Source organism: Variovorax sp. GW821-FHT09B05, assembly GCF_059418265.1.
Genome location: NZ_JBWKPN010000026.1, coordinates 1 through 57671, shown reverse-complemented (window position 1 = coordinate 57671; position 57671 = coordinate 1). Strand labels below are relative to the sequence as shown.

Annotated in this window: 44 protein-coding genes, 2 tRNA genes and 2 pseudogenes (1 of these 48 running past the window's edge); 26 read left to right on the top strand and 22 right to left on the bottom strand. The window is 68.6% G+C overall.

What is annotated here, in order from left to right:
• Together AC07RM_RS38910 and AC07RM_RS38905 are read left to right on the top strand one after the other, a co-directional pair.
• A protein-coding gene (locus AC07RM_RS38910) for a fumarylacetoacetate hydrolase family protein (protein WP_495337887.1) crosses the window boundary here: on the top strand, positions 1–294 show its final stretch. It extends 498 nt beyond the left edge of the window; only the last 294 of its 792 coding nucleotides appear in the window; the start codon falls outside the window, past its left edge; the stop codon is at positions 292–294.
• A 4-nt stretch (positions 295–298) separates the two neighbouring features.
• On the top strand, positions 299–844 hold the full coding sequence (locus AC07RM_RS38905) for a YbhB/YbcL family Raf kinase inhibitor-like protein (protein ID WP_495337886.1): 546 nt from the start codon (positions 299–301) through the stop codon (positions 842–844).
• Between the two features lie 18 nt (positions 845–862).
• Here the strand turns inward: AC07RM_RS38905 and gntR are convergent, their stop codons facing one another.
• Entirely contained in the window at positions 863–1900 is a 1038-nt protein-coding gene (gntR, locus tag AC07RM_RS38900; RefSeq protein ID WP_495337885.1) for an HTH-type transcriptional regulator GntR, read from the bottom strand.
• Between the two features lie 186 nt (positions 1901–2086).
• On the opposite strand from gntR, the gene AC07RM_RS38895 reads away from it, so the two are divergent.
• The 8 genes from AC07RM_RS38895 (at position 2087) to AC07RM_RS38860 (ending at position 10773) form a co-directional block, all read left to right on the top strand.
• Complete coding sequence (locus AC07RM_RS38895) at positions 2087–3439, top strand: GntP family permease (RefSeq protein WP_495337884.1); 1353 nt, start codon at positions 2087–2089, stop codon at positions 3437–3439.
• Positions 3440–3452: 13 nt separating this feature from the next.
• The gene (gntK, locus tag AC07RM_RS38890; RefSeq protein WP_495337883.1) at positions 3453–5012 is read left to right on the top strand and encodes a gluconokinase; all 1560 of its coding nucleotides are present in this window, start codon (positions 3453–3455) and stop codon (positions 5010–5012) included.
• A gap of 35 nt (positions 5013–5047) precedes the next feature.
• A complete protein-coding gene (locus AC07RM_RS38885; RefSeq protein ID WP_256222996.1) occupies positions 5048–6061 on the top strand; it encodes an AraC family transcriptional regulator in 1014 nt (337 codons plus the stop codon).
• Between the two features lie 59 nt (positions 6062–6120).
• Positions 6121–6324 (top strand): hypothetical protein, encoded by a 204-nt coding sequence (locus tag AC07RM_RS38880; protein WP_093353787.1) that lies wholly within the window; start codon positions 6121–6123, stop codon positions 6322–6324.
• A gap of 230 nt (positions 6325–6554) precedes the next feature.
• Complete coding sequence (locus AC07RM_RS38875; RefSeq protein ID WP_490880111.1) at positions 6555–7055, top strand: pyridoxamine 5'-phosphate oxidase family protein; 501 nt, start codon at positions 6555–6557, stop codon at positions 7053–7055.
• A 14-nt stretch (positions 7056–7069) separates the two neighbouring features.
• Positions 7070–9313 (top strand): hypothetical protein, encoded by a 2244-nt coding sequence (locus AC07RM_RS38870; RefSeq protein WP_495337882.1) that lies wholly within the window; start codon positions 7070–7072, stop codon positions 9311–9313.
• 19 nt (positions 9314–9332) lie between these two features.
• Entirely contained in the window at positions 9333–9959 is a 627-nt protein-coding gene (locus tag AC07RM_RS38865; RefSeq protein WP_431511348.1) for a helix-turn-helix domain-containing protein, read from the top strand.
• A 67-nt stretch (positions 9960–10026) separates the two neighbouring features.
• Complete coding sequence (locus AC07RM_RS38860; protein ID WP_495337881.1) at positions 10027–10773, top strand: sulfite exporter TauE/SafE family protein; 747 nt, start codon at positions 10027–10029, stop codon at positions 10771–10773.
• 10 nt (positions 10774–10783) lie between these two features.
• On the opposite strand, the gene AC07RM_RS38855 is transcribed toward AC07RM_RS38860, so the two are convergent.
• Positions 10784–11416: a response regulator gene (locus AC07RM_RS38855; RefSeq protein WP_057593235.1), complete on the bottom strand. Its 633-nt coding sequence runs from the start codon at positions 11414–11416 to the stop codon at positions 10784–10786.
• Between the two features lie 431 nt (positions 11417–11847).
• Between AC07RM_RS38855 and AC07RM_RS38850 the strand changes: the two genes are divergently transcribed.
• The 11 genes and pseudogenes from AC07RM_RS38850 (at position 11848) to AC07RM_RS38800 (ending at position 31846) form a co-directional block, all read left to right on the top strand.
• Positions 11848–12324, top strand: a complete 477-nt coding sequence (locus tag AC07RM_RS38850) for a response regulator (RefSeq protein WP_177239547.1) — start codon at positions 11848–11850, stop codon at positions 12322–12324.
• A 266-nt stretch (positions 12325–12590) separates the two neighbouring features.
• The gene (gene glgB, locus AC07RM_RS38845; protein ID WP_495337880.1) at positions 12591–14498 is read left to right on the top strand and encodes a 1,4-alpha-glucan branching protein GlgB; all 1908 of its coding nucleotides are present in this window, start codon (positions 12591–12593) and stop codon (positions 14496–14498) included.
• The gene (locus AC07RM_RS38840) at positions 14495–16690 is read left to right on the top strand and encodes an alpha-1,4-glucan--maltose-1-phosphate maltosyltransferase (protein WP_495337878.1); all 2196 of its coding nucleotides are present in this window, start codon (positions 14495–14497) and stop codon (positions 16688–16690) included. The genes glgB and AC07RM_RS38840 overlap by 4 nt, the downstream gene beginning before the upstream one ends.
• An 11-nt stretch (positions 16691–16701) precedes the next feature.
• Complete coding sequence (treS, locus tag AC07RM_RS38835) at positions 16702–20040, top strand: maltose alpha-D-glucosyltransferase (RefSeq protein WP_495337877.1); 3339 nt, start codon at positions 16702–16704, stop codon at positions 20038–20040.
• A gap of 30 nt (positions 20041–20070) precedes the next feature.
• Positions 20071–20736: pseudogene (locus AC07RM_RS38830) on the top strand (mechanosensitive ion channel family protein); the annotation flags it as partial.
• Positions 20737–21010: 274 nt separating this feature from the next.
• Positions 21011–23155, top strand: coding sequence for a glycogen debranching protein GlgX (glgX, locus tag AC07RM_RS38825; protein WP_495337876.1), 2145 nt, complete (start codon positions 21011–21013; stop codon positions 23153–23155).
• Positions 23152–25026, top strand: coding sequence for a malto-oligosyltrehalose trehalohydrolase (gene treZ / locus AC07RM_RS38820; RefSeq protein ID WP_495337875.1), 1875 nt, complete (start codon positions 23152–23154; stop codon positions 25024–25026). The genes glgX and treZ overlap by 4 nt, the downstream gene beginning before the upstream one ends.
• The gene (locus AC07RM_RS38815; protein ID WP_495337873.1) at positions 25016–30166 is read left to right on the top strand and encodes a malto-oligosyltrehalose synthase; all 5151 of its coding nucleotides are present in this window, start codon (positions 25016–25018) and stop codon (positions 30164–30166) included. Before treZ ends, AC07RM_RS38815 begins: the two co-directional genes overlap by 11 nt.
• 105 nt (positions 30167–30271) lie before the next feature.
• Positions 30272–30739, top strand: coding sequence for a response regulator (locus AC07RM_RS38810; protein WP_495337871.1), 468 nt, complete (start codon positions 30272–30274; stop codon positions 30737–30739).
• Positions 30740–30864: 125 nt separating this feature from the next.
• A pseudogene (locus tag AC07RM_RS38805) lies at positions 30865–31608 on the top strand (PA2169 family four-helix-bundle protein); the annotation flags it as partial.
• A 100-nt stretch (positions 31609–31708) separates the two neighbouring features.
• On the top strand, positions 31709–31846 hold the full coding sequence (locus AC07RM_RS38800) for a hypothetical protein (RefSeq protein ID WP_495337869.1): 138 nt from the start codon (positions 31709–31711) through the stop codon (positions 31844–31846).
• A 63-nt stretch (positions 31847–31909) separates the two neighbouring features.
• Here the strand turns inward: AC07RM_RS38800 and AC07RM_RS38795 are convergent, their stop codons facing one another.
• On the bottom strand, positions 31910–32350 hold the full coding sequence (locus AC07RM_RS38795; RefSeq protein ID WP_398495765.1) for a beta/gamma crystallin domain-containing protein: 441 nt from the start codon (positions 32348–32350) through the stop codon (positions 31910–31912).
• A 239-nt stretch (positions 32351–32589) separates the two neighbouring features.
• On the opposite strand from AC07RM_RS38795, the gene AC07RM_RS38790 reads away from it, so the two are divergent.
• The 3 genes from AC07RM_RS38790 (at position 32590) to AC07RM_RS38780 (ending at position 34697) form a co-directional block, all read left to right on the top strand.
• Positions 32590–33066 (top strand): MarR family winged helix-turn-helix transcriptional regulator, encoded by a 477-nt coding sequence (locus tag AC07RM_RS38790; RefSeq protein WP_495337868.1) that lies wholly within the window; start codon positions 32590–32592, stop codon positions 33064–33066.
• 132 nt (positions 33067–33198) lie between these two features.
• A complete protein-coding gene (locus AC07RM_RS38785; RefSeq protein WP_495337867.1) occupies positions 33199–34179 on the top strand; it encodes an alpha/beta fold hydrolase in 981 nt (326 codons plus the stop codon).
• An 89-nt stretch (positions 34180–34268) separates the two neighbouring features.
• The gene (locus AC07RM_RS38780; RefSeq protein ID WP_495337866.1) at positions 34269–34697 is read left to right on the top strand and encodes a DUF1810 domain-containing protein; all 429 of its coding nucleotides are present in this window, start codon (positions 34269–34271) and stop codon (positions 34695–34697) included.
• Position 34698: 1 nt separating this feature from the next.
• Here AC07RM_RS38780 and chrA read toward each other — a convergent pair whose 3' ends face one another.
• Positions 34699–35943, bottom strand: a complete 1245-nt coding sequence (chrA, locus tag AC07RM_RS38775; protein ID WP_495337865.1) for a chromate efflux transporter — start codon at positions 35941–35943, stop codon at positions 34699–34701.
• A gap of 259 nt (positions 35944–36202) precedes the next feature.
• Here chrA and AC07RM_RS38770 point away from each other — a divergent pair, with 259 nt between their 5' ends.
• Both AC07RM_RS38770 and AC07RM_RS38765 read left to right on the top strand, forming a co-directional pair.
• Positions 36203–36493 carry a hypothetical protein gene (locus tag AC07RM_RS38770; protein WP_093353745.1) on the top strand — a complete coding sequence of 97 codons (291 nt, stop codon included), beginning with the start codon at positions 36203–36205 and terminating at the stop codon, positions 36491–36493.
• A gap of 293 nt (positions 36494–36786) precedes the next feature.
• The gene (locus AC07RM_RS38765) at positions 36787–38127 is read left to right on the top strand and encodes an SNIPE associated domain-containing protein (protein WP_495337864.1); all 1341 of its coding nucleotides are present in this window, start codon (positions 36787–36789) and stop codon (positions 38125–38127) included.
• A gap of 54 nt (positions 38128–38181) precedes the next feature.
• Here AC07RM_RS38765 and AC07RM_RS38760 read toward each other — a convergent pair whose 3' ends face one another.
• The 18 genes from AC07RM_RS38760 to AC07RM_RS38675 form a co-directional block, all read right to left on the bottom strand.
• Positions 38182–38508, bottom strand: coding sequence for a hypothetical protein (locus AC07RM_RS38760; protein ID WP_208513359.1), 327 nt, complete (start codon positions 38506–38508; stop codon positions 38182–38184).
• A 122-nt stretch (positions 38509–38630) separates the two neighbouring features.
• Positions 38631–38864 carry a hypothetical protein gene (locus AC07RM_RS38755; protein ID WP_495337863.1) on the bottom strand — a complete coding sequence of 78 codons (234 nt, stop codon included), beginning with the start codon at positions 38862–38864 and terminating at the stop codon, positions 38631–38633.
• Positions 38865–39110: 246 nt separating this feature from the next.
• Positions 39111–39186 (bottom strand) — tRNA-Phe (locus tag AC07RM_RS38750).
• 83 nt (positions 39187–39269) lie between these two features.
• On the bottom strand, positions 39270–39971 hold the full coding sequence (locus tag AC07RM_RS38745) for a response regulator (RefSeq protein ID WP_057596622.1): 702 nt from the start codon (positions 39969–39971) through the stop codon (positions 39270–39272).
• A 72-nt stretch (positions 39972–40043) separates the two neighbouring features.
• The gene (locus tag AC07RM_RS38740; RefSeq protein WP_093353743.1) at positions 40044–42359 is read right to left on the bottom strand and encodes a sensor histidine kinase; all 2316 of its coding nucleotides are present in this window, start codon (positions 42357–42359) and stop codon (positions 40044–40046) included.
• On the bottom strand, positions 42356–42994 hold the full coding sequence (locus AC07RM_RS38735; protein ID WP_495337862.1) for a DUF4390 domain-containing protein: 639 nt from the start codon (positions 42992–42994) through the stop codon (positions 42356–42358). The genes AC07RM_RS38740 and AC07RM_RS38735 overlap by 4 nt, the downstream gene beginning before the upstream one ends.
• Positions 42975–44300 carry a 16S rRNA (cytosine(967)-C(5))-methyltransferase RsmB gene (gene rsmB / locus AC07RM_RS38730; protein ID WP_495337905.1) on the bottom strand — a complete coding sequence of 442 codons (1326 nt, stop codon included), beginning with the start codon at positions 44298–44300 and terminating at the stop codon, positions 42975–42977. Before rsmB ends, AC07RM_RS38735 begins: the two co-directional genes overlap by 20 nt.
• Before the next feature lie 116 nt (positions 44301–44416).
• Positions 44417–45037 (bottom strand): LemA family protein, encoded by a 621-nt coding sequence (locus AC07RM_RS38725; protein ID WP_296788910.1) that lies wholly within the window; start codon positions 45035–45037, stop codon positions 44417–44419.
• 135 nt (positions 45038–45172) lie between these two features.
• Positions 45173–49402: a DNA-directed RNA polymerase subunit beta' gene (gene rpoC / locus AC07RM_RS38720; RefSeq protein WP_093353736.1), complete on the bottom strand. Its 4230-nt coding sequence runs from the start codon at positions 49400–49402 to the stop codon at positions 45173–45175.
• Positions 49403–49421: 19 nt separating this feature from the next.
• The gene (gene rpoB, locus AC07RM_RS38715) at positions 49422–53546 is read right to left on the bottom strand and encodes a DNA-directed RNA polymerase subunit beta (RefSeq protein ID WP_093353734.1); all 4125 of its coding nucleotides are present in this window, start codon (positions 53544–53546) and stop codon (positions 49422–49424) included.
• Positions 53547–53847: 301 nt separating this feature from the next.
• Positions 53848–54222 carry a 50S ribosomal protein L7/L12 gene (gene rplL / locus AC07RM_RS38710; RefSeq protein ID WP_203204170.1) on the bottom strand — a complete coding sequence of 125 codons (375 nt, stop codon included), beginning with the start codon at positions 54220–54222 and terminating at the stop codon, positions 53848–53850.
• Between the two features lie 51 nt (positions 54223–54273).
• The gene (gene rplJ / locus AC07RM_RS38705; RefSeq protein WP_495337860.1) at positions 54274–54807 is read right to left on the bottom strand and encodes a 50S ribosomal protein L10; all 534 of its coding nucleotides are present in this window, start codon (positions 54805–54807) and stop codon (positions 54274–54276) included.
• A 298-nt stretch (positions 54808–55105) separates the two neighbouring features.
• Positions 55106–55804 (bottom strand): 50S ribosomal protein L1, encoded by a 699-nt coding sequence (rplA, locus tag AC07RM_RS38700; protein ID WP_093353727.1) that lies wholly within the window; start codon positions 55802–55804, stop codon positions 55106–55108.
• Positions 55805–56236 (bottom strand): 50S ribosomal protein L11, encoded by a 432-nt coding sequence (rplK, locus tag AC07RM_RS38695; protein ID WP_093206996.1) that lies wholly within the window; start codon positions 56234–56236, stop codon positions 55805–55807.
• A gap of 137 nt (positions 56237–56373) precedes the next feature.
• Positions 56374–56976, bottom strand: a complete 603-nt coding sequence (nusG, locus tag AC07RM_RS38690; protein WP_064262260.1) for a transcription termination/antitermination protein NusG — start codon at positions 56974–56976, stop codon at positions 56374–56376.
• Between the two features lie 6 nt (positions 56977–56982).
• Positions 56983–57366, bottom strand: a complete 384-nt coding sequence (gene secE, locus AC07RM_RS38685) for a preprotein translocase subunit SecE (RefSeq protein WP_093353725.1) — start codon at positions 57364–57366, stop codon at positions 56983–56985.
• A 135-nt stretch (positions 57367–57501) separates the two neighbouring features.
• Positions 57502–57577: transfer RNA gene (locus tag AC07RM_RS38680), tRNA-Trp, on the bottom strand.
• Positions 57578–57595: 18 nt separating this feature from the next.
• Positions 57596–57671 (bottom strand): EF-Tu C-terminal domain-related protein (locus tag AC07RM_RS38675; RefSeq protein ID WP_492679784.1); only part of this gene is annotated, 76 nt, incomplete at its 5' end.

Sequence of the window (57671 nt, the reverse complement as noted above, 5' to 3'; positions counted from 1 at the left end):
AGCTTCGACCATTCGGCGCCCGTGGGCCCGATCCATCCGGTGGCGCAGGTCGGCCACTTCGGCGACGGCGCGATCTGGCTCAAGGTCAACGGCGAGACGAAGCAGAGCGCCACGCTCAAGCACATGATCTGGTCGGTGGCCGAGCAGATCAGCCGGCTGTCGCAGGCCTTCGAGCTGCAGCCCGGCGACATCATCTACGCGGGCACGCCCGAGAACGTGGGCCCGGTGGTGCGCGGCGACCTGATCGAGATCCACATCGACGGGCTGCCGAACCTGTCGGTCAAGGTGGTCTGAGGCCATGAAGAACACGACACGCCTCCTCGGCACGGCCCTGCTGGCCGGACTCGCGCTCGGCGCCCAGGCCGCGGGCATGAAGGTCACGTCGAGCGCCTTCGCCGACGGCGCGACCATTCCGAAGATCCACGCGGGCGACGCACCGGGCTGCGGCGGCCAGGGCGTGTCGCCGCCCGTGGCCTGGAGCGACCTGCCCGCGGGCACGCGCTCTGTCGCGGTGCTGATGAGCGATCCCGATGGCGGCAAGGGCCTCGGCGTCTCGCACTGGGTGGCCTACAACATCCCGGCCGCCAAGGGTCAGTTGCGGCGGGGCGAGGGCCAGGCCGCGAACGCCGGCTTCACCGTCGGCAAGAACGTGGCCGGCGCCATCGCCTACCGCGGCATGTGCCCGCCGGCCGGCGACCTGCCGCACCACTACGTGCTGACGGTGATCGCCACCGAGGCCGAGCCGGGCTCGCTGCCCGAAGGCCTCACGCGCGACGAGCTGCTGGCGGCGCTCAAGGGCCGCACGCTGATGGGACAGAGCGTGGTGGGCCTCTACGGGCAGTGAGCGAAGCGGCGCGGCGGCTCAGCTGCTCTGCCGCACCACCAGTTCGAAGCCCAGGTCCACGGTGCGCCGCGCTTCCGCCACGGGCTCGTCGCGCATCAGCGCGAGCAGCATGCCGGCCGCGCGTTCGCCGATCTCGCGGCGCGGCGTGCGCACGGTGGTCAGCGGCGGCAGCATCTGGTCGCTGCCGCCGAGGTCGTTGAAGCCCGCGATCGCCACGCGCTGCGGCACCGGCACGCCGGTGCGCAGCGCGGCCAGCAGCCCGCCCTGGGCCAGGTCGTCGTTGCAATAGAAGATCGCGTCGAGGTCCGGATGGCGCGCGCGCAGTTCCTCGAACTGGCGCCCGCCGAGCGCGAGCGAGGTGGGCCCGGGCGTCAGCAGCTCGAGCGCCGGATCGTGGCAGCCGGCCGCGCTCAGCGCCTCGCGGTAGCCGGCCAGGCGCTGCAGCACGCGCGGATCGAGCTGGCCCGCAGCATAGGCGATGCGGCGGCGGCCGCGCGCGAGCAGGTGCTCGACGATGGCGCGGCCCGCGTCCTGCTGCGAGAAGCCCACGCTGTGGATGCCGGGCGCCTCCGAGGTCTCCATCAGGTGCACGCAGGGCGCGTCGCTGGCCTCGAGCAGGCGGGTGGCGCCCGCGCTGCGGTCGAAGCCGGTCAGCAGGAGGCCCGCGGGCCGCTGCGAGAGGTAGCTGCGCAGCAGCGCCTCCTCCTGCGCGGGGTCGTAGTGGGTCACGCCGATCAGCGACTGGAAGCCGTGCGGCGCCAGCGTGTCCTGCACCGCCTCGAGCAGCTCCACGAACAGCTGGTTGGTCAGCGACGGGATCAGCACCGCCACGTGCGAGCTGCGCGCCGAGGCCAGCGCGCGCGCCGCCACGTTGGGCACGTAGCCGAGCTCGTCGACCGCGGCCTGCACCCGCGCCTTCAGGTCGGGCGCCACGTTGCGCGCGCCGCGCAGCGCGCGCGAGACGGTGATCGGGCTCACGCCCGAGACGCGCGCCACGTCATCGAGGGTCACGCGGCTGGAAGAACGGGAGCGCGGGTGCTCGGGGGCATCGGCCATGGCGAAATCTAGGGTTACTACCGATCCGGGATTGGACAGCGCTGTCCTAGGATAGCGCTGTCCCGGCCCTTGCCGCCTCGGAAAAACCCGAGGATGCTTCAGAGGCTGGTTTTTTTGGGTTGTGCAGGATAGCGCTATCCCGACCCCGCCGGCCGCCTTTGCAGCGCCCGGCTTCAGGAGACAGACATGTTCGGAATGAGCAAAGAGGTGTTCCTGCTCATCGACGCCCTGGTGGCGATCCTCGGGCTCATCCTTCTGATCACGCGCTGGCGCGTGCACCCCTTCATCGCGCTGACCCTGGCCGCGGGCTTCCTCGGCCTGACCTCGGGCATGCCGGTGGACCTGGTGATGAAGTCCTTCCAGGACGGCTTCGGCGGCGTGCTGGGCTTCGTGGGCATCGTGCTCGGCCTGGGCACCATGCTCGGCAAGATGATGGCCGAGTCGGGCGGCGCCGACCGCATCGCGCGCACGCTGATCGACGCCTTCGGCAAGGAGCGCGTGCACTGGGCGATGATGTTCGCGGCCTTCCTGGTCGGCATCCCGCTGTTCTTCGAGATCGGCTTCGTGCTGCTGATCCCGCTGGTGTTCATCGTGGCGCGGCGCACCGGCGTGTCCCTGATCCGCATCGGCATTCCGCTGCTGGCGGGCCTGTCGGTGGTGCACGGCCTGGTGCCGCCGCATCCGGGGCCGCTGCTGGCCATCGGCGTGTTCGGCGCCGACATCGGCAAGACCATCTTCTACGGCCTGATCGTCGGCCTGCCCACCGCGATGATCGCGGGCCCGATCTTCGGCAAGTTCATCTCGAAGTACGTGCCCGGCGAGGCCTCGCCCGAGCTGCTCGAGCAGCTGGCGCGCGAGCCCGAGGCGCGCGAGCTGCCGGGCTTCGGCGTCACGCTGCTGACGGTGCTGCTGCCCGTGGGCCTGATGCTGCTGAAGACCTTCGCCGACGTGGCGCTCGACGAGAAGAACATCGTGCGCCAGTGGATGGACTTCATCGGCCATCCGATCACTGCGCTGCTGGCGGCACTGCTGCTGTCGCTCTACACCTTCGGCTTCGCGCGCGGCTTCACGAGCAAGCAGATCATGAAGTTCGTCGACGACAGCCTGGCGCCCACGGCGGCCATCGTGCTGATCATCGGCGCGGGCGGCGGCTTCAAGCAGATGCTGGTGGCCAGCGGCGTGGGCAACGCGATCGGCCACATGGCGCTGAACGCGCAGGTCTCGCCGATCCTGCTGGCCTGGCTGGTCGCGGGCCTGATCCGCATCGCCACCGGCTCGGCCACGGTCGCCACCATCACGGGCGCGGGCATCGTCGCGCCGCTGGCCACCATGGTGCCGGGCGTGAACCGCGAGCTGCTGGTGCTGGCCACGGGCGCGGGCTCGCTGATCCTGTCGCACGTCAACGACGCGGGCTTCTGGCTGGTCAAGCAGTACTTCAACATGACGGTGGCCGAGACCTTCAAGACCTGGACCGTGATGGAAACGCTGATCTCGGTCGTCGGCATCGTCTTCATCATGCTGCTGAGCATGGTGGTCTGAGGAGGAAGCACCCATGGGCCGCACCGTCATCGGCGTCGACATCGGAACCACCAGCACCAAGGCCGTGGCCTTCACGCCCGCGGGGCGCGTGCTGGCCCACCACGCGGTCGGCTACCCGCTGCTGCAGCCCGAGGCCGGCGCCGCCGAGCAGGATCCCGAGCAGATCTTCCAGGCCGTGCTCGCGGCCATCGCGGGCTGCGTGCAGGAGAGCAAGGCCGCGCCCGCCGACGTGCTCGCCGTGTCCTTCAGCGCGGCCATGCACAGCCTGATCCTGGTCGACGGCGCGGGCGCGCCGCTCACGCCCAGCATCACCTGGGCCGACCAGCGCGCCGCGCCCTGGGCCGAGCGCATCCGCGACGAATGGGACGGCCTGGCGATCTACCGCCGCACCGGCACGCCGATCCACCCGATGTCGCCGCTGGCCAAGCTGGTGTGGCTGCGCCACGAGCGCGCCGAGCTGTTCGCGCGCGCCGAGCGCTTCATCGGCATCAAGGAGTACGTGTTCTTCCGGCTGTTCGGCCAGTGGCAGGTCGACCACTCGATCGCCTCGGCCACGGGCCTGTTCAACATCGAGCGGCTGGCCTGGGACGAGGGCGCGCTCGAACTGGCCGGCGTGCGCGCCGAGCAGCTCTCGCGCCCGGTGCCCACCACCTGGCACATCGAGGGCCTGGCGGCCGACGTGGCGGCGAAGCTGGGCCTGGCCGAGCACACGCCCTTCGTGATCGGCGCCAACGACGGCGTGCTGTCGAACCTCGGCGTCAACGCGGTCTCGCCCGGCGAGGTGGCCGTGACCATCGGCACCAGCGGCGCGATGCGCACCGTGGTCGACCATCCGATGACCGACCCCGAGGGCCGCACCTTCTGCTATGCGCTGGCCGAGCGGCGCTGGGTGGTGGGCGGTCCGGTGAACAACGGCGGCATCATCCTGCGCTGGGTGCGCGACGAGTTCGCCGCGGCCGAGGCCGAGACCGCCAAGCGCCTGGGCATCGACACCTACGAGGTGCTCACGCGCATCGCCGAGCGCGTGTCGGCCGGCAGCGAGGGGCTGGTGTTCCATCCCTTCCTCACCGGCGAGCGCGCGCCCTACTGGAACGCCAACCTGCGCGGCTCCTTCTTCGGCCTGGGCATCCACCACCGCAAGGAGCACATGATCCGCGCGGTGCTCGAGGGCGTGATCTTCAACCTGCACAGCATCCTGCCGGCGGTCGAGGCGATCGCGGGCCGCAGCGCCCACATCAAGGCCACGGGCGGCTTCGCGCGCTCGGGCATGTGGCGCCAGATGATGGCCGACGTGTTCGACCGCGAGGTGGTGGTGCCCGAGAGCTTCGAGAGCTCCTGCCTCGGCGCCGCGGTGCTGGGCCTCTATGCGCTGGGCCATGTCGATTCGCTCGACGTGGTGGCGGGCATGGTGGGCGCCACGCACCGCCACACGCCCAATGCGAAGAACGCCGCGCTCTACCGGCAGCTGCTGCCGGTGTACCTCTCGCTGCCGCGCAAGCTCGGCGAGGAATACCGGCTGCTGGCCGCGTTCCAGCAGCAGACGGCCGCGCCGCCGCCGCCGCGCCGCGGTTGACGCGTCCCCCTCGAACGTCCGTTGGAGATTCGGTCTTGCTGAACACGATCCCCCCGGCCTCCGCCTCCCGCGCCCACACGCCCAGCGCGCCGCGCCCCAAGCTGCCGCTGCCCGCGGTGGCACCGCGCCCGCGCGGCGGCGCGCGCGCCCGCGCACTCGATGCGCGGCGCAACGCCGCCGCCGCCGCGCCCGAGCCGGCCGACACGCGCGTCACCCTCCACTGCGAGAGCTCGCCCACCTCGTCGGCCCGCGGCCAGGAAACGAACTGCCTGCACGAGCACGAGCTGCACCTGATCGGCGCCGCGCCCGCGCGCCTGCGCGTGGGCCAGGGCCTCGACGAGGAAACCCATCGCTTCGCGCCCGGCAGCCTGGTGCTGCTGGGACCGCGGCTGCCGCACAGCCTCGCGTTCGAGCACCATCCGCTGCACGGCGGCGGCAATGCGGGCGGCCTGGTGCTGCGCTTCGGCGACGAGCCGCTGCGCCGCGGCATGGAGCTGTTTCCCGAACTGCGCGACGCGGCGCCGCTGCTGGCGCGCGCACGGCAGGGCGTGCATTTCGTGGGCCTGGGCGAAGGCATCGTCTCGCGGCTGCGGCGCATCGAGATGCTGCAAGGCCTGGCGCGCTTCGCCGAGTTCACGGTGCTGCTCAACGAACTCTCGCAGTGGTCCGAGTACCGGCTGCTGGCCGACGCCGCCTTCACCGACGATTCGCTCGGCGAGCATGGTGCCGCGCTGCGCATCCACAAGGCGCTCGACCACATCCGCGACAACTACGCCGAGGGGCTGTCGCTGGCCGAGGTGGGCGCCATCGTCGGCATGCGCGAGAACGCCTTCTCGCGCAGCTTCCGCCGCGCCACCGGCCAGACCTTCACCGATTTCGTGATCGGCCTGCGCGTGGCGCGCGCCTGCCGCCTGCTGGCCTCCACGCGCCAGCATGTGAGCAGCATCTGCTACGAAGTGGGCTTCAACAACATCTCGAACTTCAACCGGCATTTCCGGCGCATCAAGGGCATGACGCCCGGCGAGTTCCGCGCCGCGGCACGCAGCTGAGGAAGATTCGTCGCCCACGGCCTACAGACAGGGCCCGCCGATCGGATCAAGGTCGGGCCATGACACATCCGATCGAACTCATCGTGGACGAGCCGGCACCCGGATCCTTTGTCTGGCGCCTGCTCGAGACCGACGACAGCGGGGGTCATCCCCGCGTGCTGCGCAGCGCCTTCGACCCTGCCGACAGCTACGAAGTGGCGCTCGCGACCGGCGAGCGCGCGCTGCACAGCGAAATACGCCAGCGCGCGGCCACCGCGGCCTGAGCTCGCTGCAGCTTCTCTCTTCCTGGATCGGCGGGCTCGCGCGGCCCGCGGCGCCTTGCTGCGCCGCGCCGGCTCGCGATCGCACCCCACCCGCTGTCGGCATCGGATGACATGGCCGTGCGCCGTGTGACCGCGCGACAGCCCCGGCTCGCACCGTACGGTGATCCCCAGACATCGGCACTTCGCCGGTCGATCCCCCCGCTTTTTTTATTCCCCCTGAAGGAGACCCCATGACCGCCACCACCACCGACCAAAGCAAGCTCTGGGACCTGATCAAGGACACGCGCTACGGCATGCTCACGCACCGCCACGGCGACGGCCAGTTGCACAGCCATCCGCTGACCACGCAGAACAAGGACGGCGACGAGGCCGGCACGCTCTACTTCTTCGTGCCGAAGAACGGCGACATCGCGCGCCATGTGGCGAGCGACCCGGTCGTGAACATCGCCTATGCCAACACCGACAGCGACAGCTACGTGTCGATCTCGGGCCGCGCCGAGCTGCGCGAGGACGCCGCCAAGAAGCGCGCGCTGTTCAGCAAGATGGTCGAGGCCTGGTTCCCGAAGGGCGTGGACGATCCCAACCTCGGCCTGCTGGCCGTGAACGTGGTCGAGGCCGAGTACTGGGACGTGGACGACAGCAAGATGGTCCAGCTCTACAAGATGGCCAAGGCCGCCCTCACCGGCGAACCGCCGAAGAACCTGGGCGAGCACAAGAAGGTCGCGGTCTGAGGGCAGCCGGAGCGATGACAGAGGCAACGACCGCACAAGCCGCCGGCACGCCCGGCGCCACGGCCCCCTCGCCGGCACCGCATCGCTGGCAGTTCATGCGCGCCGGCGGCGTCGACCAGGTGGTGTTCCGCAGCGGCGAGGACATCGCGCGCATCGCCGAGCTCGACCAGAAGCTCTGGGTCGCGCTGGCCTGTCCCACGCGCGGCATCGACTTCGATCCGCGCACGCTGGATTTGATCGACACCGACCGTGACGGGCGCGTGCGCCCGCCCGAGGTGATCGCGGCCTGCCAGTGGGCCTGCGAGCGGCTGCGCAGCGCCGACGTGCTGCTCTCGGGCGGCGGCACGCTGTCGCTCGACGACCTCGACGGCGCGAAGGCCCCCGGCGCCGAGCTCGCGAAGGAGGGCCGGCGCATCCTCGACCTGCTCGGCCGGGAAGACACGAACACCCTCACGCTGGCCGACATCTCCGACCGCGGCGAATGGCTGGCCGCGATGCGCTTCAACGGCGACGGCGTGGTGACGCCCGAGACCGCCGAGGACGAGGCGCTGCGCGCGACCATCGCCGAGGCGATGCGCAGCCACGGCAGCACGCCCGACCGCCACAAGCAGACCGCCGGCATCGACCGCGCGCGCGCCGAAGCCTTCATGGCCGACGCGGCCGCGATGCGCGACTGGTACGCCAAGGGCGCCGATGCCGCGCTGCTGGCGCTCGGCGACCGCACGCTGGCCGCGGCCGAGGCGATGCGCAAGGTGGCGGCCAAGATCGACGATTTCTTCGCGCGCTGCCGCGTGGCCGCCTACGACGTGCAGGCCGTGACGGCGCTCAACCCTTCCGCCGAGGCCTACGACGCACTCGCGGGCCACACGCTCGATGCCAACGCGCATCCGATCGCCGAGCTGCCGCTGGCGCCGATCACGCCGCACCGCTCGCTGCCGCTGCGCGGCACCAGCCTCAACCCGGCCTGGTCCGAGGCCATCGCAGCCTTCGCGCGCGACGCGGTGACGCCGCTGCTCGGCGCGCGCGACACGCTCGAGGACGACGAATGGCAGGCGCTGCGCCAGCAGCTCGGCGCCTGCGAGGGCTGGATCGCGTCGCGCCCGGCCAACGCGCTCGCGAGCCTGTCGCACGAACGCATCGAGGCGCTGCTCGCCACGCGCGAGGCCCTGCTCGCGCTGATCGCCGAGGACGAGGCGGCCGAGAGCCACAACAAGCTGCTGGTCGATCTCGAGAAGCTGCTGCGGCTGCAGCGCGACCTCAAGCTGCTGCTCGACAACTTCGTCTCGTTCAAGGCCTTCTATCGGCGCGAGGGCGCGATCTTCCAGGCCGGCACGCTCTACCTCGACGGGCGCAGCTGCGAGCTCACGGTGCAGGTGCAGGACACGGCCAAGCACGCGGTGCTCGCAGGCCTCGCGAAGACCTGCCTGGCCTACTGCGACTGCACGCGGCAGGGGCAGAAGATGAGCATCGTCGCCGCCTTCACCGCGGGCGACGTGGACTTCCTGTTCGTCGGGCGCAACGGCGTGTTCTACGACCGCCAGGGCCGCGACTGGGACGCCACCATCACCAAGCTGATCGAGAACCCGACCAGCGTGGCGCAGGCCTTCTTCGCGCCCTACAAGAAGTTCGTTCGCATGATCGAGGAACAGGTGGCCAAGCGCGCGGCCGCGAGCGAGGCCGGTTCGCAGACGGCGCTGCAGTCGCTGGCCGGCAAGGTCGCGACCGCCGACCAGGCCGCGGGCGCCGATCCCGCCAAGGCGCCGGCCAAGCCGCCGCTGCCCGCCACCAGCCGCGTCGACGTCGGCACGGTGGCCGCGATCGGCGTGGCGCTCGGCAGCATCAGCGCGGTGCTGGTCGGCATCTTCGGCAAGTTCATCGACCTGGGGCAGTGGATCCCGGTGGCGCTGGTCGGCATCGTGATCGCGATCTCGGGCCCGAGCATGCTGATCGCCTGGCTCAAGCTGCGCCAGCGCAGCCTGGGGCCGATCCTCGATGCCAGCGGCTGGGCCATCAACGGCCGCATGAAGGTCAACGTGCGGCTCGGCGGCATGCTGTCGCAGACCGCGCACGTGCCGGCGGGCGCACGGCGGATCGCGCCCGACCCCTACCGCGAGCGGCACGGGCTCACGAGCGCGGTGGCCGCCGTCTGCATCGTCGGTGCGGTGGCCGTGCTGGCCTGGCGCATGGACTGGCTCGACGAGCGGCTGCCGCCGCAGCTGCAGCACGACCCGGCAGCGGCGAGCGCACCGGGCGCCTGAGCGCGCCAATAATCGGGCCATGACCCCGCCCGATGCTGCCCCGCCCTGCTGGCACTACGCGCCGGCGCCGCACGACGGCGTCGAGCTCGCCCACTGGCAGGGCACGCAGGTGCCGCTGCTGCAGCCGCATTTCCATCGCCAGACGCAACTGAGCTTCGTGCTGCGCGGCAGCCGCGTCGTCGAGGCCGGCGGCCAGCGCTTCGAACTGCGGGCCGGCGACTGCCTCGCGATCCCGGCGGGCGTGGCGCATCGCGGCCTCGCGCACGCGCACGCGGGCACGGTCTGCCTCAACGTCTATGCGCCGGCCGAGCGCACGGGCGCGGCCTGCGTGCTCGACGGCCAGGCGCTCGATGCGCTCGAGTGGCACGAACCGGTGTCGAGGATCGCGCGGCGGCTCGGCCTGGGCCGCGAGGCCTTCACGCGCCGCTTCGCCGCGCAGACCGGGCTGCCGCCGCATGCCTGGAGACTGGTCGACCGGCTCAACGTCGCGCGCGAACGGCTGCGCGGCGATGCCGAGCTGGCGGATCTCGCGCTCGAGCTGGGCTTCACCGACCAGAGCCACCTGGGCCGCCACTTCCGCCGGGTGTTCGGCGTGTCGCCGGGCCGCTACCGGCGCGGCATGCGGCCTCCCTCACAAACGTCCTAGATCGAAGCCGCGCACGTTCCTAGCATCCCGTCTTTTGCACGGGAGGTGGGCGATGGAGCCGAGTGTCATGGCGCTGCTGTTCGCGGCCGGCGTGGTGGGCGGCGTGGTCAATGCGATCGCGGGCGGCGCCACGCTGATCACCTTTCCGGCCATGCTCGCGGCCGGCCTGCCGCCGGTGGTGGCCAATGCATCGAACGCGGTCGCGATCTCGCCGGGCCATCTGCTCGCCGCGGTGGCCGACCGCGAGAAGCTGCCCGCGGCCGACCGCCGGCTCGCGCTCTCGCTGGCCGCCGCCACGCTGGGCGGCATCGCGGGCGCGCTGCTGCTGCTCGCGCTGCCCGAGGCCGCGTTCCTGCAGCCGGTGCCGCTGCTGATCGCGCTCGCGACCGCGCTGTTCGCGTTCGCGCCGCGGATCCAGGCCTGGGCCGCGCGGCGGCGCGAGGGCGCGGCGCCGAACGCGCTCACGGGCACGGCCGTGCTCACGGCCGTCTCGGTCTATGGCGGCTTCTTCGGCGCGGGACTCGGCGTGATGCTCAGCGCGCTGCTGGCGATCGAGGACCCCGACGACATCCGGCGCGTGAAGGTGATGAAGAACCTGCTGGCCACGGCCGTCAGCCTGGCGGCGATCGTGATCTTCATCGCGCGCGGCACGGTGCACTGGCAGGCCACGCTCGCGATGCTCGCGGGCGCGCTGCCCGGCGGCTGGGCCGGCGGTCAGCTGGTGCGGGTGCTGCCCGCGCAGGCGGTGCGGCGCGTGGTGATCGCGGCCGGCCTCTTCATGAGCGCGTACTACGCGGCGCGGATCTGGTTCTGAAGCCGCGGCTTCAATCGATCAGCTGCGCCTTCATCGCGTAGTAAGTCAGGTCGCTGTTGGTGTTGAGGTGCAGCTTCTCGAGCAGCCGCGTGCGGTAGGTGCTCACGGTCTTGACCGACAGCGACAGCGCGTCGCCGATGCTGCCCACCGATTCGCCCTTGGCGAGCTTGAGGAACACCTGGAACTCGCGCTCCGACAGGTGCTTGTGCGGCGGCGCGTCGTCCTTGCGGTCGAGCTGGTTGGCGAGGATCTCGGCCACCGAGGGCGTGATGTAGCGCCGGCCCAGCGCCACGGTGCGGATCGCGTTGGCGATCTCCTCGGGCTCGCAGTCCTTGTTGAGGTAGCCCGAGGCGCCCTGGCGGATCAGGTTCACCGCATAGTGCTCCTCGGGGTAGGCGCTCAGCACGAGGATGCCGAGGTCCGGGGCTTTCGCACGGATCATGCCGAGCGCGTCGATGCCGCTCTGGCCGGGCATCGAGAGGTCCATCAGCAGCACGTCGAGCTCGGTGGTGCGCACGAGGTCGATCGCCTCGCGGCCCGACGAGGCCTCGCCGGCGACGCGGAATTCGACGAAACCCGAGAACAGCGCCTTGAGGCCCTCGCGAACCACGGCATGGTCATCCACTATTCCGATCTTGATCATGATGCGTTTCTCCTGGTCCATTCACATGAGGCGCCCGGAATTCGGGCAGGGCGCAACGATGCCATAGCGAAGGCCCGTGCGGCAGGCCTCGCACCCAACACGGGCCCTTGTCCTGCACGGGAATGGAACGGCGTCTTGCGCGATCGCCGGACTGCGCCGACACGGCGCTGCCTCCGGGTGCGAAAAGGGTAGGAAGCGAGGAATTCCTTGGCGTTCGCCGCGGCCTCCCGCATGGGCCCGGCCTTCGAGTGCGCGGCGCATTCCCCGCGCCCGCACGCGGTGCCGTCCGACAGACGCATCCTCTTACGCTGGTTAGCTTGGGATGCAATCCCTTCATCCACCACACACATTCATTCGGCATCGCCCTGCCGCCTGTCGCGTCGACGTCTTGCGCCGAAGCCCCGGGTGCACGGCATTTCCGTCATCCCGACATGAACGCCACCGCCAGCACGCCCTCCGCACCTTCGGCACCCTCCGCGAACGCACCGAGCTTCGTCGACCGCCCTTCCTCCTTGTCCTCCGATTCACCACCGTCCGCCGACCCGAACCGATTGCGCATCCTCGTGGTCGAGGACGACGCGGACGCGATGGCCACCTCGCTCGAGGCCCTGCGCGCGATCGGGCACTGGGCCACCGGCGTGCGCAGCGCCGAGTCGGCGATCACGCGCTACATGCGCGGCGCCTTCGACCTGCTGATGCTCGACGTCGGCCTGCCGGGCCTCTCGGGCAAGGACTTGGCGGCCAAGCTGATGGCGATCGAGCGCATACCGGTGATCTTCGCCTCGGGCGAACCCGAGCCCGCGCAGCCGCCGGCCGGCAGCGTGTGGCTGCGCAAGCCCTATGCGCTCGAGGATCTGAACCGCGCACTCACGCGCGCCTGCTCGGGCCCCGTGCGCGACGCGGCCTGATCGATTGAACGGGGCCGCGCGGCCCCTTCTTTTTTTCCCTCTTCCCGCTCGCCAGCCCGCGCGAACGCGCCGCCCTTCGCAACGCCCGCGCCTTGCATCGGTGTTCCATTTTTCCGGACGGCTTCTTCTCCGACAGATCGAAGCGGTGAACGCTTCGACGCAAGCACGCGCGCTTCGGGGGAAATGGATTTCTCCCCGCCTTACCGGTCTTCGGCGATGGACCCGCGAAGAGGTCCGCGCCCGGGACACCGTTCCAAGGAACCACCGTGCTTGCTGTCCACCCCCCCGCTGTCTTCGATGACACCGACGCCTATCTTTTTCGCGAAGGAACCCACGCGCGCCTGTTCGACAAGCTCGGCTGCCATCCGCACGAGGACGGCGGCGCCGACTTCGCCGTGTGGGCGCCCAATGCCGAGTCGGTCTCGGTGGTGGGCGACTGGAACGGCTGGAACGGCGATGCCGATCCGCTGAGCCCCGTGCCCGGCGACAGCGGCGTGTGGCGCGGCCATGTCGACGAAGTGCGGCCGGGCCAGACCTACAAGTACCGCATCCGCTCGCGCCAGCGCGGCCACGTCGAGGACAAGGCCGATCCCTTCGCCTTCTCGTCGGAGCTCGCGCCGGCCACCGCCTCGCGCGTGCACCGGCTCGGCGAGGGCCACGACTGGGCCGACGGCGACTGGATGGCCACGCGCCATGCGCGCAACGCGCTCGATGCGCCGATGGCGATGTACGAGGTGCACCTGGGCTCGTGGCGGCGCGAGGACGGCCAGTTCATGGGCTACCGCGCGCTGGCCCATGCGCTGGCCGACTACGTGAACGACATGGGCTTCACGCACGTGGAGCTGATGCCCGTGACCGAGCATCCGTTCTACGGTTCCTGGGGCTACCAGACCACGGGCTACTTCGCGCCGACCGCGCGCTACGGCACGCCCGAGGACTTCATGTACTTCGTCGACCACCTGCACCAGCGCGGCATCGGCGTGCTGCTGGACTGGGTGCCCTCGCACTTCCCGACCGACGCGCACGGCCTCGCCTTCTTCGACGGCACGCACCTGTTCGAGCATGCCGATCCGCGCCAGGGCTTCCATCCCGAATGGAACTCGGCGATCTTCAACTACGGCCGGCCCGAGGTGCGCAGCTTCCTGGTGTCCTCGGCGCTGTTCTGGCTCGACAAGTACCACATCGACGGCCTGCGCGTGGACGCGGTGGCCTCGATGCTCTACCTCGACTACGCGCGCGGCCCGGGCGGCTGGGTGCCCAACCGCCACGGCGGGCGCGAGAACCTCGAGGCCATCGAGTTCCTGCAGACACTCAACCGCGCGGTCTACCGCGACCATCCCGACACCTTCACCGTGGCCGAGGAATCGACCGCCTGGCCGCGCGTGTCGCGCCCGATCGAGATGGACGGGCTGGGCTTCGGCCTCAAGTGGAACATGGGCTGGATGCACGACACGCTGGACTACATGCGCCACGACCCGGTGCATCGCCGCCACCACCACCACGCGCTGACCTTCTCGCTGGTCTATGCCTTCCACGAGAACTTCGTGCTGCCGCTCTCGCACGACGAGGTGGTGCACGGCAAGGGTTCGCTGATCAACAAGATGCCGGGCGACGACTGGCAGCAGTTCGCCAACCTGCGCGCGCTGCTGGCCTTCATGTGGGCGCACCCGGGCAAGAAGCTGCTGTTCATGGGCGCCGAGTTCGGCCAGCGCCGCGAATGGACGCACGACGGCGAACTCGAGTGGTGGGTCTGCGGCCTGCCGGCGCATGCCGGGCTGCAGCGCATGGTGCGGCAGCTCAACCGCGTCTACCGCGAGCAGCCGGCGCTGCACAGCCAGGACTTCACGCCCGCGGGCTTCGAATGGATCGAGGCCGACGATGCCGAGCGCAGCGTGTTCGTGTTCCTGCGCAAGCCCGCGCACGACGGCCCGCCGGTGCTGGTGGCCGTGAACATGACGCCGGTGCCGCGCACCGACCTGCTGGTCGGCGTGCCGTGCGGCGGCATCTGGCGCGAGGTGCTCAACACCGACGCCACCGAGTTCGGCGGCGCGGGCTGGGGCAACTTCGGCGAGGTCGAGGCATCGCCAGTGCGTTCGCACGGCCGGCGCCACTCGCTGAGCCTCACGCTGCCGCCGCTTTCCACCGTGATCCTGCAATCCGAGGGCCAACGATGAAGCGTGAAACCACCCCGATCGGCGCCAAGGCGCCCAAGGGCAAGACCCAGACCGCGAGCGAAAGCACTTCCCTCCCCCGCACCGAGACCAAGGCCCCCGCGCGCAAGCGTTCGCTGCCGCCGCCAGAGCCGCCGCTGAGCTTCGCGCCAGCAACCGTCGCGCCCGATGCGCCCGCCCCCGCCGATGGCTCCGACGGCCGCATCCGCGCGGTGATCGGCGCGGTGCTGCCCTCGGTCGACGAGGGCCGCTTCCCGGTCAAGGCCATCGTGGGCCAGCGCACGACGATCACGGCGCACTGCTTCACCGACGGCCACGACGTGCTGCGCGTGATGCTGCGCTGGCGCCCCGAAGCGCGCGACGAAGTGCGCGAACTGCCGATGCGAGCGCTCGGCAACGACGTCTGGGAGGCCGCGTTCGCGCCGCCCGCGATCGGACGCTACCTCTACAGCGTCAGCACCTGGGTCGATTCCTTCGAGTCGTGGCGCCACGAGATGGCGCGCCGCGTGGGCGAGGACATCCGCATCGCGGCGCTGGCCGCGGCCAAGGACATCGTGGCGGCCGCGGGCCGCGCCGACGGCGCCGACCGCGAAGCGCTCGCGCGCTGGGGCGAGGAACTGGCACGCGCGGCGGCCGATGGCGCGACCGAGCTGCGCGCGGTGCAGGCACTCGCGCTCGACGCCACGCTGGCCGAGGTGGCGCGCCGCCATCCCGACCGCAGCCTCGCCGTGACCTCGGCCGAGCTGCCGCTGTGGGCGCAGCGCACGCGCGCGGGCTTCAGCACCTGGTACGAGCTCTTTCCGCGTTCGGCCTCGAGCGAACCGGGCCGTCATGGCACCTTCCGCGACGTCGAGACACGGCTGCCCGCGATCGCCGCGATGGGCTTCGACGTGCTGTACATGCCGCCGATCCATCCGATCGGCCGCGAGCAGCGCAAGGGCCCGAACAACACGCTGGTGGCCGGCCCCGACGACGTCGGCAGCCCCTGGGCCATCGGCGCGAAGGAAGGCGGCCACAAGGCCATCCTGCCCGCGCTCGGCACGCCCGAGGACTTCCGCCACCTGGTGCAGGCCGCGAACGCGCAGGGCATCGAGATCGCGCTCGACATCGCCTTCCAGTGCGCGCCCGACCATCCCTACGTGAAGGACCACCCCGAGTGGTTCCGCCGCCGGCCCGACGGCAGCGTGCAGTACGCGGAGAACCCGCCGAAGAAGTACCAGGACATCTATCCCTTCCACTTCGAGAGCGATGACTGGCGCGCGCTGTGGGCCGAGCTCAAGAGCGTGCTCGACCACTGGATCGGCGAGGGCGTGCGCATCTTCCGCGTCGACAACCCGCACACCAAGTCCTTCGCGTTCTGGCAGTGGGCGATCGGCGCGGTCAACCGCGAGCATCCCGAGGTGATCTTCCTGGCCGAGGCCTTCACGCGGCCGAAGGTGATGCACCGGCTCGCGAAGCTGGGCTTCACCCAGTCCTACACCTACTTCACCTGGCGCACCGGCAAGGCCGAGCTGGTCGAATACTTCACCGAGCTGTCGAGCGGCCCGGGCGCCGACTACTTCCGTCCCAACGCCTGGCCCAACACGCCCGACATCCTGCACGAGCAGCTGCAGGCTGGCGACGCACCGACCTACATGGCGCGGCTGGTGCTCGCGGCCACCCTCGCGGGCAGCTACGGCATCTACGGGCCGGCCTACGAGCTGCGCGAGCACCGCCCGCGCGAGCACGGCAGCGAGGAGTACCTGGACTCCGAGAAGTACCAGCTGCGGCACTGGAACCACGACGATCCCGAGAGCCTCGCGCCCTTCATCGCGCGCGTGAACCGCATCCGCCACGACAACCCCGCGCTGCAGACGCACCGCGGCGTGCGCTTCCTGCCGGTCGAGAACGACATGCTGCTGGCCTATGCGCGCGAGTCCGTGCCCGACAACGACGAAGCCGAGGCCAACGTGGTGATCGTCGCCGTCAACCTCGATCCGCACCAGGTGCAGTGGGGCTGGATCCACCTCGACCCGGCCAGCATCGGCGTCGGCCCCGACGAGGAGTTCCAGGTGCACGACCTGCTGACGAACCAGCGCTACACCTGGCGCGGCCACCACCACTACGTGAAGCTCGATCCGCACAGCGTGCCCGCCCACATCCTCGTGGTGCGCCGGCGCGTACGCAGCGAGCGCGATTTCGATTACTTCCTCTGAGGGAGAGAGCGATGAATGCACCCGTCTCGCGCATCGCGCTGGAAACCGTCGAGATCGACAACAGCGACGATCCGCTGTGGTACCGCGATGCGGTGATCTACCAGCTCAACGTCAAGGCCTTCTTCGACACCAACAACGACGGCGTCGGCGACTTCAAGGGCGTGACCGCGAAGCTCGACTACGTGAAGGAGCTGGGCGTCAACACGATCTGGCTGATGCCCTTCTATCCCTCGCCGCTGCGCGACGACGGCTACGACATCTCGGCCTACGAGGACGTGAACCCGCAGTTCGGCACGCTCGACGATTTCCGCGAGATGCTCGACGAGGCCCACAAGCGCGGGCTGCGCGTGATCACCGAGCTGGTCATCAACCACACCTCGAGCGAGCACCCGTGGTTCCAGGCCGCGCGCAAGGCGCCGCCGGGCTCGCCCGAGCGCGACTTCTACGTCTGGAGCGACACCGACCAGCTCTACCAGGGCACGCGGATCATCTTCACCGACACCGAGACCTCGAACTGGTCGTGGGACCCGGTGGCCAAGGCCTACTACTGGCACCGCTTCTTCAGCCACCAGCCCGACCTGAACTTCGACAACCCGGCGGTGCTGGAGGCGGTGCTCAAGGTCATGCGTTTCTGGCTCGACATGGGCGTGGACGGCTTCCGGCTCGACGCGATCCCCTACCTGGTGGAGCGCGACGGCACCAGCAACGAGAACCTGCCCGAGACGCACGCGGTGATCAAGAAGCTGCGCGCGGCGATCGACGCCGAGTACAGGAACCGCTTCCTGCTGGCCGAGGCCAACATGTGGCCCGAGGACGTGCGCGAGTACTTCGGCGACGGCGACGAGTGCCACATGGCCTACCACTTCCCGCTGATGCCGCGCATGTACATGGCGATCGCGCAGGAGGACCGGCACCCGGTGGTCGAGATCCTGCAGCAGACGCCCGACATCCCCGAGGGCTGCCAGTGGGCGATCTTCCTGCGCAACCACGACGAGCTCACGCTCGAGATGGTGACCAGCAAGGAGCGCGACTACATGTACAACATGTACGCGGCCGACCAGCGCGCGCGCATCAACCTCGGCATCCGCCGGCGGCTGGCGCCGCTGATGGAGAACGACCTCGACCGCGTGAAGCTCATGAACGGCATGCTGCTGTCGATGCCGGGCTCGCCGATCATCTACTACGGCGACGAGATCGGCATGGGCGACAACGTGTTCGTGGGCGACCGCAACGGCGTGCGCACGCCGATGCAGTGGAGTCCCGACCGCAACGCCGGCTTCTCGCGCGCCGACCCGCAGCGCCTGTACCTGCAGCCGATCATGGACGCCATGTTCGGCTACGAGGCGCTCAACGTGGAGGCGCAGGCGCGCGACGCGAGCTCGCTGCTGAACTGGACCCGCCGCATGCTCGCGGTGCGCAAGACCAGCCATGCCTTCGGGCGCGGCCGGCGGCGCTTCCTCAAGCCCGGCAACCGCAAGATCCTGGCCTATGTCAGCGAGTACGACGACGACATCATCCTGACGGTGTTCAACCTGTCGCGCGCGGCGCAGCCGGTCGAGCTCGACCTCGCGGCCTTCAAGGGCCGCGTGCCGGTGGAGATGCTCGGGCGCGCACCCTTTCCGCCGATCGGCGAGCTGCCCTACCTGCTCACGCTGGCCTCGTACGGCTTCTACTGGTTCAAGCTCACGCTCGACGCCGAGATGCCGGTGTGGCACCAGGAGGGCGTGGCGCTGCAGGAGCAGCCGACGCTGGTGCTGTTCGACGGCTGGGACAGCTTCTTCCGCGAGCGCGTGATGCCGTGGCGCATCGGCATGGCCGAGCGCATGCGCACGCAGTTCGAGACCGACACGCTGCCGCGCCACATCGAGATCCAGCGCTGGTATGCCTCCAAGGGCGAGACCATCGAGCGCGCGCGGCTGGCCGACCACGCGGTGTGGGAGGACGGCGCCGACCGCTACCTGCTGCCGCTGTTCGACCTCGAGGGCCCGCGCGAGAGCGCCACCTACTTCATGCCGCTGACCCTGGCCTGGGAGGAACGCGAGGAAGAACGCATGAACCGGCTGGCGCAGGCCGGCCTCGCGAAGGTGCGCCAGCAGGCCCAGGTGGGACTGATGGGCGACGCCTTCTACGACGAGCCCTTCTGCCGCGCGCTGGTGCGCACCATCGCGCAGGGACTGGAGCTGCCGACGGCCGCGGGCCGGCTGCACTTCCGTCCCACGGCGGCGTTCGCGAAGCTCGGGCTGGACATCGATGCACTGCCGGTGGGCCGGCCGAGCGCACAGAGCAGCAACACGGTGGTGACGCTCAACGACACGCTGTTCCTCAAGGGCTACCGCCGGGTGCGCTGGGGCATCAACCCCGAACTCGAGATGGGCCGCTTCCTGACCGACGTGGTGCAGTACGCCAACTGCGTGCCGGTGCTCGGCGCGCTCGAGTACGTGGGCAACGACGGCCGGGTGATGGCGCTCGCGATGGTGCAGTCGTACATGGCGAACCAGGGCGACGGCTGGACCTTCACGCGCGACTACGTCGAGCGCTACCTCGAGGAGCTGCGCACCGCGCCGGCCGACGCGCTGGCGCCGGCCGATGCGCACGGCGGCTTCGTGGCGCTGGCCGCGACGCTGGGCCAGCGCACCGCCGAGCTGCACCTCGCGCTGGCGCGCCGCACCGGCGACCCGGCCTTCGATCCCGAGCCCACGAGCGCGGCCGATGCCACGGCGCTGCAGACGCATGCGCAGGCCGAGGTCGACACCACGCTGGCGCTGCTGCAGCAGCGGCTGGGCCAGCTGAGCGACCCGGTGCGCGAGCAGGCGCAGCAGCTGCTGGGCCTGCGCGAGGCGCTGCACGCGGCGGTGGCCGCCAGCGTGCCCGCGCAGGGCGGCGGCCTCAAGACCCGCTACCACGGCGACTACCACCTGGGCCAGGTGCTGGTGAGCGGCAACGACTTCGTGATCATCGACTTCGAAGGCGAGCCCGCGCGCGACTTCGAGGAGCGCCGCGCCAAGGCCTCGCCGCTGCGCGACGTGGCGGGCATGCTGCGCTCGTTCAACTACGCGCGCTGGACCGCGCTGCGGCGCGTGGCGCAGAACGCCGAGGAGGCGGCGCGCCTCGATGCCGCGGTGCGCGACTGGGAGCGCGTGACGCGCGACGCCTTCCTCTCGGCCTACACCGGCACGCTGGCCGGCGCGGCCGAGGCGGTGCCGGCCGATGCCGGGCTGCTGCGCCTGTTCGAGATCGAGAAGGCGCTCTACGAGCTGCGCTACGAGCTCAACAACCGCAACGACTGGGTCGAGGTGCCGCTGCACGGCCTGCTCGCCCTCGTTGCGCCGAACCATTCCACCGCGCGCTGACGCGACGGTCCACAGAAGGAGGAACTCATCATGGACAACTTCGGCTTCCACCTGGAACCCCTGCGCGCGATCCTCTACCAGATCGGCGCCTACCTGCCGCGGCTGCTGGTCGCGCTGGTGGTCGTGTTCGCGGGCTGGCTGATCGCCAAGGTGGTGCGCTTCGCGGTCATCAAGGCGCTGCGCGCGTTCAACTTCAACGTGCTGACCGAGCGCTCGGGGCTGGACAACTTCTGGCGCCAGGGCGGGCTCACGAGCGACACCTCGGCCATCATCGGCGTGCTGTTCTACTGGCTCGTGATCCTGGCCGCGCTGCTGATCGCCTTCAACGGGCTGGGGCTGAGCTACATCGCCGACCTGCTGGGGCGCGCGGTCTGGTTCGTGCCCAACATCTTCATCGCGCTGCTGGTGCTGGCCTTCGGCGCCTACTTCGCGCGCTTCGTCGGCGGCGCCGTGCAGACCTACTGCCGCAATGCCGGCATGCAGGACGGCCAGCTGCTGGGCAAGGCCGCGCAGTACGCGGTGATGGTGTTCGTGGTGCTGATCGCGCTCGACCAGGTGAAGGTGGGCGGCGACATCGTGCGCGAGACCTTCCTCGTGATGCTCGCCGGCATCGTTCTTGCTCTTGCACTGGCCTTCGGCCTCGCGGGCAAGGACTGGGCGGCCGAGCGCATCGAGCACTGGTGGCCGCGCGAACGCCCGCGCGGTCCTGGCGTGCCGGCGCGCACGCCGGTGACGCCGACCACGCCGACCACGCCGGTCTCGCCCGTCACACCGACAACGCCTGCCGCCACGGGCACCGAAAGCGCCCCGGCACCCGCCGTGCGCCAGCCCGTGGCACCACGCAGCGACCACGCGCCGGGCCCGTACGACAGCGGCGAGCGCTGGCCGCCACCGCGCTGAACGCGGCCATCGGCACTTCGACCTTTTTCGTGTTTCCCGACCCCGACCGATTCCTCGCATTGACCCATTCATGAAGAAGGCCACCTACAGCCCCATCTCCGCCGTCTGGCCCGGCGAGCCCTATCCGCGCGGCGCGACCTGGGACGGCCAGGGCGTGAACTTCGCGCTGTTCACGCAGCATGCGCACAAGGTCGAGCTGTGCCTGTTCGACGAGAGCGGCCGGCGCGAGCTGCAGCGCATCGAGCTGCGCGACCGCACCGACGACGTGTGGCACTGCTACCTGCCCGAGGCGCGCCCCGGCCTGGCCTACGGCTACCGCGTGCACGGCCCCTACAAGCCCGAGGAGGGCCATCGATTCAATCCGCACAAGCTGCTGGTCGACCCCTATGCCAAGGACCTCGTGGGCTCGCTGCGCTGGGGCGACGCGCTCTACGGCTACACCGTGGGCGGCCGGCGCGAGGACCTGTCCTTCGACCGCCGCGACAGCGCGCCGCTGATGCCCAAGAGCCGCGTGCTCGAGACCGCCTTCACCTGGGGCGAGGACCGCCGGCCGTCGATCCCCTGGCAGGACATGGTGATCTACGAGCTGAACGTGCGCGGCTTCACGATGCAGCATCCCGAGGTGCCGCCGCAGCTGCGCGGCACCTACGCGGGCCTGGGCTGCGCACCGGTGATCGACCACCTGCGGCGCCTGGGCGTGACCACGGTCGAGCTGCTGCCGGTGCACGGCTTCCTCAACGACCGCCACTTGGCCGAGCGCGGCCTGCAGAACTACTGGGGCTACAACACGCTGACCTACTTCGCGCCCGAGATGCGCTACAGCGCCTCGGGCAAGGTGAAGGAATTCAAGACACTGGTGAAGACGCTGCACTCGGCCGGCATCGAGGTGATCCTCGACGTGGTCTACAACCACAGCTGCGAAGGCAACCAGCTCGGGCCCACGCTGTCGATGCGCGGCGTGGACAACGCCTCCTACTACATCCTCAACGCCGACCAGCGCCGCTACTACGACGACTTCACGGGCTGCGGCAACACCGTCAACCTCGAGCATCCGCGCGCGCTGCAGCTGGTGATGGACTCGCTGCGCTACTGGGTCGAGGAGATGCACGTCGACGGCTTCCGCTTCGACCTGGCCTCGGCGCTGGCGCGCGAGTCGGGCCGGGTCGAGAACCTCGGCGGCTTCTTCGACGCGATCCGGCAGGACCCGACCCTGAGCCGCGTGAAGCTGATCGCCGAGCCCTGGGATCTGGGCCATGGCGGCTACCAGGTCGGCAACTTCCCGCTCGGCTGGGCCGAGTGGAACGACCGCTACCGCGACGGCATGCGCGGCTTCTGGAAGGGCGACGCGGGCGTCACCGGCGAGATGGCGCAGCGCCTCACGGGCTCGCAGGACCTCTACGGCTGGTCGGGCAAGCGGCCGTTCGCGAGCATCAACTTCGTGACCGCGCACGACGGCTTCAACCTCGAGGACCTGGTCTCCTACAACGACAAGCACAACGAGGCCAACGGCGAGGACAACCGCGACGGCAGCAACCACAACGTGTCGTGGAACTGCGGCGCCGAGGGCCCGACCGACGATGCCGAGGTGAACGCGCTGCGCGCGCGGCAGAAGCGCAACCTGCTGGCCACCCTGCTGCTGTCGCAGGGCGTGCCGATGCTGCTGGCGGGCGACGAGCGCGGCCACAGCCAGAACGGCAACAACAACGCCTACTGCCAGGACAACGCGCTGAGCTGGATCGACTGGAGCGACACGCCCGAGCGCAGCGCGCTCACGCGCTTCGTGCAGCGCGCCATCGCGCTGCGGCGTCGGCACCCGGCATTCCGCCGCCGCAGCTTCTTCGAGGGCCGCGTGCCCGAGGGGCAGTCGGCCAAGGACATCTGCTGGCTGCGCCCCGACGGCGACGAGATGAGCTCCGAGGACTGGAACACCGACCACGTGCGCTGCCTCGCGGCGCTGGTCTCGGGCAGTGCCCTGCCCGACCGCGGGCCGCGCGGCGAGACGCTGCGCGACGACGACTTCCTGCTGCTGCTCAACGCGCACCACGACGCGATCCCGTTCCAGCTGCCGCCGAGCGCGGCACCCTGGCGCGTGCTGCTCGACACCACGAAGGACGATGGCGCCGGCGAGGCAGGCAAGCTGGAGGGCGCCACCTATGCGCTGCCGAGCCGCTCGCTGGTGCTGCTGGGCCGAGAGAACACGGGAGCTTCCGAATGAACGATGCCATCTTCACGCAGCCGCGCCTACACGCGATGCCCTTCGGCGCCTTGCCGAATCCCGCCGGCGGCGTCGACTTCCGCTTCTGGGCGCCCGATGCGCCGCAGGTGCAGCTCGAGCTCGGCGCCGAGTCGCATGCCATGGCGCGCGATGCCGAGGGCTGGCACCGGCTGCGGCTCGCGCAGGCGCGCGCCGGCGACCGCTACCGCTTCCGCATGCCCGACGGTCTGCAGGTGCCCGACCCGGCCTCGCGCTTCAACCCCGACGACGTGCACGGCCCGAGCGAGGTGATCGATCCGGCCGCCTACGCCTGGCGCGACGGCGGCTGGCGCGGCCGGCCCTGGTCCGAGGCCGTGATCTACGAACTGCACGTGGGCAGCTTCACGCCCGAGGGCACGTTCGACGCCACGCGCGCGCGGCTGCCCGAGCTCGCGGCGCTCGGCATCACGGCCATCGAGCTGATGCCGCTGGCGGACTTCCCGGGCCGGCGCGGCTGGGGCTACGACGGCGTGCTGCCCTTCGCGCCCGATGCCATCTACGGCCGGCCCGAGGCGCTCAAGGCGCTGATCGACGAGGCCCACGCGCTCGGCATGATGGTGCTGGTCGACGTGGTCTACAACCACTTCGGGCCCGAAGGCAACTACCTGCACGCCTGCTGCCCGCAGTTCTTCAACGACGCGCACCGCACGCCCTGGGGCGCCGCGATCAACTACGACGGGCCCGGCAGCGCGACCGTGCGCGACTTCTTCATCCACAACGCGCTCTACTGGGTCGAGGAGTTCCATGCCGACGGCCTGCGCATGGACGCGGTGCATGCGATCCGCGACGACTCGCCGGTGGGCATCGTGCAGGCCATCTGCGATGCGCTGCGCGAAGGCCCGGGCCGCACGCGCGAAGTGCACGTGGTGCTCGAGGAAGACCGCAACCTCGCGCACCTGCTCGAGCGCGACGCGCAGGGCCGTCCGCGCATCGCCACCGCGCAATGGAACGACGACCTGCACCATGCGGCGCACGTGCTGCTGACCGGCGAGCGCGACGGCTACTACGCCGACTATGCGCAGCGGCCGCTCGAGCTGTTCGCGCGCGCGCTGGCCGAGGGCTTCGTCTACCAGGGCCAGGCCTCGGTGTTCCGCGAGGGCGAGACGCGCGGCGAGCCGAGCGCCAACCTGCCCTCGGGCGCCTTCGTGTCCTACCTGCAGACGCACGACCAGGTCGGCAACCGCGCCTTCGGCGAACGCATCGACGCGCTGGCCGACCCCGTGCTGGTGCGCGCCGCGCGCGCCTGCCTGCTGCTGTCGCCGCACACGCCAATGCTGTTCATGGGCGAGGAGTACGCGGCCGCCACGCCCTTCCCCTACTTCTGCGACTTCGGGCCCGAGCTCGCGGCCGCGGTGTCGCAGGGCCGGCGCGACGAGTTCGGCCGCTTCGCCGCCTTCGCCGACGAGGCCGCGCGCGCGGCGATCCCCGACTGCAACGCGCCCGAGAGCTTCGCGCTCGCCAAGCTCGACTGGAGCGAGCGCGAGCGCTCGCCGCATCGCGAGAACCTCGAGGGCGTGCGGCAGCTGCTGCAGCTGCGCCGCGAGCGGCTGGTGCCGCACTTCGGCGGCCGCCAGCACGGCGGCGACTACGACGTCGAGGACGACCTGCTGCGCGTGCGCTGGACGCTGTCGGACGGCGCGGTGCTGCACCTGCTGGCCTGCTTCGGCGAGCATCAACATGCGGTCGACGCGCCGCCGGGCGAGACGCTGCATTCGGTCGGCGCGCTCGGCGAGGCGGTGGATGCCGCGAGCGCACCCGACGAACATCCGCAACGGCTGCGCCTCGCGCGCGGCGCGGTGCATCTGAGCCTGCAGGTGTCCGATGTCGAGTGAATCCCGCGAGCCCCCCACGATCGAGGCGCTGTGCGCGCGCTTCGGCATCGACACCCGCTACCACGACGTCTTCGGCCATGAGCACCAGGCGCCGCGCGCCACCCTGCGCGCGCTGTTGTCGGCCTTCGGCGTGGCCTGGCGCGGCGAGGACGACGACACGCCGGCCGCGGTGCCGCCCGAGGCCGGTGCCGTGCTGCCCGCGGTGCACGTGGTGCGCGCCGAGCAGGCGCCGTGGTCGCTGGCGCTCGATCCTGCCGTCCTGCCACCTTCGGCCGATGGCCGTCACCTTTGGCACCTGCGCGACGAATACGGCGAGCCCAGCACGGGCGATGCGCGGATCGAGGCCGATGGCACGCTGAGCTTCGACGTCGAGCTGCAGCCCGGCTACCACCGCCTGTCGATCGAGGGCGCCGAGGGCGAGACCCTGCTGATCGCGACACCGGGGCGCTGCTACCGCCCGCCCTCGCTCGCGCCCGAGGGCGGCGGCCGCGCCTGGGGCCTCGCGGTGCAGCTGCCGGCGCTGCGCTCGCGGCGCAACTGGGGCATCGGCGACTTCGGCGATCTCTCGGAGCTGGCCGCGCGCATGGCGCCGCTGGGCGTGGATGCGATCGGCCTCAATCCGCTGCATGCGCTGTTCGCCCACAACCCGCTGCATGCGAGCCCCTACAGCCCCTCGACGCGGCAACAGATCGACGCGCTCTACATCGCGGTGGAAGCGGTACCCGACTTCGCCGAATGCGAGGAGGCGCGGCGCATGGTCGCCGAGCCCGCGTTCCAGACCCGGCTCAAGGCACTGCGCGCCGCGCCGCTGGTCGACCGCGCGGGCGTGGCGCAGGCCAAGCACGAGGTGCTGCGCTGCCTGTTCGCCCACTTCGAAAGCGCGCACCTGGGCCCCGACACCGAGCCCGGCAGCGACCGCGCGCGCATCTTCCGCTCCTTCGTGGCCGACCGCGGCGAGGCGCTGCACCGCCATGCGCTGTTCGAGGCGCTGCAGGCGCATTTCCATGCCGCCGACGCCTCGGTGCATGGCTGGACCGGCTGGCCCGAGGCCTACCGCGACCCGGCCTCGGAGGCGGTGGCGCAGTTCGAGCGCACGCATGCGAGCGAGCTGCACTTCCACCAGTACCTGCAGTGGCTGGCCTCGATGCAGCTGGCGGAAGCCGGGGCGCGCTGCCGCGCGCTCGGCATGCGCGTGGGCCTGTACCTCGACCTCGCGATCTCGGTCGACCGCGCGGGCTCGGACGCCTGGGGCGGCCAGTCGGTGTTCGCGCTCGGCGCGAGCGTGGGCGCGCCGCCCGACGAGTTCAATCCCCAGGGTCAGGGCTGGGGCCTGCCGCCGCTGCGTGCCGACCGCTTGCGCACGAGCGGCTACCGGCTGTTCGCCGACACGCTGCGCGCCAACATGCGCCATGGCGGCGCGCTGCGCATCGACCACGTGATGGGGCTGATGCGGCTGTTCTGGATTCCAGAAGGCAGCTCGCCGCGCGACGGCGCCTACGTGCAGTACCCGCTCGAGGAGATGCTCGCGATCCTCACGCTCGAGAGCCATCGCCACCGCTGCATGGTGATCGGCGAGGACCTGGGCACGGTGGCGCCGCGCGTGCGCGAGGCGCTGGCCCGGGCCGACGTGCTGTCGTACCGCGTGCTCGTCTTCGAGACGCGCGGCAGCGAGTTCCTGCCGCCCGCCGACTACCCGGGCGCGGCGCTCGCGACCTTCGGCACGCACGACCTCGCGACCCTGGCCGGCTGGTGGTCGGGCCACGACCTGCGGCTGCGCGCGCAGCTCGGGCTGTTCCCCTCGCAGGAGCTGTTCGAAAAGCAGCAGGCCGACCGCGCGGCACAGCGCGTGGGCCTCCTGCGCGCGCTGCACCGGCAGGGCCTGCTGTCGGCCGAGCAGATGGCCGCGGCCGCCACGGCCACGCACCCCGATGCCACGCTGACGGCCGCCGTGCATGCCTACATCGGCGCCACGCCCTGCACGCTGGCGATGGTGCAGCCCGAGGACCTGCTGGGCACGCTCGACCAGGCGAACCTGCCGGGCACCACCGACGAGCTGCAGCCCAACTGGCGGCGCAAGCTGGAGGCCGAGCTCGAGACCCTGGCCACGCGCGAGACGGTGCGCGCGGTGGCGGCGCGGCTGGCCGTCGAACGGCCGCGTGCGAGCCCCACGCAGGACACCGGCCAGCGCGTGCCAGCGGCGCGCATTCCGCGCGCCACCTACCGGCTGCAGCTGCACCGCGACTTCGGCTTCGATGCCGCAGCGGCGATCGTGCCCTACCTCGCGCGGCTGGGCATCAGCCATGTCTACTGCTCGCCGATCCAGCGCGCGCGCGCCGGCAGCATGCACGGCTACGACGTGGTCGCGCACGACCAGATCAATCCCGAGCTCGGCGGGGCCGAGGGCTTCGAGCGCTTCACGCGCACCTTGCATGCGCAGGGCCTGGGGCTGCTGCTCGACATGGTGCCCAACCACATGGGCGTGTTCGGCGCCGACAACGGCTGGTGGATGGACGTGCTCGAGCACGGGCCGGCCTCGGTCTATGCGCAGCACTTCGACATCGACTGGGAGCCGCTGAACCCGGAACTGCGCGGCAAGGTGCTGCTGCCGGTGCTCGGCGTGCCCTATGGCGAGGCGCTCGCCGAGGGAGCGCTGGTGCTGCACTTCGAGCGCGGTGAGGGCACGGCGCGCGGCGAGGCCGGCTTCGCGCTGCGCTACTACGAGCATCGTTTCCCGATCGCGCCGCGCAGCCATGCCACGGTGCTGGCGCGCGCCGCCGAACAGCTCGCGGAAGGACCGCGCGCGCGGCTGCTGGCGCTGGCCGAGGCCTGGGCGCAATGGCCGGTGCACGATGCCAGCGCCGACGATGCGCCCGCGGCCGATTCGGCCGTGCGCGAGGCGCGCTCGCGCGAGCATGCGCTGCTGAAGGCGCGGCTGGGCGAACTCGCCGACGCGCATGCCGAGGTGGCGCAGGCGCTGGCGCAAGCCACGGCAGCCTTCAACGACGGCGGCGCGCGCGATGCGCTGCATGCGCTGATCGAGGCCCAGCACTGGCGCCTGACCTACTGGCGCGTGGCGGCCGACGAGATCAACTACCGGCGCTTCTTCGACATCAACGACCTCGCGGCGCTGCGCATGGAGCGCGACGAGGTGTTCGAGGCCACGCAGTCGCTGGCGCTGGACCTCGCGGCGCAGGGCATCGTCGACGGGCTGCGCATCGACCACCCCGACGGCCTGCACGATCCGGCGCGCTACTTCCGCCAGTTGCAGGAAGGCTATGCGCGCCGCGCCGGCCTGCCGCTGGCCGGCAACGATGCGCGGGGCCGCCCGGCGCGGCCGCTGTACGTGGTGGCCGAGAAGATCGTGGCGCGCGGCGAGGAGGTGCCCGAGGACTGGCACGTGCACGGCACCACCGGCTACCGCTTCGCGAACGTGGCCAACGGCGTGCTGATCGACACCGCCGCCGCCGGGCGCTTCGCGGTGCTGTGGCATCGCTTCACCGGATCGCCCGCGCATTTCGAGGCCCATGTGCGCGACGGCAAGGCGGCCGTGATGCGCCATGCGCTGGCCTCGGAGCTCTCGGTGCTGTCGAACGCGCTGCTGCGCATCGCGCGCGCCGACCGCGACACGCGCGACCACACGCTCAACACGCTGCGCCGCGCGCTCGCGGCGGTGGTGGCCTGCCTGCCGGTCTACCGCAGCTACATCGTCGACGTGCCCTCGGCGCAGGACCGCCGCTTCATCGACGAAGCGGTGGCCGCGGCCGAGCGGCACTTCGGCGACGGCGACATCTCGGTCTACGAGTTCCTGCGCCAGACCCTGAGCGGCGAGGCCGTGCCCACGGCCGGCCCCGCGCTGCGCGACCGGGTGCGGCGCTTCGCGGTGCGCTTCCAGCAGTTCAGCGCGCCGGTGGCGGCCAAGGGCGTGGAGGACACGGCCTTCTACCGCTACTTTCCGCTCGTCGCGCTCAACGAGGTGGGCGGCGATCCCGACGTGTTCGGCGTCGACGTGGAGGACTTCCACGCGGCGAGCGCCGACCGCGCCGCGCGCTGGCCGCACACCATGCTCGCGACCTCGACGCACGACAACAAGCGCTCGGAGGACGTGCGCACGCGCATCGACGTGCTGTCGGAGATCCCGCGCGAATGGCGCGCCGCGCTGATGCGCTGGCGCCGGCTGCAGCAGCCGCTGCGAGAGCGCATGGCCGCCGAGGGCGCGCCGGTCGATGCGCCCTCGGGCGCCGACCTCTACCTGCTGTGCCAGACGCTGGTCGGCACGCTGCCAGCCGAAGGGCTCTCGGGCGAGGCGCTGGCCGACTACAGCGAGCGCATCGTGCAGTACATGCACAAGGCCGCGCGCGAAGCCAAGCTGCGCACCGCGTGGACCCGGCCCGACGCGGGCTACGAGGATGCGCTGCGGCGCTTCGTGGAACTGACGCTCGATGCGGCGCAGCCGGCCGCGTGGTGGACGGACCTGCGGGCCTTCGCGTCGCGCATCGCGCTGTTCGGGGCCTGGAACAGCCTCTCGCTGACGCTGCTGAAGTTCGCCTCGCCCGGCGTGCCCGACGTCTACCAGGGCACCGAGCTGATGCCGCTGACGCTCGTGGACCCCGACAACCGGCGGGCCGTGGACTATGCGTGCCGCGAAGACCTGCTCGAGGACTTCGAGCAGCGCGCGGCGGGCGCGCGCTCCGCCGAGAGCGTGGGCGCGTTCGCGCGCGCGCCGCACGACGGCCGCGCCAAGCTCTGGTTCGCCTGGCGACTGCTGGCGCTGCGCCGCGCGCAGGATGCGTTCTTCCGCGACGCCGACTACCGCGGGTTGCGCGTCGAAGGACCGCTCGCGCGGCACGTGGTCGCGTTCGAGCGGCGCCACGAGGGACGCACGCTGGTGGTGGTGGCCGCGCGCTTCTTCGCGGGGCTGTGCGGCGGCATGGCGGACGAGGCCGCGCCGGAGTTGCCGGTGGGCGAGGCCTGGCGCGGCACGCGGGTGTGGCTGTCCGATGAAGGCGCGGCCGATGCGGGCGCGGACTTCACCGAGCTGCTGACCGATGCGCCGGTCGAATCGGGCAGCGAGGTCGATCTCGCGCTGCTGTTCGCACGCCTGCCATGGGCCGCGCTGTGGCGCGGCGCGCCGGGCGACTGAGCCGCGCACGGCGGCGCGGTCCTACGCGCTGTCGCGACGAAGGGCGCCTCGTGGGGCGGCGGCGTGGCCCCACAGTGCCAGCACACCGCTCCACGCCCCTTTGCCATGCCCACCGCATCCGCCACGACCCGCCGCGCGCGCCCGCCGCGCGGCCCGCTCTCCATCTTCATGGTGGAGGACGAGCCGCTGGTGCAGGACAGCCTGCGCGTGGTGCTCGGCGGCTTCCTCGGTGCCGAGGTGGTGGGCTCGGCCCACAGCGAGACCGAGGCGATCTCGTGGCTGCAGGCGCACGACGATGCCTGGCGGCTCGCGGTGGTGGACCTGTTCCTGCAGCAGGGCACCGGCCTGGGCGTGTTGTCGTGGCTCGCGCCGATGAAGAACGGCCGCACGGTGATCGCGCTGACCAACGCGGCCACGCGTGCGAACCGCGCACAGTGCCTGCAGCTCGGCGCCGACGCGGTGTTCGACAAGTCCGAAGAGATCAACGAGTTCCTGAGCTTCTGCGAGAGCAGGTCGATGGGTTCGCCGGCGGCGCAGCCCCCGGCCACGTCGCGCGCGACCGGACGCGTCTGAGCGGCGCGCGCCACCGCCTACAGCGATGCAGGCGGCGCACCGACGATGCGCGGCCGGTGCGGTCCCAGGATGAAGTTTCTTTCCCCACTTCATCCACCGACCTTACTCACCGAAAGGAGTCAGACATGGCCAAGGAAAAGCATCTGCTCGACACGAACAACAACCTGCACCGCGACCCGATCACCGGCGAGCCCGGCTCGCACCCGGTGGGCACCGGCGTCGGCGCCACCGGTGGCGCGCTCGCGGGCGCGGCGGTCGGCGCGGTCGGCGGCCCCGCGGGCGCGGCGGCCGGCCTGATCGCGGGTGCCGTGCTCGGCGGCATGGGCGGCAAGGCCGTCGCCGAACGCGTGAACCCGAGCGTGGAACGCGAGCACTGGGCCTCGGCCTACGAACGCGAGCCTTACTACGAGGCCGGCCGCAGCTTCGACGACTACGCACCGGCCTACGAACTGGGCTGGAGCGGACGTGCCGCGGGCCATGACGAGTTCGCGTCCGTCGAGCCCTCGCTCGCGCGCGAATGGGAAGCGCGCCGCGGTGCTTCGACGCTCGACTGGACGCGCGCCCGGCCCGCGTCGCAGGCCGCGTGGGAGCGGGCCGACCGTCTCTACTACAGCGACGAGGACAGCGCGATTCCCGCGGTGGATGGAATTCCGCTGGCCAACGACGACGTGGTCGACGTGATCAATGACCTGCTCGAAACCAGCCGCGACGGCGAATACGGCTTCCGTGTCTGCGCCGAGGAGGTCGATGACGCGCAACTCAAGCGCGTGTTCGCGGCGCGCGCCGTCGAATGCGCCGATGCGGCGGCGCAGTTGGTGCGCGTCGTGGAGTCCTATGGCGGCCAGCCGGCCGCGGGCGGCACGGCCAGCGGCGCCATGCATCGCGGCTGGGTGCATGTGAAGGGCGCGGTCGGCGCCAACAAGCAAGCTGTCGATCCTCGAGGAATGCGAGCGCGGCGAGGACACGGCCGTGGCGCGCTACCGCAAGGCGCTCAAGCAGATGCTGCCGGCCGGCGTGCGCGAGATCGTCGCGACGCAGGCACGCGGGGCGCAGCGCAACCATGACCAGATCCGCGACCTGCGGAATGCGGAACGCGCGCAACGCTGAGCCGCGATCGACATGAAAAAGAGCCCGGTCAGCCGGGCTCTTTTTTTGGGGGCCGCGTGGCAACTACTTGCAGTTGAGCTTCATCGCCTCGATGCGCCCGCCGAAGCCGAGCCGGCTGACGAGTCCGCCTTCGCGGCTGTTGGCCGGGAAGCTCACGGTGCGGTCGCGGAACATCGCATGCTGGTAGACCTCGAGCGTGGCGCGCGGGCCCACGGTCACGCTGTCGATGTCGCGCTGCAGTTGCCGCGCCGTGCCCTTGTCGAGGCTCTGCAGGGTGGCGGGGCCGACCAGGGTCACGACGTCGCCCTGGAAGTCGCGCTTCGAATAGAACTGGGCCCAGCAGCCGGAGCCGTGGGCCGGGTCCTCGACGCGCAGCGGCACGAGCAGCACGGTGGGCTCGGCCTGGTTGTCGACGGCCGAGACCTTGGGCGTGCCGGTGGAACAGGCGCCGAGCGCGAGCGCGGCGGCGAGGCCCAGGGGCCAGAGGGTGCGAGAAGTCTTCATGATGGATGCAAAGGCTGGGATCGGGGAATGGCGCCGGCGGGCGGATCGAGGATCCGCCTGGCTCGAAGGAGGCCAAAGGCCTGCGCCGCGAAGCTTCAAGATAGCGGCCGAATGGCGCGATGCCGTAGGAGAAAGGCGCGCGGCGCCGTCGCAGGCGGGCGTGCCTGTTCGTGGACCGCATCGCACCTCGCCGAATAAACCGCTTGCAATTGAATCGTATGCGATCTAATATTCGGCCCATGCCAGCCAAGAAAGCTTCCTCCGTCCAGCCTGTCGCCCCCAGTGCCGACCGGCTCACGCTGGACGAGCAGCTGTGCTTCTCCGTCTACTCGACCATGTTGAGCCTCAACAAGGTCTACCGCGGCCTGCTGCGCGATCTCGATCTCACCTACCTGCAGTACCTCGTGATGCTGGTGCTGTGGGAGCGCGACGGCCTCAACGTGTCCGAGATCTGCACCCGCCTCTCGCTCGAGACCACCACGCTCACGCCCCTGCTCAAGCGGCTCGAGGCCCGCGGGCTCATCGTGCGGGCACGCTCGGCGCTCGACGAGCGCCAGGTCATCGTGTCGCTCACGGCCGAAGGGCGCGCGCTGCGTACCAAGGCCAAGGCCATCCCGGCCTGCGTCGCGCAGGCGATGGAGCTGTCGGGCGACGAGATCGACGGCCTGCGCGAACAACTGCAGACGCTGCGCGCCAGCCTCGACAGGAACGCATGACCACTTCACTCCCTCGCGAGGCAGTCGTTGCCGGCTGCCTTTTTTTAAGGCATTTATATCGCATACGATATTCATTCATACGCTAGTTCTCCCGTCCACCCGTTCCCTCCCCTCCAGCCAAAGGAAATCACCATGTCCTCGAACCAGACCACCTCTTCTTCCACCACGCGCCGCAGCCTGCTGACCGGCAGCGCCGCCACGCTCGCGACCGGTGCCCTCGTCGGCGCGGGCCTCGCGCGCAACGCCGAGGCCGCGCCCGCGCGCGCGGCCAAGGGCCAGCGCAGCTCGGGCAACACCATCGTCACCAAGGACGGCACGCAGCTCTACTTCAAGGACTGGGGCAGCGGGCAGCCCGTGGTCTTCAGCCATGGCTGGCCGCTGAATTCCGACAGCTGGGAATCGCAGATGCTGTTCCTCGCCTCGCAGGGCTTCCGCGCCGTGGCGCACGACCGCCGCGGCCATGGCCGCTCGAGCCAGCCGTGGAACGGCAATGACATGGACACCTATGCCGACGACCTCGCCACCGTCATCGAGACGCTGGACCTGAAGAACGTGGTGCTGGTCGGCTTCTCGACCGGTGGCGGCGAAGTCGCGCGCTACATCGGCCGCCATGGCACGAAGCGCGTGGCCAAGGCCGCGCTGATCTCGGCCGTGCCGCCGCTGATGCTCAAGACGGCCGCCAACCCCGGTGGCCTGCCGATCGAGGTGTTCGACGGCCTGCGCGCGGCGCAGCTCGCGAACCGCTCGCAGTTCTACAAGGACGTGCCCTCGGGTCCCTTCTTCGGCTTCAACCGGCCCGGTGCCAAGCCCTCGCAGGGCCTGATCGATTCGTGGTGGGCGCAGGGCATGCAAGGGGGCCACAAGAACACCTACGACTCGATCAAGGCCTTCTCGGAAACCGACTTCACCGAGGACCTGAAGAAGTTCGACGTGCCCACGCTGATCGTGCACGGCGACGACGACCAGATCGTGCCGATCGGCGCCGCCGGCCTGGCCTCGGCCAAGCTCGTGAAGAACAACAAGCTGATCGTCTATCCCGGCGCGCCGCACGGCCTGACCGACACGCACAAGGATCGCTTCAACGCGGACCTGCTCGCGTTCATCAAGTCCTGAACGGGGCATCCGGCGCGCGGGCTTGACGCGCGCGCCGGGCTTGCGTCTGATGCGGGCATGCACGCGCCGCATCCACCAAGGACCTCGAGATGACATCGACCCCGTGGGACCTCGAACGCTTCGTGAGCGCGCAGGACCCGGTGTACGCCGAGGTCTGTGCCGAGCTCGCCGCGGGGCGCAAGCGCAGCCACTGGATCTGGTTCGTGTTCCCGCAGCTCGCGGCACTGGGGCGCAGTTCGACCGCGCGCTTCTTCGGGCTCGAGAGTGTCGATGAAGCGGCGGCCTATTGGGCGCATCCGGTGCTTTCGCAGCGACTGCGGCAGTGCACGCAGCTCGTGCTCGACGTGCGGGGCAAGAGCGCGCATCAGATCTTCGGCTCGCCCGACGACCTGAAGCTGTGCTCGTGCATGACGCTGTTCGAGATCGCGGCACGCGGCGAGCCGGTCTTCGGCGAAGTGCTGGGGCGGTACTACGGCGGGGTGCGCGACGAAGCGACGCTCGCGCTGGTAGGCGCCTGATTCAAAGCGCCATCAGCCCGCCGGCGACGGCCGCCAGCACGACCACCAGCACCGGCGACATGCGCGCATAGACCAGCAGCCCGAAGGCCGCGAGCGCCAACCCGAAATCGGCGCGCGTGTGGATGGCGCTGATCCACACCGGGTCGTAGAGCGCGGCCACCAGCACGCCGACCACGGCCGCGTTGACGCCGGCCATCGCGCGCTGCACGCCATCGCGCTGGCGCAGCGTCTCCCAGAACGGCAGCGCACCCGCCACCAGCAGGAACGCGGGCAGGAAGATCGCGAGCAGCAAGGCCAGTCCACCGAGCCAGCCGCCGAAGGGGCCGGGCATGACGGCGCCGAGGAATGCGGCGAAGGTGAACAAGGGGCCCGGCACCGCCTGCGCGGCGCCGTAGCCCGCGAGAAAGACATCGTTCGACACCAGCCCGCTCGGCACCACCCCGGCCTGCAGCAGAGGGAGCACGACGTGCCCGCCGCCGAACACCAGAGCTCCGGCCCGGTAGAAGTCGGCAACGACGGCAAGCCCTCGCGAGTGCCATGCGGCGGCCACGAAGGGCAGCGCCACGAGCAGCACGACGAACACCCCGAGCAGCACGGCGCCGGTCGTCTTGCCCACGCCGTAATCGCGATGCCGCGCCGCGGGCAGAGGGCCCAGTTGCAGCGCCCATCGCCCCACCGCGCCACCCGCGACGATGGCCGCGATCTGCCCCCATGCCGAAGGCACCGCGAGCACCAGCAGCGCCGCGACGATCGCGACGCCCGCGCGCAAGCGATCGGGACACAAGGTCCTGCCCATGCCCCAGACCGCCTGCGCGACCACGGCCACCGCGACCACCTTCAGCCCATGCACGGCGCCCGACTGCGAGAGCGCGGACCACTGCGTGACGCCGACCGCGAACAGCACGAGCGCCACGGCCGATGGCAGCGTGAACCCGATCCACGCCGCGATCGCCCCGCCCCAGCCCGCGCGCCCCAGCCCGAGCGCGATGCCCACCTGGCTGCTCGCGGGCCCGGGCAGGAACTGGCACAGCGCCACCAGGTCCGAGTAGCTCCTGTCGTCGAGCCAGCCGCGGCGCTCGACGAAGGCCGAGCGGAAGTAGCCCAGATGGGCCACCGGGCCGCCGAAGGAAGTCAGGCCGAGCTGGAGGAAGGCGAGAAAGACTTCGAGCACCGAGCCGCGTGCGCGGGCAGTGTCGTGGCCTTCATCGACGGAAGGGCCTGGGTCGGATTGCTGCTGCGGGTTCATGGGGCGGCGCGGCAGTATCGGTCACGCCCATGAAAGTTCGACCGGCCCCGCATCGACAAGATGTCTCCCAGATCGATCGCCAGAATCCATCCGCCCACCTCTCCTCCTCCCTCGGGTGGGCTTCCTCCCTGGTCCCATGCGAGTACGGACCATTCGGCCCGCCTCGTGCGGGCTTTTTTTCGGCCCGCGTTCCACCGGCCTTTTTGACGCAAATGCGCGCGCGACAACGCCAACCGAATTCCGTAGGCAAAATCCAGGCATGCGAAACGTAGAGGGACTGTCAGACCGCGAGCTCGAGGAGCAGGCACGCGTCTGGCGCAAACGCGCGCTCGAGGGCGAGCTGCACGCCAGGGGCACGGCCCATCTGCTCGAGACCGAGGCCCGGCGCCGCGTCGGCCTGGCGCGCTTCGACCCCGATGCCCTCGACCTGCGCTCGCTCGCGGATCGGCAGTTTCTTCCGCACCAGGGGCTGGGCGGCAGGCTGCTGAAGGCCGGCATGCTCGCGGCGGGGATCACGCTGATTCTGCTGCTGCTCGTGGCCTATCGCTGAGCGACGGAGTGAAGCAAAGGGCGCTACAACCTTGATAGCGGCAGCGTCTTGTAGACATTGATGGTAGAGGTCTTGCAAATAGATCGCCGCCGAGACGCGTAAACCCTCGCTTTCCGATTTCCCCGCTCCCGACTTGCCACAGCGACGGACGTTTGCGTGCGCTCGGGACATGCTGGCTCACATGGTCTTCACCGTGTACGGAGCGCAGCGTGGGCTCTACATTGCACTGGTTTGCTTCCGCCCTTCGCCGATGGCTATGGCCAACCGATATGAGCAACCTTGACCCCTCCCCCATGAGCAACACCCCTCCCAAAATTCCTTTTTTTGGAGCGCGCAAGTTTGCGCAAGAGCAACTCAAGGAGGTTCAAGACCTTCGAGCGAAACTGGCCGAAGCCAGACACCAATTGAGTCGCCTAGGAGCCTTCACGCTGATGGAACTGGAGGAGAAGGCCGCCGCCGCTCGCGAGGCCCTCGCCTCGCAGGAGAAAAGGCTCACCGTGGAAAAGGAGGAGGCAAAGATGACCCTCCAGTTGCTTTTGCAACGAGTGGAAGAAGTTCGCCGATCGATCGTCGCAACAGAGGATGTTGCGCTCCTGCAGGAAGCTGGAATCTATCGCTACCACCACCCGCTGAGCGATGCCGTAGCGTATCGAGCAGAACTGGAGAGGATTGAGAGTCAGGTCAAAGAAATGGCCAAGAAGGATGGCGGCGCCGTTCTGGCGTCGACCACTTGGACCGTGGATAACTCAGCCGCCAAAGGTCGCGCCATGGTGAGCGACTTCTCCAAGCTGATGTTGCGAGCCTTCAACGCGGAGGCCGATACATTGGTACGCGGTCTGAAGCCCTACAAGTTGGATGCAGCTGTGGAGCGTCTGCTCAAGGTGGCGCAAACGATCGAGCGGCTGGGCAAGACGATGAGTATTCGGATATCAGAGCCATTTATCAAACTGCGGGTGCAGGAACTTCGCCTCACTGCCGACTTTCTCCAAAAGCAAGCTGAGGAAAAGGAAGCCGAGCGTGAACAGCGCGAGCGTTTGCGCGAGGAGCGCAAGGCGCAGGAAGAACTGGAAAAAGAACGAGAGCGCCTGACCAAGGAACGTCAGCACTTCGAGAATGCGCTCAAAGCTTTGGTCGCCAAGGGCGACGATGAGGCTGCGGCACGGATCCGTGAGCAACTGCAAGACGTCGATCGTGCGTTGAGCGACGTCGACTACCGGGAGGCAAACATTCGCGCGGGCTACGTGTACGTGATTTCGAACATCGGCTCCTTTGGGGAGGCGATGGTGAAAATCGGCATGACGCGTCGCCTCGATCCGATGGATCGGATACGAGAACTCAGCGACGCTTCAGTACCTTTCAACTTTGATGTCCACGCGCTTTTCTTCTCGAAGGATGCAGTTGGTATCGAAACAGCAATGCATACCCGCCTGGCCGCTCAACGAGTGAACGTGATCAACAGGCGTCGAGAGTTCTTCCACGTGTCCGCCACCGTGGCGAAGGAGCACCTTCTCCAACTCGCGGGAGAGCTTCTCGAGTTCCAGGACATCCCCGAAGCACTCGAATATCGCCAGAGCCTCCCTCGGAACACCGCACCGTCATCGGAGTCAGCAGTCCTCACCTCTGGCGCGCTGTAATTCGAACCAGCATGAGAGAAGTTGCTCCCTGGCCAGTGCCAGCGCGCAAGGCCTTCAAGCCCATTGGAGAACAAACTGACGCCTTGGCCCATCGATGGTGAGCACGAGGGTGCTCAGGACATCGCGGCCCAGCAGTCCGTCAATGCCTTCGTTATGGAACTCCCTCCCAAGTACCTCGAGTGCTCGGATTTCATGCGGCTTGTCTCCGAACAGAGGAGCCTCTATTCGAAGACTGGCGCCATAGGTATAGCAGTCGGCGCCAATGACATCCGTAGTGATCGTGCGAACGGGAGCCACGCCGCTTGCCTGGATGCCAAGAGATCGCATGTGAATCTCCGCGATGGTTGTGGTGTCGGCCCCGGTATCGATCAGCAGTTGCACTGTGATGGAGGGCGGAATCTCGAGTCCCCGAGACTTCATCCATTTTTGCTGTGGCTCGCTCACGCCGATGCGCACATCGACGATAGGACCTCGCGGTCCGAACTTGCCTCTGATCGCCGACACTAGCCCAAATCGCGAGTGAAATGTGCAGTTGCCCGGTCTTCCGTCACCTTCTTGACGAAGAAGCGATCGAGACCAAACCTCTCATAAGCCCAGTTCAACGCATCCTCGTAGGTGAGCGAGAAATGAACCGGCTGCGAACCTCGAATCACAACATAGTGGCCATCGTGACCAACGAGCATCTCCGGCAACTTGGCGCAGTACGTCTGAAACTCGACCTGGAGATCAGCCGTCATGGTGGCATCCACGGGAAGGGTTCATGGCATCTCCTCGACATCGACCGGTATAACTTACAAACTGGCTGTCCACAGGGTTATCCACAGACAAGATAGCGAATCTACAGGCCGCACACGTGAGAGGCAATAGGAATATTTCTCGCTGAGACAGGCTCTTGTTGGCTGTAGCGAAACCAGCGAATCCCACCCAAGACCGATAGAAAGCAAAAGGCGCTGCAACTCGAAAAGTTGCAGCGCCTTGCAATTTGGTGGCCTGGGGCGGAATCGAACCACCGACACGCGGATTTTCAATCCGCTGCTCTACCAACTGAGCTACCGGGCCTGGTATGGCACCTCACCGATTCACTGGAGGAAAACCGGCTTTGGAGCCTGTTCAACCACTGTGTTGCAGTGTGGAGCCTGCGATTATACAGCGCTTCTGCGGCCTCGCGAAAGATCCACACCAAGTTGTTTGAGCTTTCGATACAGATGGGTGCGCTCGAGGCCGGTCTTTTCGGCCACGCGGGTCATCGAACCGTTCTCCATCGCGAGGTGGAACTCGAAGTAGGCCTTCTCGAAACCGTCTCGCGCATCGCGCAGCGGACGATCGAGATCGAAGCTCTGCGTGGACTGCGGGCCCTGGTCGGGCACGGGCACCGATGCGAGCGACGCCATCAGCAGGCTGTCGCCGGTGGTGGTGATGGCGCTCGGCTGGCCATGGCCGGTGGGCGTGGGCACGACACCGGCCGCGGCGCGGCGTGCGCTCTCGCGCGCGAGTCCCTGCTCGACGGCCTTCAGCAGCTTCTGCAGCGTGATGGGCTTTTCGAGAAACGCGAAGGCACCGATGCGCGTGGCATCGACGGCGGTGTCGATGGTGGCGTGGCCGCTCATCATGATGACGGGCATCGTGAGCAGACCCGCGGTGGACCACTCCTTGAGCAAGGTCACGCCATCGGTGTCGGGCATCCAGATGTCGAGCAGCACGAGATCGGGACGCGCACGCTGACGCGCGGCACGTGCCTCGGCCGCGTTCTCCGCGAGTTCGACGTTGTGGCCTTCGTCATTGAGAATTTCGAAGAGCAGGTCCCTGATGCCCAGCTCGTCATCGACCACGAGAATGTTTGCCATGAGTGCTGCTTGTTGTATGCGCTGGTGTGTTGGTGCGACGGCCTCTTTCGGTCGCGCCGCGCGGCGGAAGACTTACTTCGAATCTTCGGTGTGAGCGGCCGCTGCCTGCGGCTCGCCTGCCAGCGCGAATGATAGCGAGACTTGCGCCCCGGCTATAGCCCCGTCGACGACGCGGTTGGACAGCTCGATGCGCGCGCCGTGCTCGTCGGCGATCTTCTTGACGACCGCGAGCCCCAAACCTGTACCTTTTGTTTTCGTCGTGACGTAGGGCTCGAACGCGCGCTTGAGAATGTTCTCGGCGAAGCCCGGTCCGCTGTCCTGCACGGTGAGCCGCACGCGCTGTCCCGAATCGCCGAGCCGCGTGCGGATGACGACCTCGCCGCGCCGTCCGGTGGCACCGGCCGCGGCCTCGGCGGCATCCTGCGCGTTCTGCAGCAGGTTGTGGATGACCTGGCGCAGCTGCTGCGCGTCGCCGCGGATCGGTCGGCAGCGCTCGTCGGGCTCGAAGCGCAGCGCGATCGGCATGGTCTCGACGTTGTAGAGATGAAGCACGTCGACCAGCAGCGCATTGAGGTCGACGGGCTTGAGGTCGGCGGCCGGCAGGCGCGCGTAGTCGCGGAATTCGTTGACCAGCCGCTTCATCGCATCGACCTGGTCGACGATGGTCTTCACCGACTTGACCAGCACCGCCTGCTCGGGCGCGGCGACCTTGCCCGAGAGCTTCATCTCGAGCCGCTCGGCCGAGAGCTGGATCGGCGTGAGCGGGTTCTTGATCTCGTGCGCGAGCCGCCGCGCGACCTCGCCCCAGGCCTGCGCGCGTTGCGCCGAGACGATCTCGGAGATGTCGTCGAACACCAGCAGCCGCGCGGCACCCGGCAGCTCGGCACCGCGCGCCACGATGTTGATGGCGCCCTCCTGCTGCGGCAGGTCGGTACCGGTGGCGTGCAGTTCGAAGGCATGCTGCCAGTGGTCGAGGCCATGCTGCATGCGCTCGACGAGGAAGTCCTCGAACTGCTGCTGCACGGCGGCGCCGAAGTCGGCCAGGCCCGGCACCTCGGTGAGCAGCTGGCCTTCGTAGGCCGCGAGCGGCGCGCGCAGCACGCGCGTGGCACCGGGGTTGGTCGACAGCACGGTGCCGCCGGCATCGAGCACGATCACGCCCGAGGTCAGGTTGTCGAGGATGGTCTGCAGGTTGGCGCGCGCGGCATCGAGCTGGCCCATGGTCTTCTCGACCGCGGTGCGTGCCTCGGCCAGTTGCTGCGTCATGACGGCGAACGAACGCGTGAGGCCGCCGAGCTCGTCCTTGCCCTGCGACACGGCCGTGGGCCGCAGGTCGCCGGCAGCCACCTGGCGCACGCCGTCGGCCAGCACCAGCAGCGGCCGCGCGAGCTGGTTGCCGAACAGCACCGCGAGCAGCACGGCACCGAACACGGCGAGGAACAGGCTCAGCGTGAGCGTGCCGATGTACATGCGGCGCAGGCCCACGCGGCCGAGCGCGCGCTCCTGGTATTCGCGGTTGGCCTTGTCGACCGCGAGCGCGTTGGCCACCACGTTGGGCGGCAGCGGCCGCGTGACCTGCAGGAAGCGCGGCGCGGCATCGAGGTCGAAGCCCGGGCGCTGCACCATCGCGAGCGCGCGCACGGTGGCCGGCGGCAGCAGGATGCCCGGCGGCGGCTCGTCGAGCCCCTCGATGTGGGCGATCGCGCGGTCGGCGCGCACCTGGCGCAGCTGCTGCGGCGTGGGCCGCTCGGGATTGAGCTGGAAGCGCGACGCGCCCGCGGTGGCGATGAGCTGGCCCGCATTGGTCCACAGCACCACGTCGGTGGCCTCGAGCTGGTCGCGGATGCGTTCGAGCGCGAGGCCCGCGCTGGCATCGGAGACCTGCGCGAGCTGGCCGCCGGCCGCGCGCGTCTTGGCCGCGAGGTCGTCGGACAGCGCATCGAGCGTGGCGCGCCCGAGGTTCAGGCCCGAGTTCAGCGCGCCCTCGACCTTGACGTCGAACCAGCTCTCGATCGAGCGCTCGACGAACTGGTAGGACACGACGTAGACCAGCGCGCCCGGCACCACGCCCACCAGCGCGAAGATGGCGGCGAGCTTGATCAGCAGCCGGCTGCCGAACTTGCCCTGCCGCAACCGGCGCAGCAGCCGGAACGCGACCCAGCCGATCACCAGCACCAGCACCACCGCCACCACGACGTTGATGCCGAACAGGCGCACGTAGTAGCGCTCGTAGAGCTCGCGATTGTTGGTGGCCTGGGCCAGCAGGAACATCAGCACCAGGCCGATGGCGGTGACCAGCGCGGCGCCGACGCCCACGGCCCAGCGCATCGCGCGCGAGCGGCGCGCGGCGGGCGTGGCCGCGGCACCGCTGCGCGGCTTGGAACTCACCGCTGCTTCTCCACCGCCAGGCGCGCGCTGCGCTCGGCGGAGATGTTCCAGTCGGCCTGGCCGGCCACGCCGATCTGGAACGGCCGCGGCAGCTGCGAGGTGTCGAGCCGGAAGCGGAAGGTGACCTGGTGCAGCGGGTCGTCGCCGATCTCGGCCGGATCGCCCATGCGCAGCCGGCCCACGCGCCGCACGGCCTCGAGCGCATCGGGGAGGCTGTCGAAGTTCTGGTTCAGCGACAGGCTGAAGCTGGCCGAGCCCGACAGCGGCAGCGGCGAGATGTTGAGCCGCCAGCGGCGGGTCAGCGGCTGGTAGGCCAGCCGCATGTGGCGCGTGGCCTGCGCGACCTTGCGGTCGGTCCAGTACCAGCGCTCCTGGAACATCTCGGCCTCGGCCACGAAGTAGATCGCGATGCCCTTGTCGAGCACGTCCTCGACCAGCGCGGGCAGCTCGAACTGCACGGCGGCATTGAGGTAGACGGCATCGTCGGACTGCTCGAGCCGCATCTGGGTGACGGCGGCGGCATTGCGCGTCTGGGCCAGCACGGGCGGCGCCAGCACCGTGACGAGCAGCACGACCACCAGCGCCAGCAGCACCAGCCACCGGGGCTTGCGCGGTTCAACCCGGGTGCTTTTCAAGCAGGGCGTAGAAAAAGCCGTCGTGGTCACCCAGGGGATTGTCCTGGACGGCACGGGCATTCGCCCCGCTTTGAGGCAGCAAATGCCCCGGCGATGGCCGCAATCGGGCGTCGGTGTTGTGTGCAAGAAACGCATCGATCTGTTGCGAACCCTCTTCCCGAAACACCGAACAGGTGCAGTAAAGCAGCCGTCCGCCGGGCCGGACCAGGGGCCAGAGCGCCGCCAGCAGCGCGGCCTGCTGCAGGGCGAGCTGGGCGGTATCGCTCTCGCGGCGCAGCCAGCGCACGTCCGGATGGCGGCGCACGATGCCCGAGGCGGTGCACGGGGCATCGAGCAGGATGGCGTCGAAAGGCTGGCCGTCCCACCAGTCGGCGGGCCGTCCCGCGTCGGCCACCACCACCTTGGCCTGCAGGTCCAGGCGGGCCAGGGTCTCGTCGATGCGGCGGCTGCGCACGGCGTCGACCTCGAGCGCGGTCAGTTCGAGCGCATCGGGGCCCGCGAGTTCGAGCAGGTGGGCGGTCTTGCCGCCGGGCGCGGCGCAGGCGTCGAGCACGCGCAGCCGCCGGCCGGCCGGCGCCGCCAGCCCGTCGAGCAGCAGCGGCGCCGCGAGCTGGGCCGCGGCGTCCTGCACCGAGCAGGCGCCGTCGGCGAAACCGGGCAACTGCTGCACCGGCCGCGCGCGCGCGAGCTGCAATCCGCTGGCCGCGACCGGCGTGGCCGGCATGTCGAGTGCCGCAAGTTCGTTGCGGTAAGGGCCGGCGGCCGTCTTGCGCAGGTTCACGCGCAAGGTCATCGGCGCCTGGGCGTTGTCGGCCTGCAGCACGCGCTGCCAGTCGCGCGGATGGTCGCGCTTGAGCTTCTCGATCCACCAGCGCGGATGGTTCCAGTGCGCCACCGGTTCGGCATCGGTCGCGGCCACGAGTTCGTCGCGCTCGCGCAGGAAGCGCCGCAGGCAGGCATTGATGAAGCTGGCCTGTGCGCGCGTGGCCGGGTTGCGCTTGGCCGCCTCCACGGTCTGGTCGACCAGCGTGAAGGGCTCGTAGGGCGACTGCCCCGCGTCCCAGGCCAGCGCGAGCGCGGTGCACAGCAGCGCATCGGGCAGCGGCGGCGGCGTGCGCTTGGCGAGGTGGCGGCGCAGGGCTTCGGCGCGGCCCAGCCAGCGCAGCACCTGGAAGCCCAGGGCCTGGACGCCGGGGCGCAGCGCAGGTTCGACGGCCTCGAAGGCGACCGAGCCCGAGGTGCCGGCGCGGATCGACGCCAGCGCCCCTGCGGTCAATTGCAGTTGGCGCCAGAGCGGAGGTTGCAGCGGCGAAGCGCCGCCGTGCGAGGGGTCAGAAGGAAGAGCAGGCAATGCGGGCGATGTTAAAGGGCCCGGATGTCCGCCACCCAGGCAATGTCATGAACGAAATCGGCGGCCGAAGTTCAGTGCAGCGGCGCCGCAGGCCTCAAACGCACGGCCCATGCCACCAGCAGCGCCGGGAACTGGGCGAGCGCCGCGTTGTAGCTGGCGACCGCGAGGTTGAACTGGGTGCGCGCGATCTCGGCGGCGGCCGAGGGTTCGGGCCAGGCCATCGGCTCGGCCGCGATCGCGCCGGTGGCCGTCACGGGCACCAGCGCGTTCGCCGTCGAAGCCTGGCCCGCGGGACGCGACAGCGTGCCGTCGGGATGGAAGGAGGTCACCGCATCCGGATGCCGGCGCTGCCAGGCGGTCAGCAGCACCTGCAGCGCGGTCGCGAGCGCCGACATGCTGCCGGCCTCGAGCGGGCGCTGCCGGGTCGCGCCGAGCAGGGTGGCCATCTGCGTGGTCGCGGCCTGCAGCGAAGAGGCGCCCGCCGCGGGATCGGTCGACTCCTCGGCGGCCGACGGCGCGCTCAGGCTGGTCTGCACGAACTCGAGCTGGCGCGTCAGCGCGGCGTCCAGCGTGGCATAGGCCTGCAGCACCGCGGCCCGCAGGCGCACCAGCCGGTTGTAAGCGCCGACAAACCAGAACAGCAGCACGGCCACGACGATCCAGCCGGCCAGCGAATCGGGCAACACGCTCATCGATGGCACTCCAGGAAAAGCTCAGAAGGAAGACGCAAGGACGCGCGGAAAACCGCGGCCCCCCATGAAAAACGCCTCCCGACCGTCAAGCCGGGAGGCGTTCACGACCGGTCACGGCCGGGCGATGCTAACCAGTTATTCGGTCGCGGCGCCTTCGCTGGCGTCGACCGTGCTGGTGGCATCGCTGGACGAACCGGCGAGCTCGGCGGCTTCGGACTCGGCGATGGCGCGGCGCTCGGCCTCGTCCATCTCGTCCTTGGCCTTGCGTGCCAGGTGGTACGCCATGCCGGTGCCCGCGGGGATCAGGCGGCCGACGATGACGTTTTCCTTCAGGCCGCGCAGCTCGTCGCGCTTGCCCATGATCGCGGCTTCGGTCAGCACGCGCGTCGTTTCCTGGAACGAAGCGGCGGAGATGAACGAGTCGGTCGACAGCGACGCCTTCGTGATACCGAGCAGCAGGTTGGTGAACGTCGCGGGGATCTTGCCTTCGGCGCGCAGGGCGTCGTTGGTGTTGAGCATTTCGCTGCGTTCGACCTGTTCGCCCGAGATGTAGCTGGTGTCGCCGACGTTGTCGACCACGACGCGGCGCAGCATCTGGCGAACGATCACCTCGATGTGCTTGTCGTTGATCTTCACGCCCTGCAGGCGGTACACGTCCTGCACCTCGTCCACGATGTAGCGCGCGAGTTCTTCCGAACCCAGCAGGCGCAGGATGTCCTGCGGATCCGCCGGACCGTCGACCACGCTTTCGCCCTTGTTCACCACCTGGCCTTCGTGCACCAGGATGTTCTTTTCCTTCGGCACGAGTTCTTCCCAGACCTTGCCTTCCGGGTCGGTGATCTGCAGGCGGATCTTGCCCTTCGTTTCCTTGCCGAACGACACGGTGCCGGTCATCTCGGCCAGCATGCCCTTGTCCTTCGGCGAACGGGCTTCGAACAGCTCGGCCACGCGCGGCAGACCGCCGGTGATGTCGCGGGTCTTCTGGCCTTCGACCGGAATACGCGCCAGCACTTCGCCGGGGCCCACGTCCTGGCCGTCACGCACCTGGATCAGCGCGCCGATCGGGAAGCCGATCGTCACCGAGTGGTCGGTGCCGGGGATCTTCACCTCGGCGCCCGAGGCGTCGATCAGCTTGACCTGCGGACGCACGACCTTGGCAGCGCCGCGGCGCTTCGGGTCGATCACGACCAGGGTCGACAGACCGGTCACTTCGTCCACCTGCTTGGCGACCGTGAGGCCTTCCTCGACGTTCTCGAACTGGGTCTTGCCGGCGAATTCCGTGATGATCGGGCGCGTCAGCGGGTCCCAGTTGGCGAGCACGTGGCCGGCCTTGATCTGCTGGTCGGCCTTGACCGTCAGCGTCGCGCCGTACGGCACCTTGTGGCGTTCGCGCTCGCGGCCGTGCTCGTCATGGATGACGATCTCGCCCGAACGTGCGATCACCACCAGCTCGTTCTTGCTGTTGGTCACGTAGCGCATCGTGGCGTTGAAGCCGATCACGCCGTTGGACTTGGCCTCGACGCTCGAAGCGACAGCCGCGCGCGAAGCCGCACCACCGATGTGGAAGGTACGCATCGTGAGCTGCGTGCCCGGTTCGCCGATCGACTGCGCCGCGATCACGCCGACCGCTTCGCCGTTGTTCACCAGGCCGCCGCGGCCGAGGTCGCGGCCGTAGCACTTGGCGCAGATGCCGAAGCGCGTGGCGCAGGTCAGCGCGGTGCGGACCTTGACTTCGTCCACGCCGTCGGCTTCGATGGCGTCGATCGTGTCTTCGTCGAGCATGTCGCCGGCCTTGACCAGCACGGCACGCGTCTCGGGGTGCAGCACGTCTTCGGCCACGCTGCGGCCGAGGATACGGTCGCGCAGCGATTCGATGACTTCACCGCCCTCCACGATCGCGCGCATCAGCGCGCCGTCGTGCGTACCGCAGTCCTGCTCGATCACCACCAGATCCTGCGTCACGTCGACCAGACGGCGGGTCAGGTAACCCGAGTTCGCCGTCTTCAGCGCCGTGTCGGCCAGACCCTTACGGGCACCGTGGGTGGAGATGAAGTACTCCAGCACGTTCAGGCCTTCGCGGAAGTTCGCGGTGATGGGCGTCTCGATGATCGAGCCGTCCGGCTTGGCCATCAGGCCACGCATGCCGGCCACCTGGCGAATCTGGGCCGCGGAACCGCGGGCACCCGAGTCGGCCATCATGTAGATCGAGTTGAAGGACTCCTGCTCGACTTCCTTGCCGTGGCGGTCGATGACCTTCTGCTTCGACAGCTTGGCCATCATGACCTTCGACACTTCGTCGCCGGCCTTGCCCCAGATGTCCACCACCTTGTTGTAGCGCTCGCCGGAGGTCACGAGACCGGAGACGTACTGCTGTTCGATCTCCTTCACTTCCTTGGCCGAGCGGTCGATGATGCCGTGCTTTTCAGCGGGCACCAGCATGTCGTCGATGGCGATCGAGATGCCGGCCTTGGTCGCGAGACGGAAACCGTTCTGCAGCAGCTTGTCGGCGAAGACCACGGTCTCCTTCAGGCCGCACTTGCGGAAGCTCACGTTGATGAGCTTGGAGATTTCCTTCTTCTTCAGCGCCTTGTTGATGTTCGAGAACGGCAGGCCCTTCGGCAGGATCTCGGACAGCAGGGCACGGCCCACGGTGGTGTCCACGAGCGAGGTCGACGGCTCGAATTCGCCGCTTTCCTTGTTCTTGGTGTACTCCGTGATGCGCACGGCGACCTTGGCGGTCAGCTCGACCACGTTGGCGTCGAGCGCGCGCTGCACTTCACCGATGTCCGAGAAGATCAGGCCTTCGCCCTTGCCGTTGATGCGGTCGCGGGTCGTGTAGTACAGACCCAGCACCACGTCCTGCGAGGGAACGATCGACGGTTCGCCCGAAGCCGGGAACAGCACGTTGTTGGAGGCCAGCATCAGCGTGCGGGCTTCCATCTGCGCTTCCACCGACAGCGGCACGTGGACGGCCATCTGGTCGCCGTCGAAGTCGGCGTTGAAGGCCGCGCACACCAGCGGGTGCAGCTGGATCGCCTTGCCTTCGATCAGGATCGGCTCGAAGGCCTGGATGCCCAGACGGTGCAGCGTAGGCGCACGGTTCAGCATCACCGGGTGTTCCTTGATCACCTCTTCCAGGATGTCCCAGACCACCGGCGTGCCCGATTCGACTTCCTTCTTGGCCGCCTTGATCGTGGTCGCGATGCCCATGGCTTCGAGGCGCGAGAAGATGAAGGGCTTGAACAGCTCGAGCGCCATCAGCTTCGGCAGGCCGCACTGGTGCAGCTTGAGCGTCGGGCCCACCACGATGACCGAACGGCCCGAGTAGTCGACGCGCTTGCCCAGCAGGTTCTGGCGGAAGCGACCGCTCTTGCCCTTGATCATGTCGGCCAGCGACTTGAGCGCGCGCTTGTTGGCGCCCGTCATGGCCTTGCCGCGGCGGCCGTTGTCCAGCAGCGAGTCGACGGCTTCCTGCAGCATCCGCTTTTCGTTGCGCGCGATGATTTCCGGAGCCTTGAGCTCCAGCAGGCGGCGCAGACGCGAGTTGCGGTTGATGACGCGGCGGTACAGGTCGTTCAGGTCGGAGGTCGCGAAGCGGCCGCCGTCCAGAGGCACCAGCGGACGCAGGTCCGGCGGCAGCACGGGCAGCACGTCGAGCACCATCCAGTTGGGCTTGATGCCCGACTTGCGGAAGGCCTCGAGCACCTTCAGGCGCTTGGAGTTCTTCTTGACCTTGACTTCGGAACCGGTCAGGTCGCCGCGCAGCTTCTCGATCTCGCTGTCGAGCTCGATGCCTTCCAGCAGGTCCTTGATGCCTTCGGCGCCCATCTTGGCGATGAACTCGTCACCGTATTCCTTGCGCTTCGTGTCGTAGTCGTCCTCGGACATGATGCTGAACTTCTTCAGCGGGGTCATGCCGGGGTCGGTCACCACGTAGGCTTCGAAGTACAGCACGCGTTCGATGTCGCGCAGCGTCATGTCGAGCACGAGGCCCAGGCGCGACGGCAGCGACTTCAGGAACCAGATGTGCGCGCAGGGAGCGGCCAGGTCGATGTGACCCATGCGCTCGCGGCGGACCTTGGTCTGCGTGACTTCGACGCCGCACTTCTCGCAGATCACGCCGCGGTGCTTGAGGCGCTTGTACTTGCCGCACAGGCACTCGTAGTCCTTGATCGGGCCGAAGATCTTGGCGCAGAACAGGCCGTCGCGTTCGGGCTTGAACGTGCGGTAGTTGATCGTCTCGGGCTTCTTCACCTCGCCGAAAGACCACGAGCGGATCTTTTCGGGCGAAGCCATGCCGATCTTGATGGCATCGAAATGCTCATCCGGGGTGAACTGCTTGAACAGGTCGAGTAGCGATTTCATAAGACTCTATCCCCTTCGTTTACGAACGCTCGAGCTCGATGTCGAGACCCAGCGAACGGATTTCCTTGACCAGCACGTTGAACGATTCCGGCATGCCGGCTTCGATCGAATGCTCGCCCTTGACGATGCTTTCGTAGACCTTGGTACGGCCCTGCACGTCGTCGGACTTCACGGTCAGCATTTCCTGCAGGACGTAGGCAGCGCCGTACGCTTCCAGCGCCCACACTTCCATTTCCCCGAAACGCTGGCCGCCGAATTGCGCCTTGCCGCCCAGCGGCTGCTGCGTGACCAGCGAGTACGGGCCGGTCGAGCGGGCGTGCATCTTGTCGTCCACCAGGTGATGCAGCTTCAGGAAGTGCATGTAGCCGACGGTAACGGGACGCTCGAACTGGTCGCCGGTGCGACCGTCGAACAGGTAGGCCTGCGTGCGCGTCTCGGTCAGGCCCTTGGCCTTCGCGATGTCGTCCGGGTAGGCCAGCTTCAGCATGCCGCGGATTTCCTCTTCCGAGGCGCCGTCGAACACGGGCGTCGCGAAGGTCGCGCCGTTTTGCAGGTTCGATGCCATCTCGAGCACTTCGCCGTCGCTCAGCGAGGCGATGTTCTCTTCGCGGCCCGAGCCGTTGTACAGCTGCTCCATGAACTTGCGCAGCTCGGCCGCCTTGGCCTCCTGCTGCAGCAGGTCGCCGATGCGCTGGCCGATGCCCTTGCCGGCCCAGCCCAGATGCACCTCGAGCACCTGCCCCACGTTCATCCGCGAGGGCACGCCCAGCGGGTTCAGGCAGATGTCGCACGGCGTGCCGTCGGCCATGTGCGGCATGTCTTCGATCGGAACGATCTTCGACACCACGCCCTTGTTGCCGTGGCGGCCGGCCATCTTGTCGCCGGGTTGCAGGCGGCGCTTGACGGCCAGGTAGACCTTGACCATCTTGAGCACGCCTGCGGGCAGCTCGTCGCCCTGCGTGAGCTTCTTGCGCTTTTCTTCGAACGCGAGGTCGAAGCTGTGGCGCGTCTGCTCGAGCGAGTTCTTGATCGACTCCAGCTGCGAGGCCACTTCCTCGTCGGCCGGACGGATGTCGAACCAGTGGAACTTCTCGACCGACGACAGGTAGGCCTTGTCGAGCTTGGTGCCCTTGGCGAGCTTGTTCGGGCCGCCGTTGGCGGCCTTGCCGATCAGCAGCTTCTCGATCCGGTCGAACGCGTCGGCCTCGACGATGCGAAGCTGGTCGTTCAGGTCGAGGCGGAAGCGCTTGAGCTCGTCGTCGATGATCTGCTGGGCGCGCTTGTCGCGCTGGATGCCTTCGCGGGTGAACACCTGCACGTCGATCACGGTGCCTTGCGAGCCCTGGTCCACGCGCAGCGAGGTGTCCTTCACGTCCGAAGCCTTCTCGCCGAAGATGGCGCGCAGCAGCTTCTCCTCCGGCGTCAGCGTGGTCTCGCCCTTCGGCGTGACCTTGCCCACCAGCGTGTCGCCGGGCATGACTTCGGCACCCACGTAGATGATGCCGGACTCGTCGAGGCGGTTGAGCTGCTGTTCGGCCAGGTTCGGGATGTCGCGCGTGATTTCCTCGGCACCGAGCTTGGTGTCGCGGGCCATCACCACCAGTTCCTCGATGTGGATCGAGGTGTAGCGGTCGTCGGCCACGATGCGTTCGGAGATCAGGATCGAGTCTTCGAAGTTGTAGCCGTTCCAGGGCATGAACGCGATCAGCATGTTCTGGCCCAGGGCCAGTTCGCCGAGGTCGGTCGATGCGCCGTCGGCCACCACGTCGCCCTTGGCGATCTTGTCGCCGCGCTTGACGATCGGACGCTGGTGGATGTTGGTGTTCTGGTTCGAACGCTGATACTTGATCAGGTTGTAGATGTCCACGCCGACTTCGCCGGCCGCGGCCTCGTCGTCGTTCACGCGCACCACGACACGGGTCGCGTCGACGTAGTCGACGATACCGCCGCGGGTGGCCGTGACCACGGTGCCGGAGTCGACCGCGGAGACGCGCTCGATGCCGGTGCCGACCATCGGCTTCTCTGGGCGCAGCACGGGCACGGCCTGACGCTGCATGTTGGCGCCCATCAGCGCGCGGTTCGCGTCGTCGTGCTCGAGGAACGGAACCAGCGAGGCGGCCACCGACACGATCTGTGCGGGCGACACGTCCATGTACTGGATGCGCTCGGCACCGACCAGGATCGATTCGCCGGCTTCACGCGCCGAGACCAGGTCGCCGGTCAGCACGCCGTCCTTGTCCAGGGCCGCGTTGGCCTGGGCGATGACGTACTTGCCTTCCTCGATGGCCGACAGGTAGTCGATCTCGTTCGTGACCTTGCTGTCGACCACGCGGCGATACGGCGTCTCGATGAAGCCGTATTCGTTCAGGCGGGCGTACAGGGCCAGCGAGTTGATCAGGCCGATGTTCGGGCCTTCGGGCGTTTCGATCGGGCACACGCGGCCGTAGTGGGTCACGTGCACGTCACGCACTTCGAAGCCGGCACGTTCACGCGTCAGACCGCCCGGGCCAAGGGCCGACACGCGGCGCTTGTGGGTGATTTCGGACAGCGGGTTCGTCTGGTCCATGAACTGCGACAGCTGCGAGGCGCCGAAGAATTCCTTCAGCGCGGCCGAGATCGGCTTGCTGTTGATCAGGTCGTGCGGCATCAGCGGCTCTTGCTCCGCCTGACCCAGACGTTCCTTCACGGCCTTCTCGATACGGGCCAGGCCGGTGCGGTACTGGTTCTCGGCCAGTTCGCCGACGCAACGCACGCGGCGGTTGCCGAGGTGGTCGATGTCGTCGACTTCGCCGTTGCCGTTGCGCAGGTCGACGAGGATCTTGACGACGGCCAGGATGTCCTCGTTGGTCAGCACCATCGGGCCGGTCGACTCGTCGCGGCCGACCTTGGCGTTGAACTTCATGCGGCCGACGCGCGACAGGTCGTACGTGTCCGGGTTGTAGAACAGGCGCTGGAACAGGGCCTGCACCGCGTCTTCCGTCGGCGGCTCGCCGGGGCGCATCATGCGGTAGATCGCCACGCGCGCGGCGAACTCGTCCACCGTTTCGTCGATGCGCAGGGTCTGCGAGATGTACGCGCCCTGGTCGAGTTCGTTGGTGTAGATGACCTGGATGTCCTGCACGCCGGCGCCGCGCAGCTTCTTCAGCAGCGCTTCGGTCAGCTCGTCGTTGGCCTTGGACAGGATCTCGCCCGAATCGGCATCGACGATGTTGCGTGCGATCACGCGGCCGATCAGGAAGTCTTCCGGCACGCTGATGTGCGTGGTGCCGCCCTGCTCGAGTTCGCGCGTGTGGCGCGCGGTGACCCGCTTGTCCTTGGCGACCACGACCTTGCCCGACTTGTCGGTGATGTCGAAGCGCGCGACTTCGCCGCGCAGGCGCTCGGAGACGAACTCCATCTGCGCGCCGCTGTCCATCAGGCGGAAGTTGTCGTTGACGAAGAAGTTCGCGAGGATCGATTCCGGGTTCAGGCCGATGGCCTTCAGCAGGATCGTGACCGGCATCTTGCGGCGACGGTCGACGCGGAAGTACAGCATGTCCTTCGGGTCGAACTCGAAGTCGAGCCACGAACCGCGGTAGGGAATCACGCGGGCCGAGAACAGCAGCTTGCCCGAGCTGTGCGTCTTGCCCTTGTCGTGTTCGAAGAACACGCCCGGCGAACGGTGCAGCTGCGAAACGATCACGCGTTCCGTGCCGTTGATGATGAACGAGCCCTTCTCGGTCATGAGCGGCACTTCGCCCATGTAGACCTCTTGCTCCTTCACTTCCTTGACCACCTTCGACTGCGAGGTCGACGATTCGCGGTCATAGATGATGAGCTGGACCTTGGCGCGCACCGCCGAGGCGAAGGTCAGGCCACGGGTCTGGCACTCGCGCACATCGAACGCCGGCTTCGCCAGGTTGTACTCGAGGAACTTCATCTCGACGAAACCGTTGTGCGAGACGATCGGGAAGGCGGCGTCGAACGCGGCCTGCAGGCCTTCGACGGTGCGTTTTTGCGGAGCGATGCCCGCTTGCAGGAACGCCGTGTAGGCGTCCTTCTGCATCTGCAGCAGGTAGGGAATTTCGACGACGCTGTCGCGGCTGCCGAAACTTTTTCGGATGCGCTTGCGTTCGGTGTAACTGTACGCGGACGATTGGGCCATGAGAGCTCCGGTGCTTGAGATCTTCAGCGACTTGTCAGCAATGCCGGGACGAACGGCACCACTGCTTGGCGGCTGGCCACTACCAGCCGTTGGCGGACAGCGATGCGTTGCACATCGCCCGAACCAAGGGGTCTTCTGCAGTCGGGGTCAGAAGACACTCAAAAAACGTCTTGATTTGGCTTTTCCGTCGACCTTCGGTCTCCGGGAAAGCCGGCATCAAGCCGACTTTTGAGTGCGCTCTGAAAGCGGCAAAGGCTGGAGGGCCTTTTTCAGGCACCTCCAGCCCTCGAGGGGGTCTGAATTACTTCAGTTCCACCTTGGCGCCGGCTTCTTCCAGCTTCTTCTTGGCAGCGTCGGCGTCAGCCTTCGACAGGCCTTCCTTGACGGCCTTGGGAGCGGCTTCCACCAGATCCTTGGCTTCCTTGAGGCCCAGGCCGGTGATTTCGCGCACGGCCTTGATGACCGACACCTTGTTCGCGCCGACATCGGCCAGCACGACGTTGAATTCGGTCTTTTCTTCGACCACGGCAGCGGCTGCGCCACCACCTTGGGCCGGAGCCGACATTGCAGCGGCGCTCACGCCGAACTTCTCTTCGATGGCCTTGACCAGGTCGTTGAGCTCGAGGACCGTCATGCTGTCCAGCGCGGTCAGAAATGCGTCTTTATCGAATGCCATTTTGGTTTCCTAACAATTGGGTTGAATTTTTCAAACGCAAGGCTTGGGCTATCAAGCCGCCTGCGCTTCTGCCGGTGCATCGGCGGGTGCAGCTTCGCCACCACCGCGCGTCTCGGCCAGCGCCGCGAGCACGCGGGCGGTACGAGAGATCGGCGATTGCATCAAGCCCAGCAGTTGCGCCAGCAGCACTTCCTTGGAAGGGATGTTGGCCAGTTGCTTCACGCCGTCGACGTCCAGAGCCTTGCCACCGAATGCGCCACCGCGAATCACCAGCTTGTCGTTGGTTTTCGCGAAATCGGCCACCACCTTCGCGGCGGCCACAGCGTCTTCGGAGAAGCCATAGATCAGCGGACCGGTCATCTGGTCGCCGACGATCTCAAACGAGCTGCCAGCCACAGCACGGCGGGCCAGGGTGTTCTTCAGAACACTCAGGCTCACACCCTTGCTGCGAGCTTCGGCGCGCAGTTTGGTCATGTCGGCCACCGTGATGCCACGGTATTCCGCCATCACGAGCGTTTGAGCTTTTGCGGCGAGGCTGGTCACTTCATTGATGACCGCTTCTTTCTCACTGCGATTCAGACTCAAGGTCTACTCCTTTTCAATGCGGTCTTCGGTTGTTTCATGAACCTCGGACCGCGCCTCATGCAGCGACCAACTGTTTCGGAACCCATTCGTCAGAAAACTCGAATTCCTTGCAGCGGGATCGCCATCTGCGCTGGCTGCCCGGCGAGGGCCGGGTGATTAAGTGCAGGCGACCTGCACACCAGCGGTCTTGGATGGCCCGCGGCAACCGAAGCCGCCGCGACCCACCACATTCGCCCGGTTCCGAATCCTTGCGGAGCCGGAGCCGGGCCAATCTACATTTGCCTTCGCTTCTGCCCGATCAGGCAGCGGCGATGGTCTGCGTGTCCACGCGGACACCCACGCCCATCGTCGACGACACGGCGACCTTGCGCAGGTAGATACCCTTGCTCGAGGCCGGCTTGGCCTTGACCAGGGCATCGATCAGCGCGGCGAGGTTGCCCTGCAGCTTGTCGGTGTCGAACGAACGACGGCCGATCGTGCCGTGCACGATGCCGGCCTTGTCGACGCGGAACTGAACCTGGCCAGCCTTGGCGTTCTTCACGGCGGTCGCGACGTCGGGCGTCACGGTGCCGACCTTCGGGTTCGGCATCAGGCCGCGCGGGCCGAGGATCTGGCCGAGCGTACCGACCACGCGCATGGCGTCGGGTGCGGCGATCACGATGTCGAAGGGCATGTCGCCCGCCTTGACCATGGCAGCCAGGTCGTCCATGCCGACGATGTCGGCGCCGGCGGCCTTGGCCTCTTCAGCCTTGGCGCCTTGGGCGAACACGGCCACGCGCTTGGTCTTGCCAGTGCCGTTGGGCAGCACGACGGCGCCACGCACGACCTGGTCCGACTTCTTCGCGTCGATGCCGAGCTGCACGGCCACGTCGATCGATTCGTCGAACTTGGCGGTGGCGGCTTCCTTGACGATGGTGATCGCGTCAGTCAGCGGGTACAGCTTGGTGCTGTCGACCTTGCCTTCGAGCGACTTCTGCTTCTTGGTGATCTTGGCCATTTACACGCCCTCCACATTCACGCCCATGGAACGGGCCGTACCAGCGATGGTGCGAACTGCTGCGTCCATGTCGGCAGCGGTCAGGTCCTTCATCTTGGTCTTTGCGATCTCTTCGAGCTGGGCGCGCGTGATCTTGCCGACCTTGTCGGTGTGCGGGCGCGCGGAGCCCTTCTCGAGCTTGATGGCCTTCTTGATCAGGACGCCAGCGGGCGGCGACTTGATGATGAAGGTGAAGCTCTTGTCGGCGAAGGCGGTGATGACCACCGGCAGCGCCAGACCCGGCTCGTAGCTCTGCGTCTGGGCGTTGAACGCCTTGCAGAATTCCATGATGTTCAGACCGCGCTGACCGAGTGCGGGACCGATCGGCGGGGACGGGTTGGCCTTACCAGCTGGCACTTGCAGCTTGATGAAGCCGACGATTTTTTTCGCCATGCTTTACTCCTTGCGGGTGATATCGCCGAGGCCTGTGGCCTGGGCTCCCCGGGGTGAACGACTCTTCGATCAAGGCCGCGCGCCGAGTCGGATAGCGCGCTGCCGGAATGGGGCCCGATCCGAAGACCGGGCGGGCGTCAGGTCTTCTCGACCTGGCTGAATTCGAGTTCCACCGGGGTGGCGCGGCCGAAGATCATGACCGAGACGCGCACCTTGCTCTTCTCGTAGTTGACTTCCTCGACCGAGCCGTTGAAGTCGGTGAACGGACCTTCCTTGACGCGCACGAGTTCGCCCACGGTGAACTCGACCTTGTGGCGCGGCTTCTCGGTGCCCTGCTGCATCTGGCTGACGATGTCCTCGACCTCTTTCTGCGAGATCGGAGCCGGACGGTTCTTGGCGCCGCCCACGAAGCCCGTCACCTTGTTGGTGTGCTTCACCAGGTGCCAGCTCTCGTCGTCCATGATCATTTCGACCAGCACGTAGCCCGGGAAGAAGCGGCGCTCGGTGGTTCGCTTCTGGCCGTTCTTGATCTCGACCACTTCCTCGGTCGGGACCAGGATGCGGCCGAACTTGTCCTGCATGCCGGCGCGGTTGATGCGCTCGGTGATGTTCCGCTCGACGGCCTTCTCCATGCCCGAATAGGCATGCACCACGTACCAACGCAGATCGGGATTGGCAGCAGGCGCAAGGACGGAGGCGTTTTCCTCCGGCGGCGTGGTTTCAACAGCGTCGTCGGTCATTGGTTCTTACTTTTTCCAGCCCAGAATGAGGTCAAAAAACACCCATTCGAGCGTTTTGTCGGTGAGCCAGAGGAAGACGGACATGATCGCCACGAAGGCGAACACGTAAGCCGTCATCTGCATCGCTTCCTTGCGGGTCGGCCAGACGACCTTCTTGACCTCGCGCCACGAATCGCGGCCGAAAGCCCAGAGCTGGCGGCCGTTCTCGGAGCTGCCGAAGGTCGCCACGGCGGCGGCCAGGCCCACGAGCAGCGCGGCCCACTGAACCAGCGAGCCCTGGCGCGACAGCAGATAGAACGCCACGATGGCGCCCACTGCCAGCAGTGCTGCCACGGCCAGCTTGGCCTTGTCGGCACCGGTGCTCACGGTTTCGATTTGAGAAGTGGCCATGTTCGGCTGATTTCCTGCGGCCTTTCGGCCTCAATTCATGCCGCCGTTTTGAGACGGCGAAGCCCGTCGAGTCTCGACGGGCTTTTTTGCCTTCCCGCCGGAGTCCGGCGGGTCGTTTTCGGAGGCCACCCTAGGTGGCAGGGGCAGTAGGAATCGAACCTACAACCTTCGGTTTTGGAGACCGACGCTCTGCCAATTGAGCTATACCCCTCCGGTACTCTTGCCCGACTTAGATGTCGAGGATCTTGGCCACGACGCCCGAACCCACGGTACGGCCGCCTTCGCGGATGGCGAAGCGCAGGCCT

What these genes read in the sequence shown, in the direction of transcription:
- AC07RM_RS38725 (WP_296788910.1), bottom strand. Translation starts at nt 45,037, where the DNA reads ATGAGCGTGTTGCCCGATTCGCTGGCCGGCTGGATCGTCGTGGCCGTG.
- treZ (WP_495337875.1), top strand. Translation starts at nt 23,152, where the DNA reads ATGAACGATGCCATCTTCACGCAGCCGCGCCTACACGCGATGCCCTTC.
- gntR (WP_495337885.1), bottom strand. Translation starts at nt 1,900, where the DNA reads ATGGCCGATGCCCCCGAGCACCCGCGCTCCCGTTCTTCCAGCCGCGTG.
- AC07RM_RS38795 (WP_398495765.1), bottom strand. Translation starts at nt 32,350, where the DNA reads ATGAAGACTTCTCGCACCCTCTGGCCCCTGGGCCTCGCCGCCGCGCTC.
- AC07RM_RS38875 (WP_490880111.1), top strand. Translation starts at nt 6,555, where the DNA reads ATGACCGCCACCACCACCGACCAAAGCAAGCTCTGGGACCTGATCAAG.
- AC07RM_RS38810 (WP_495337871.1), top strand. Translation starts at nt 30,272, where the DNA reads ATGCCCACCGCATCCGCCACGACCCGCCGCGCGCGCCCGCCGCGCGGC.
- AC07RM_RS38860 (WP_495337881.1), top strand. Translation starts at nt 10,027, where the DNA reads ATGGCGCTGCTGTTCGCGGCCGGCGTGGTGGGCGGCGTGGTCAATGCG.
- nusG (WP_064262260.1), bottom strand. Translation starts at nt 56,976, where the DNA reads ATGACCGACGACGCTGTTGAAACCACGCCGCCGGAGGAAAACGCCTCC.
- AC07RM_RS38780 (WP_495337866.1), top strand. Translation starts at nt 34,269, where the DNA reads ATGACATCGACCCCGTGGGACCTCGAACGCTTCGTGAGCGCGCAGGAC.
- treS (WP_495337877.1), top strand. Translation starts at nt 16,702, where the DNA reads ATGAATGCACCCGTCTCGCGCATCGCGCTGGAAACCGTCGAGATCGAC.
- AC07RM_RS38895 (WP_495337884.1), top strand. Translation starts at nt 2,087, where the DNA reads ATGTTCGGAATGAGCAAAGAGGTGTTCCTGCTCATCGACGCCCTGGTG.
- AC07RM_RS38870 (WP_495337882.1), top strand. Translation starts at nt 7,070, where the DNA reads ATGACAGAGGCAACGACCGCACAAGCCGCCGGCACGCCCGGCGCCACG.
- AC07RM_RS38880 (WP_093353787.1), top strand. Translation starts at nt 6,121, where the DNA reads ATGACACATCCGATCGAACTCATCGTGGACGAGCCGGCACCCGGATCC.
- AC07RM_RS38770 (WP_093353745.1), top strand. Translation starts at nt 36,203, where the DNA reads ATGCGAAACGTAGAGGGACTGTCAGACCGCGAGCTCGAGGAGCAGGCA.
- secE (WP_093353725.1), bottom strand. Translation starts at nt 57,366, where the DNA reads ATGGCCACTTCTCAAATCGAAACCGTGAGCACCGGTGCCGACAAGGCC.
- AC07RM_RS38855 (WP_057593235.1), bottom strand. Translation starts at nt 11,416, where the DNA reads ATGATCAAGATCGGAATAGTGGATGACCATGCCGTGGTTCGCGAGGGC.
- chrA (WP_495337865.1), bottom strand. Translation starts at nt 35,943, where the DNA reads ATGAACCCGCAGCAGCAATCCGACCCAGGCCCTTCCGTCGATGAAGGC.
- AC07RM_RS38765 (WP_495337864.1), top strand. Translation starts at nt 36,787, where the DNA reads ATGAGCAACACCCCTCCCAAAATTCCTTTTTTTGGAGCGCGCAAGTTT.
- rplK (WP_093206996.1), bottom strand. Translation starts at nt 56,236, where the DNA reads ATGGCGAAAAAAATCGTCGGCTTCATCAAGCTGCAAGTGCCAGCTGGT.
- AC07RM_RS38815 (WP_495337873.1), top strand. Translation starts at nt 25,016, where the DNA reads ATGTCGAGTGAATCCCGCGAGCCCCCCACGATCGAGGCGCTGTGCGCG.
- AC07RM_RS38790 (WP_495337868.1), top strand. Translation starts at nt 32,590, where the DNA reads ATGCCAGCCAAGAAAGCTTCCTCCGTCCAGCCTGTCGCCCCCAGTGCC.
- gntK (WP_495337883.1), top strand. Translation starts at nt 3,453, where the DNA reads ATGGGCCGCACCGTCATCGGCGTCGACATCGGAACCACCAGCACCAAG.
- AC07RM_RS38745 (WP_057596622.1), bottom strand. Translation starts at nt 39,971, where the DNA reads ATGGCAAACATTCTCGTGGTCGATGACGAGCTGGGCATCAGGGACCTG.
- AC07RM_RS38785 (WP_495337867.1), top strand. Translation starts at nt 33,199, where the DNA reads ATGTCCTCGAACCAGACCACCTCTTCTTCCACCACGCGCCGCAGCCTG.
- rplA (WP_093353727.1), bottom strand. Translation starts at nt 55,804, where the DNA reads ATGGCCAAGATCACCAAGAAGCAGAAGTCGCTCGAAGGCAAGGTCGAC.
- rplL (WP_203204170.1), bottom strand. Translation starts at nt 54,222, where the DNA reads ATGGCATTCGATAAAGACGCATTTCTGACCGCGCTGGACAGCATGACG.
- rpoC (WP_093353736.1), bottom strand. Translation starts at nt 49,402, where the DNA reads ATGAAATCGCTACTCGACCTGTTCAAGCAGTTCACCCCGGATGAGCAT.
- AC07RM_RS38850 (WP_177239547.1), top strand. Translation starts at nt 11,848, where the DNA reads ATGAACGCCACCGCCAGCACGCCCTCCGCACCTTCGGCACCCTCCGCG.
- AC07RM_RS38865 (WP_431511348.1), top strand. Translation starts at nt 9,333, where the DNA reads ATGACCCCGCCCGATGCTGCCCCGCCCTGCTGGCACTACGCGCCGGCG.
- AC07RM_RS38755 (WP_495337863.1), bottom strand. Translation starts at nt 38,864, where the DNA reads ATGACGGCTGATCTCCAGGTCGAGTTTCAGACGTACTGCGCCAAGTTG.
- AC07RM_RS38840 (WP_495337878.1), top strand. Translation starts at nt 14,495, where the DNA reads ATGAAGCGTGAAACCACCCCGATCGGCGCCAAGGCGCCCAAGGGCAAG.
- glgX (WP_495337876.1), top strand. Translation starts at nt 21,011, where the DNA reads ATGAAGAAGGCCACCTACAGCCCCATCTCCGCCGTCTGGCCCGGCGAG.
- rpoB (WP_093353734.1), bottom strand. Translation starts at nt 53,546, where the DNA reads ATGGCCCAATCGTCCGCGTACAGTTACACCGAACGCAAGCGCATCCGA.
- AC07RM_RS38905 (WP_495337886.1), top strand. Translation starts at nt 299, where the DNA reads ATGAAGAACACGACACGCCTCCTCGGCACGGCCCTGCTGGCCGGACTC.